This is a genomic window from uncultured Marivita sp., assembly GCF_947488135.1.
GTDB lineage: Bacteria > Pseudomonadota > Alphaproteobacteria > Rhodobacterales > Rhodobacteraceae > Marivita.
Map to the genome: position 1 here is coordinate 1069677 of NZ_CANKYW010000001.1, position 55905 is coordinate 1125581.

Sequence of the window (55905 nt, forward strand, 5' to 3'; positions counted from 1 at the left end):
GCCCCTTGCAGGATATAGCTTGCCGCGACGTGGTCGATCACCTCTGCGCGACGTTTCCGTGTCGTATCCGCCTCGAGCAGTGCTCTTTCCGCCGCAACGGTGGACAGGCGTTCGTCCCAGAATCCGATCGGTCTGTCCCACAACGCACTGAAATTGCGGGCAAATGCGCGGGTTGACTGGCATCGCGGCCCCTCCGACCCGTCCATGTTGCGCGGCAGGCCGAGGATCAATCCGGCGATGTCGCGCTTGACGAGAATCGCCAGCACCGCCTCCGCATCCAGCCCGAACTTCTTTCGCTTCACCGTCTCGAGCGGCGTCGCCACGCTGCGCAACCCGTCCGACACCGCGACACCGATGGTCTTGGTGCCAAGATCCAGCCCGGCAATCGCACGCATCGGGGGCAGGGCGGCGGCGAAGTCAGAGATGTCGTCGTGGATCAAAACGTCACAACACCAGACCGGCAGCCCGCGCGCCTTCGCGCACGATCTCGAGCGCTTCGGGATTGTCGCCGAACACCTCCTGCGCGTTGTTCCAGACGGCGATGGCCTGCGCCTCGTCGCCCAGCACGCCGAGGGACGAGATCAACCGCGCCCATTCCTCGGGTGTGCCGCCTTCATTCGCCAGCCGGTCCGACAGCCGCGCGACCATGCCCCGGATCATCTCCTGACGGTCTTCCGGGCTCATCTCTTCGGCCGCGTTCAGATCATCCGCACTGGGACCGGGAATGCCCGCGATGCGCGGCGGCTGGTAATCGGACACGCCGGCGCGAAAGGCCATTTCCTCGATCTGCGCGAGGATCGGCGGCAACCAGGCGGCATCCGGCGGGCTCTGCCGCAGCAACCGGTCCCAAAGCCGGAAAGCCACATCCGGCCGTCCGGTCTGCGCCATCATCAACCCCATGTAATACTGCGCGACACCGTTCTGCGGATCGCGGGCCAGCGCCGCTTCGAGCACGCGCTCGGCCTCGGGCGACACGTATCCGCCCGCCGCCAGCACCATCATGTCCGCGAGATCTGCGTAATCCTTGCCCGTGGCGTTGTCGCCCTTGATCGACAGGACCTGCTGCTGCGCGCCGTAGGCTTCGACGTAATTGCCCATCGCCGCCTCGGACCGCGCCAGAAGCACGTGGCCCTGCAAATCCCCGGGACGTTCGGCCACGGCGCCGCGCAGGCGCTCTACCAGTTCGGCATACTCCGCCTGCACCTCGGTGTTTTCCGTCGCGGGCATCTGCGCCTCGGCTTCTTCTTGCGAGGGCCGGGTCTCGCGGGCAAGCTCCGCCATCTCCATCCGCTGGGCAAGCCCCAGGTCGCCATAGCCCGGCGCACCGAGCTGCGCGTAGATCCAATAGCTCCCCCCCACAAGCATCGCCGCCACAACCGCCGCCGTCGCATAGCCAAGCGCGGGCGGCTGGCCCCCCGCAACACCGGTGGCCTGCGCCTTGGCGTCGGCGGTCAGAATTCGCCGCGAGATCTCGGTGCGCAGCCGCTCGGCATCCTCGTCCGAGATCACGCCGCGTTGCAGATCACGATCCACTTCGCTCAGCTGATCGCGATACACCTGCACGTCGAACGCCTCGGCAGGCCCGGTGCTCCGCTGCCCGCGCAGCAGGGCCAGAACCAGAAGGCCCGACATGGCGATGGCCAGAGCAATGGTCGCGATCCAGAAAAACGTCATCTTGCGCAAAATCCGTCAGTTGTTTTGTATGGATGTATAGTCGCACGCGGCTTGAAAAAAGGGCAAAACCCCGTGACAAAGCGCCATGTCGCAAAATCACGGTAAAAGGGCGCTGTGAGTATCCGCCCACATGCCCATCCGGTCCACATATCCGTCAGATCACCCCAGCCCCGAGTCGCCCATGAAACGCTATTCCGCCTTTGCTGTCGCCCGTGAAGCTCTGCGCTACCAGACCGGCTGGGAACGCGCGTGGCGCAAGCCCGAGCCGAAGAAGAAATACGACGTGGTGATCGTGGGCGCTGGCGGGCATGGCTTGGCCACAGCCTACTATCTCGGCAAGAACTTCGGCATCACCAACGTGGCGGTGATCGAAAAGGGCTGGCTCGGCGGCGGCAACACCGGGCGCAACACCACGATCATCCGCTCGAACTACCTGCAAGACCCGTCGGCGGCGATCTACGAAAAGGCGCGCTCGCTCTACGAGACGCTGAGCCAGGACCTCAACTACAACATCATGTTCAGCCCGCGCGGCGTCATGATGCTGGCCCAGACCGAACACGAGATTCGCGGCTACCAGCGCACCGCGCACGCCAACAACCTGCAAGGGGTCGAGACGAAATTCATCGGCCCCGCCGAGGTCAAGCGCCTCTGCCCGATCATCGAGCTCAAAGGCCCGCGCTACCCGGTCCTCGGTGCGCTCTGGCAACCACGCGGCGGTACCGCGCGCCACGATGCCGTGGCCTGGGGCTATGCCCGCGCGTGCTCGGACATGGGCATGGACATCATCCAGCAATGCGAAGTCACCGCTGTGCGCCAGTCCGGTGGCAAGGTGCAGGGCGTCACCACCACCAAGGGCGAGATCGACTGCGACAAGCTCGGCATCGTCGTGGCCGGTCACTCCGGCGTTCTCGCCGAAATGGCGGGCTTCCGTCTGCCCATCGAATCCGTGGCCCTTCAGGCGCTGGTGTCCGAGCCGATCAAGCCTTGCATGGATGTGGTCGTCATGGCCAACACCGTGCACGGCTACATGAGCCAGTCCGACAAGGGCGAAATGGTCATCGGCGGGGGGGCTGACGGCTACAACAACTACACCCAGCGCGGGTCCTTCCACCATGTCGAGGAAACCGTGCGCGCCCTGATCGAGACCTTCCCGATGATCTCGCGCCTCAAGATGCTGCGCTGGTGGGGCGGGATCGTGGACATGACCGGCGACCGCTCACCCATCCTGTCAAAGACGCCGCTGGAGAACTGCTTCATCAACTGCGGCTGGGGCACCGGCGGCTTCAAGGCGATCCCCGGCTCCGGCTGGGGCATGGCCGAGCTGATCGCCAAGGGCTACTCGCCGCTCACCGCCGAGTTCGGTTTGAACCGCTTCCGCGAGGGCCGGTTCATCGATGAGAGCGTGGCAGCGGGAGTGGCGCATTGAAAAAGCTACCGAACCCTTACCTGTTTCCAGTGTTTTTGGTCTCGTTCGCAGTAATTTGGTTTGCGCCGAGTGCCTATTTTTTCGTCTCGTCTAATTCGGGGATGTTCGCTCGGTTTGGGTCACTATTGGTCGTTTTGGCGGTAGCTTGGGCAGTATTCACGAACTCCTTCTTTCCCAAAGCGAACGCGGTATTGCCAACTTGGCAAAAGTTTGAGCAGAAATTGGAGGCCTTCAGTGTGGAGGAATTGCACGAGATCGTCTCGCATAGAGAAAATTTTCTCGCGGGGCTTTCGGAAAATGCGAAGGCGAGGCGAGAGCGTCTTTTCGACCAAATCGAATTGCATCTTGAGATATCGGAGCATGGCGGGGTTGAAAAAATGCTCACGTCCTTTGAGTTGGTGATGCGTCGCGTTGAGATTGCGGCGGTCATACTTGGAACACTCCAATGGGGTTTTGGCGACATCTTAGTTAATAAGCTGACCGGATGCGGAGAGTGGCTATGCTCCTAATAACCTGTCCCTATTGCGGCGTCGCCGCCGAGGAAACCGAACTGCACGCAGGCGGCGAAGCGCATCCAAAACCCTTCGTCCCCGAAGGATGCGCTGCAGGGTTTCCGTCTACCCCAAACCACCTCCCGCGGCTTTCCGCCCATCGCGCGGGCGACACCCCGCCGACGCCCCGCAGCGCTCAGTTGCCAACACGCGCCGCACATCCCACCTTCAAGACATCGCAACAAAAGGAGCGAGGTCGATGGGAAGAACTGTCTGGATCATTGTCGGAGCCGTCGTCGTGGTTATCGGAATATGGATGTACTCGTCCGGTGGGGATGGGTCGGCCACTGCACCGGTCGAGGACGTCAATACCACAACGCTCGAAGGCGACGCCCCCGACGACCCTGTGGATGTCCCGGCGGACGGCGCCGAAACCGACAACTAAACTTCGTTCCGGACGCGGATCGGCGGTCCAGGAAATCACGGGAGGCGCGCCATGCTTCTCCTGACCTGTCCCTATTGCGGCGTCGCCGCCGAGGAAACCGAACTGCACGCAGGCGGCGAGGCGCATCTGACGCGCTTCGGCCCCGACAGCTCGGACGCCGATTTCACCTCCTACCTCTTCCACCGCGAAAACCCCAAAGGCGTGCATTTCGAACGCTGGCGGCACGTCAATGGCTGCGGCAAGTGGTTCCACGCCGCGCGCGACACCAACACGCTCGAAGTCTTCGGAACCTACAGCGCGCAAACCACCGAGCCGCCGAAAGACCTGCTCGGCAAAATCCGCGAAAAACGCCCCGGCTTCCGCTGGAGGGACATCGCATGACCCTTCATCTTGCCAAGAAAACTCCCGCCGGAGGCTCCGACGCTTCCGCCAGCGCCAAGGTCTGACTTATGAGCACCCGCGTTCAAACCCAGGGCCGCCTGATCGACCGTGATCGCCCCATCTCGTTCAAATTCAACGGCACGCTGCTGAAAGGCTACCAGGGCGACACGCTCGCCTCGGCGCTGCTGGCCAATGACCAGATGCTGATCGGGCGCAGCTTCAAATATCACCGCCCGCGCGGCGTCGTGGCCAGCGGGTCGGAAGAGCCGAACGCGCTGGTGGGGCTTGGCGAGGGCGACCGCTTCGAGCCGAACCAGCGCGCCACCACGACCGAGATCTTCCACGGCCTGACCGCCACCAGCCAGAACCACTGGCCGTCGCTCAACTACGACGTCGGCATCGTCAACAACGTGCTCTCGCGCTTCCTGAGCGCGGGGTTCTATTACAAGATGTTCATTCACCCGCGTCCGTTCTGGAAACACTTCTACGAGCCGTTCATCCGCCACTCCGCCGGTCTGGGCAAAGCCCCGAATCCCGAGGTGCGAGATGCCGATCGCTATGAGCATTTCTATGCATTCACCGATGTGCTGGTGATCGGCGGCGGGGTGGCTGGCCTGCAATCGGCGCTGACGGCGGCCCGCGCCGGGGCCAAGGTGCTGCTTTTGGAGCAGACCGCGCATCTGGGCGGGCGCGCGCCGGTGGATGGCGGCACGATCGACGGGATGGAGCCCGAAGCGTGGGTCGAAAAAGCCCGCGCCGAACTGGACGCGTTGCCCAACACGCAGGTCCGCACTCGCACGATGGGGGCAGGGGTCTATGATCACGGTTACGTGCTGGGCTACGAACGCCTGACCGACCACGCGCCCGATACACCCGGCCCCCGCCACCGCCTCTGGCGCATCCGCGCGGCTCAGGTCATCACCGCGACGGGGGCCATCGAACGCCCGCTGTCTTTCGCGGGCAACGATATTCCCGGCGTCATGCTGGCCTCCGCCGTGCGCGACTACCTCGTGAACTACGGCGTCAGCCCCGGCGACCGCACCGTGGTCGTGACCAACAACGACGACGCTTACCGCACCGCCATCGCGCTGGTGCAGGCGGGACTGAAAGTGCCGGTAATCCTCGATGCCCGCCCCACGGGTGGCGGCGCGCTGATGGACGAGGCGAAGGCGCTGGGCATCCGGGTCGAAACGGGTGCTGCGGCGGTCAAGGTCAAGGGCGCGAAACGCGTTCATTCGGTTTGCATCGGCGTGCAGGCCGGTGAAGGCGAAGTGCTGGAAGAGGTGTTCTGTGACGCCATCGCCATGTCCGGCGGCTGGTCGCCGGTGGTGCATCTCTGGTCCCATTGCGGCGGCAAGCTGACATGGGACGCGGGCCAGGCCGCGTTCCGCCCAGACCACGCGCGTGCGCCCACCAGCCATGACGGCAACCCTTTCGTTATCGCCGCAGGCGCTGCGGATGGTGCGTTTCACTTGAAGGACGTTCTGCAAAATGCCGTAAAGGCTGGGGAAACTGCCGCCACGCGAGCAGGTGGCAAAGCAGAAAGCAGCGCTGCGCCCAGAGGCGACGCGCCCGAAGAGGCACCGCTCGCGCCGGTCTGGATGATGCCGCAGGGCGCCAAGAAGCAATTGCGCATGAAGGCGTGGCTCGACTACCAGAACGACGTGAAGGTGTCGGACGTGCAACTGGCCGCGCAGGAAGGCTTTGAATCCGTCGAGCATACCAAGCGGTACACCACGCTGGGCATGGCGACCGATCAGGGAAAGCTCAGCAACATCAACGGTCTCGCGACTCTTGCGAACGCGCTGGATGAAGATATCCCGCGCGTTGGCACAACCACGTTCCGCCCGCCCTATACCCCCATCTCGATGGGTGCGATTGCAGGCGAAGCGCGCGGCGAGATTTTTCAGCCGATCCGCAAGACCCCGATGCACGCCTGGCACGAAGCCAACGGCGCGCATTGGGAACCCGTCGGCCACTGGCGCCGTCCCTACGCCTTCCCGCGCAAGGGCGAAAGCGTGACGGACGCGGTGCACCGGGAAGTGCTGGCGACCCGCAACAGCCTCGGCCTGCTGGACGCCTCGACCCTTGGCAAAATCATCGTCAAAGGCCCAGACGCGGGCCGCTTCCTCGACATGCTCTACACCAACATGATGAGCACGCTGAAACCGGGCAAATGCCGTTATGGCCTGATGTGCAGCGAAAACGGCTTTCTCACTGATGACGGCGTGGTCGCGCGCATCGACGAGGACACGTTCCTCTGCCACACCACCACCGGCGGCGCGGACCGCATCCATGCTCATATGGAGGAATGGCTGCAAACCGAATGGTGGGACTGGCAGGTCTGGACCGTCAACGCGACCGAGCAATTCGCGCAGGTCGCCGTGGTCGGTCCGAACGCCCGCAAGCTGTTGGAAAAGCTGGGCGGTATGGACGTGTCGAAAGACGCCCTTGGCTTCATGGAGTGGAAAGACGGCGACCTCGCCGGTTTCCCGGTTCGGGTCTACCGCATCTCGTTCTCGGGCGAGCTGAGCTATGAAATCGCCGTCCCCGCCAATCTGGGCCGCGCCTTCTGGGACAAGCTGCTGGAGGCCGGGGCGGAGTGGGACATCACACCCTACGGCACCGAGGCGCTGCACATCATGCGGGCCGAAAAGGGCTTCATCATGATCGGGGATGAGACCGACGGGACCGTGATCCCGCAGGATCTGGGCCTCGATTGGGCGATCTCGAAGAAGAAAGACGATTATATCGGCAAGCGCGCGCAGGCCCGCAGCCACATGACCGATCCGAAACGCTGGAAACTGGTCGGGTTGGAAACGCTGGACGGCTCCACCCTGATGGACGGCGCTTATGCCGTGGCCGAGGGCACAAACGAGAACGGCCAGACCAACACGCAGGGCCGGGTGACGTCGACCTATCACAGCCCGACGCTGAACAAGGGCATCGCGATGGGGTTGGTGCTCAATGGTCCCGACCGTATGGGCGAGGTGATCGAGTTCACCAATGGCGGCGACGACCGGGTGAAAGCGCGGATCGTGAACCCGGTCTTCTTTGATCCCGAGGGGGAGAAGCAGAATGTCTGACGTGGCACTGGCGCTGGGCGGCGCATCTTTTGACGGTCTGGTCAGGATCGAGGAACTGTCCGGGCAGGGCATGATCACCCTGCGCGGCGATCTGACGGACAAGAGCATCGTGAAGGCGGTCAAGGACGTGTTCGGCGTGACCCTTCCCGGCACCCGCGAAACCATATTTGACGGCGCGAACGGCGCGCTCTGGATGTCGCCCGACGAGGCGCTGTTGCTCTGTCCCTATACCCAAGCGCAGGCCAAGGCGGATGAGCTGGCGGCCAAGCTGGCGGAGGCCCGTGCGCTTGTGGTGAACGTCTCCGACGCCCGCGCGGTATTCCGGCTCAAGGGCGCCTTGCTGCGCGAGGTGATCGCCAAGCTTGCCCCTGTGGACATGAGCCCCGAAGCCTTCACCCCGGGCATGGTCCGCCGTACCCGCATGGCGCAGGTCGCGGCGGCGTTCTGGATGGACGACACCAGCACCGCCCGCGTGGTCTGTTTCCGGTCGGTCGCGGCGTATATGTTCGGCATCCTGAGCAATGCGGCGGATGGTGCCTCTGCGGTGAACCATTTTGCGCGCTGACGCGTTGGTCCCCTGACAGGCGGGTTTATTCCCGGTTTGACCCACCGCCGGGCTTGACCTTGGAGGTGGGTCGCATCACGTATGCCTGTGTAATTTGACATACAAACGAGGGGACACCACCATGGCTTTCGAACTTCCTGATCTGCCCTACGCTCACGACGCGCTGGCCAGCAAGGGCATGTCCAAAGAGACGCTCGAATATCACCACGACATCCACCACAAGGCCTATGTGGAAAATGGCAACAAGGCCATTTCCGGCACCGAGTGGGAGGGCAAGTCCCTCGAAGAAATCATCAAGGGCACATATGACGCCAATGCGGTTGCGCAGAGCGGCATCTTCAACAACATCAGCCAGTTGTGGAACCACAATCAATTCTGGGAAATGATGGGGCCGGGCGACAACAAGATGCCCGGAGAGCTCGAGAGCCGCATCACCGATGCCTTCGGCACGGTCGACAAGTTCAAGGAAGAGTTTTCGGCCGCAGGCGCTGGCCAGTTCGGATCCGGTTGGGCTTGGCTCGTCGTGGATACCGATGGCAAGCTTAAGATCACGAAGACCGAAAACGGTGTGAACCCGGTCTGCTTCGATCAGACCGCACTTCTGGGCTGCGATGTATGGGAGCACTCCTATTACATCGACTTCCGCAACAAGCGCCCGGCGTATCTCGCCAATTTCCTGGACAACCTCGTGAACTGGGAAAACGTCGCGGAGCGTTTGTCCAAAGCCTAAGGCCGCAACAATTACGTTATCAAAAGCCCTGCCATTTCGGCAGGGCTTTTTTCGTGGGTGCATCGTAGCTTGGTGCGCCAAGGCCAGCGCTGACCACTCTACGTTGCCAGTGGGACGCATTCCTTCGAAGGAATGCGCCAAAGCCTTCGAAGGCTTTGGCACCCAGCCCTTGCCGAGCGCGCCGCGCCGCAGTAGGCCAAGCGCAGAGGAGCCCCGATGACCGACACTCGAAAAGGCGTTCTGGCGCTGGTTGCCGCCTGCACCATCTGGGGCCTGTCTCCGCTGTTCTACAAGGCGCTGAGCGATGTCGCCCCGCTCGAGGTTCTGGCGCACCGGACCCTCTGGTCGCTGGCATTCTTCGCGGGGGTTCTGGCGTTGCAAGGCCGGTTGCGGACGCTCTGGGCGGCGGTGTCCAGCTTCGCCTCGATCCGCGTCATCGGATTTGCGGCGATCATGATCTCGACCAATTGGTTCCTGTTCATCTTTTCGATCCAGGTGGGGCGCGCGACCGAGGCGTCGATGGGGTACTACATCTTCCCGTTGGTCGCGGTTCTGTTGGGGCGTGTCGTTTTGGGTGAACGGCTCAGTCGGTCCCAATGGAGCGCCATCTTGCTGGCCGCGATCGCGGTGCTGTCTCTGACCGTGGGCTTGCAGATCGTGCCGTGGATTTCGCTGATGCTGGCCACGACATTCGGCATGTACGGGCTCGTCAAGAAACGGCTCGACCTTGGACCGGTGGTGTCGGTGACCGCAGAGGTGCTGCTCCTGTCACCGATTGCGGCGGGCTGGCTGATCGTGCTGCATTTCGGGCAGGGCGGCGTCTACGGTGAGGACGCGGTGCAGACCGCGCTCTTGATGACGTCGGGGCCACTGACGGCCTTGCCGCTGATCCTGTTCTCCTACGGCGCGCGCAGGCTGACCTTGTCGACGGTGGGGATCGTCCAATACATCAATCCGACCCTGCAATTCTTCTGCGCCGTGGTGATCTTCGGTGAACCTTTCGGCCCCATACACCTGTTCGCCTTCGCGCTGATCTGGACCGCGCTCGCAATCTATTCCGGCAGCGCCTACCGTCAGGACAAGGCGCGGCGCAAAGCGTTGATCGTGTCGGAGGCCGACGTGGTGGTTTCCACGAACCCGAGCAGAGAGGCGTCAGCGAAGCCCTGATCGACCACGTGCGTCAACAGCGCCGATAGCGGCGCCCAGTACTCTTCGACGCTCAGCAGGATGATCGGCTTGCCGTGTAGGCCCAATTGCCGCCATGTCAGCACCTCGAAGAACTCGTCCAGCGATCCGGCTCCGCCGGGCAGAACGACGATGGCATCGGCGTTCATCACCATGACCTTTTTGCGCTCGTGCATGGTTTCGGTGACGATGAAGCGGGTGAGATCGGTCTTGCCCACTTCGAGGTCCAGAAGATGCGTCGGGATCACGCCGAACGTGTCGCCACCGGCCTCTTGCGCCGCGCGGGCGGTGGTGCCCATCAGCCCGACATCCCCCGCGCCGTAGACCAACCGCCAACCTTCATCCGCGATGGCGCGTCCCAGCGCCTCGGCTTCGTGCGTATAAGCTGCATTCCGGCCCGGACGTGAGCCGCAATAGACACAGATGGATTTGGAGATCATGGGCGGCGTCCTTGACAAGGGGGGTGAAGTTGCCTCGTGATACCCGCGTTGCTAGACACGCTCAACTGCGGGATCGGTGATTGGCCGGTCGGCTGCGAACACTTGGGGAAAGATGAGCAAATCGGCTTTGACAAAGGGCCGCTCCGGGATCGTTCTCGGAGCCGCGGCCGCAGTCGGCGCAATCGCCCTGGCGATCTACGCCAGCGGGTCGCTGTTTCCCGATGCGGATCGACCTGCTCCGGTGGAAACCGCCGCTTTGCCGGTCGAGAGCGTGGAGGTTGCGACTGAACCCTCCGACGTTGCGACTGCCCCGGCCGAGACCAGCGATACAGAGGTTGCGGTGGCTACGCCCGAGGTCGCGCCCCAAGCGGTCACGGAGGACGCGGCGGAACAGCCATCCGAAGCAGCCCCCGAACCGCCCACACCCGGCGCGCCGACATTCGACATCGTCCGGGTCGCGCCGGATGGCCAGACGCTTGTTGCCGGGGCCGCGCCGGATGCGCAGGGCATCACCATTCTCGTCGACGGGGCCGAGGCAGGGCAGGCGGACGTGGATGGCTCGGGCAAGTTCGTCGCCTTTCTCGATCTGCCTGCAAGCGACGCGCCCCGCGTCATCAGCTTGCGCGCGACCGGTGCCGGTGGACACATCGACAGCGTGGATCAGGTGATCCTCGCCCCCGCCCCGCAGGTTGCGGATGTCGCTGATCCTGCGCCAGACACGTCGGTGGACAGGGCCAACGTGCCCGCGCCGGAGGAGGCCACGGGAACCGATAGTCCAACTGTCCTCGCAGAGGCGCCATCGCCGGAACCTGCGCCAGAGGTCGGGGGTACACCCAACGTTGTACCCGCTGCGCCCGGTGCCGAACTGACCGCGCAGGTCGCCCTGCCGGTGCTCGACACCGAGGAGGGGGCCTCCGATGTGCCGGACGTCGCGACCCAGGACAGCGCCACAGAGCCGACGCCCGCCGCTCCGGCGGTGATCCTGTCGACAGCCGAGGGCGTCAATGTTCTGCAAGGCGTTCAAACGCCGACACCCGATGCGCTGGACCAGATCGCGCTCGACGCGATCACCTACGAGGATGCGGGCGCTGTGGCCCTGACCGGGCGCGGTACGGCTCGGGAGTTCGTGCGCATCTACCTCGACAACCGGCCCGTGCAGACAACCGAGATCGGCACCGACGGTACCTGGCGCGCGGAACTGCCGGATATCGACAGCGGCACCTATACGCTGCGGGTCGATGCGGTGGATGCCGAGGGCGATGTCACGTCGCGGGTGGAAAGCCCGTTCCGGCGGGAAGACCCCGGGGCGCTGGCGCAGGCGGTGGAGCGCGGCGAGACCGCGGCGATCCTTCAGGTGGTGACGGTCCAGCCGGGCAACACGCTATGGGCGATCGCGCGCGACCGCTATGGGGAAGGCCCGGCCTACGTCAAGGTGTTCGAAGCCAATCGCGACCGCATCCGCGACCCGGATCTGATCTATCCCGGTCAGGTCTTCGCGATCCCGGACTGATCCATCCGCCACCCCCCTGTGATGTCGGAAAATATCACTGCGACACATACAGCATGTTGCGGGGGTTGCCGGGAGGTTTCCGCGATATATAGTGTCATTCATAGATCGGGGCGGGGCTCCCGTCCTGACGCTGAAACAGGCAGACAGGGCAGGAGACGAGTCCCCCGATGGATGGCAACTTCAGAACAGCTTTTGTACGTGAACCGGGTGCGCTCCGACACCACCCGGCGCTTGTGCTGAACGCGGATTACAGGCCCTTGTCCTACTATCCGCTGTCGCTCTGGCCGTGGCAGGATGCGGTCAAGGCGGCGTTTCTCGATCGCGTGGATATCGTGGCCGAATATGACGAGGTGGTCCGAAGCCCGTCGATGACGCTCCGAATACCGAGTGTCGTGGTGCTCAAAGACTACGTCAAACCACAAAAGCGCGTGGCCTTCACGCGCTTTAATCTTTTCTTGAGGGATGAATTCCGCTGCCAGTATTGCGGTGCGAAGGGCGAATTGACCTTCGATCACGTGGTGCCGCGCGCCTCGGGCGGGATCACGTCCTGGGAAAACGTCGTGGCCGCCTGTGCGCCGTGCAACCTGCGCAAAGGCTCCAAAAGCCTGCGGCAAGCCGGGCTATCGCTGCGCAAACCCCCGCGCCAACCGGGCGCGCAGGAGCTTTTGAACATGGGACGCAAGTTTCCCCCCAACCATCTGCACGACAGTTGGATGGATTTTCTCTATTGGGATGCCGAATTGCAGGCGTAATCCGCGATGTTGGGTGCCAACGCTGTTGGCTGTCTTGAAAAGAGGTGACGTCACCTGAGTTGGGTGGACATCCTCTCCCCCGTGCAGAGCGGTGTGACCCGCTCCGAACCTGTACCCCGGCTTTGAAACGGGGCCTTCGAGATGCATCTCTCATGGTCTGAACGCACATTGAGCGTCCGCAGAGAGAGGGTAGCCTCTTGGAGTGTTCCGCCAAAAGACGGAACGAGTGTCGGATCCGATGCGGGGGTTATCCGTGCAAGGCGTTAAGCAGGTAGAAATGAAGCGCGCGGTGCGAGACTTTTCGAAAAGTCTCGCAAAAGCCTTAGAAGGGTTTTGCCGCGCTCGGCTAGACGGATACGGCAATTCGAAATGCCGTGTCCAAGCGCCTTCAAAGGCGCTTGGCGTGTCTACCGGGAGAGTTGCGACGCTTCGCGGGCCAGCTCTTCGATCGCTTTCCAATCGCCCTTGGCGACAAGGTCTTTCGGGGCGACCCAGCTTCCCCCGGCGCAGAGCACGTTAGACAGACCCAGGTAGTCCGGCGCGTTTTTCAGCGACACACCGCCTGTTGGGCAGAACCGCACCTGCGGGATCGGCGCGCCGATGGCCTTGAGCGCGGGCGCGCCGCCATTGGCCTCGGCCGGGAAGAACTTCTGCACCGTATAGCCGCGTTCCAGAAGCGCCATCGCTTCGGATGCCGTTGCGGCACCGGGCAGAAGTGGCAGATCGGCAGCTTCACAGGCATCGAGCAACCGGTCCGTCGCGCCGGGTGAAACACCGAACTTGGCCCCGGCCTCGACAGCTGCCTGAACGTCAGACGGGGTGAGGAGCGTGCCAGCCCCGACGACACCCCCTTCGACCTGTGCCATTTCGCGGATCACGTCGAGCGCGGCATCGGTGCGCAATGTCACCTCGAGCACCGGCAGGCCGCCCGCCACAAGCGCTTCGGCCAAGGGCCGCGCCACGCTGGCGTCATCGACGACGAGCACGGGGATAATGGGCGCGAGGCGGCAGAGCTTCTCGCTTTCGACGCTGGCTTGAAGGGGGGTTATCATAGAGTTCTCCGCAGGTTGGGGAGGGATTTTCATGCAATGCGTTAAACGACGACGCCTGCGCCGTGTTCGGCCAGACCGACATTGGCCCGGAAGGCCGCGAACAGCTCGCGCCCGACGCCGTGGCCGTTCCCGCTCAGATCGGCGGTGGCGGGCTCGCGCTGGTCGAAGTCTTCGGCAAGGCAGGTGATCTCGCCTTTCACCGCGTCGACGCGAACGATGTCACCGTCGCGCACACGGGCCAGCGGGCCGCCTTTGGCCGCTTCGGGCGAGACGTGGATGGCCGAGGGCACCTTGCCCGATGCGCCGGACATGCGCCCGTCGGTGACAAGCGCGACCTTGAGACCGCGATCCTGCAAGACAGCCAGTGTGGGCGTCAGGCTGTGCAGCTCGGGCATGCCGTTGGAACTGGGACCCTGAAAGCGCACCACAACCACGGTGTCTTCGGTGAATTCGCCGTTCTTGAAGGCGACCTTCACGTCGTCCTGATCGTGAAACACGCGGGCTTTCGCTTCGATCACATGGCGTTCGGGGGCCACAGCAGAGGTTTTCATCATGCCCTTGCCCAGGTTGCCCGCGAGCTGTTTCAGACCGCCGGTCGCCTGGAACGGATCGCTGGCGGGGCGGAGGATCTTGTCGTTCTGGGTCTCGCCCGCGCCGGGGCCGTAGACCACGCGCCCGTCGGTGACTTTAGGTTCCTGCGTGTAAAGGTGAAGCCCGTCACCGGCGACGGTTTTCACGTCCTCGTGCAGCAACCCGTGTTCGAGCAATTCTCCGATCATGAAGCCCAAGCCGCCAGCTGCGTGGAAGTGATTCACGTCCGCAAGGCCGTTCGGATAGACCTTGGCCATCAGAGGCGTCACGGACGAAATCTCCTCGAAATCCTCGAGCCGCAGTTCGACCCCGGCGGCCCGCGCCATCGCGGGCAGGTGCAGGACAAGGTTGGTCGACCCGCCGGTGGCCATCAGTCCGACGATGCCGTTCACGAACGCCTTTTCGTCGAGCACATCGCAGACGGGGCGGTAATCATTGCCCAGCTGCGTGATCTCCAGCGCGCGTTCGGTGCCCGCCACCGTCAGCGCCTCGCGCAGGGGGGTGCCCGGATTTACAAAGGACGCGCCGGGCAGGTGGAGGCCCATGAATTCCATCAGCATCTGGTTGCTGTTGGCGGTGCCGTAGAAGGTGCAGGTGCCGGGGGAATGATACGACGCCATCTCGGCCTTCATCAACTCGTCGCGACCGACTTCGCCAGCGGCGAATTTCTGCCGCACCTTGGCTTTCTCATCGTTGGGCAGACCAGAGGGCATGGGACCCGCGGGGAGGAAAATGCCGGGCAGGTAGCCAAAGGTTCCGGCGGCGATCACCAGACCCGGCACGATCTTGTCGCAGACGCCAAGATAAAGCGCCGAATCGAAGGTGTTGTGGCTGAGCGCCACGCCGGCGGCGAGCGCGATCACGTCGCGGGAAAACAGTGACAGCTCCATCCCGACCTGGCCTTGCGTGACGCCATCGCACATGGCGGGCACGCCGCCTGCGACCTGCGCGGTGCCACCGGCGGCACGCGCCGCGTCGCGGATGATATCGGGATATTTTTCAAAAGGTTGGTGCGCTGAGAGCATGTCGTTATAGGCGGTGACGATGCCGATATTCGGGCTGCGTTCCGTCGCCAGCTTGTCCTGATCCTGGCCCATCGCGGCATAGGCGTGGGCCTGGTTGCCGCAGCTCAGATGCGCGCGGCGCGGGCCTTCGGCGGCGGCCTGTCGCATCCGCTCCATGTAGCGCCCGCGGGATGTCTCCGAGCGTTCCTGAACACGCTCGGTCACCCGTTTGATCGTGTCGTTCAGAGAATGTGCCATGTTGCCTCCGCGCAAGATCAGCCGTTGCTTTGCGCCCGATGTAGTGAAGTTAGCGCTAACAGTAAAGGCCTATCTGGGCCGTGCAGGTGACCAGGGGTCAAGACAGATTGCGTCAAAATGTACGCATTTCGCCGCGATGCGGCCCATTTCCGCCGCCAGAACCGCAGGCGAGGAACAAAGAGCACTTGCCCCGCAAAAGGAGGCTTCGACATGAAACTGTTATTCAAGGCGCTGACCGGACTGGTTCTGGCCCTCACGCTGAGCGCCTGCGCCACCACGCCATCCGCGACCCGGTCCGCCATGCCCGACGACGCTGTTCTGGGCTTTTCGCAACCCGATGTGCGGATCGACAGCTTTACCGTATCGGTTCCGAAATCGCTCAAGGTGAATGAGCGCAACACCTATTATCCGATCGGCGACATCGTCTGGCGCGGTGATCCGATGGGCGACCGCCATGCCCAGGTGAAGGCGATGTTCGAGGCTGGTCTGCGCAACGCGGCACCCCGGATCGAGGGGGCGCGCGCTGTCCGTATGGATGTGCAGGTCACACGGTTCCATGCGCTGTCCGAAAAGGCGCGCTATTCGGTGGGCGGCGTGCACGACATCGACTTCAAATACCGGCTGGTCGATGTCGCGACCGGCCAGCAGATCGGGCCGACACGGGATGTGAGCGCGGACCTTGAAGGCTTGGCCGGTCAAGCCGCGATGGCCGCCGATGGGCGCGGCGAAACCCAGAAGGCGCGGATCATCGCGCATCTGTCGCGGGTCTTTGTCGAGGAACTGACCGTGCCGGGCGGCTACGTGAATGCAAATCTCGGTCTATTGCAGGCGATCAACGATCTCTGACGCGCAAAGACGGGCTTTCCCCTTGGGAGCGAGGGGCGTAAAGGGGGCGGTATGACACCGTCCCCTTTGCCTATTGTGCGCCTTCTTCCCAAAACCAAACCGCAAGCCATTCGGCGCGGCTATCCTTGGGTCTATGCCAACGAGGTGGTCACCGACCGCCGCACCCGTGCCCTCGCTCCGGGCACCATTGCCGTGCTCGAGGATGCCGAGCGCAGCCAGCTCGCCCTGATCGGCGTGAACGCGAATTCCAAGATCATCGGCCGTGTGCTTGATGGTCCCGAGGCCGCGGCCCCCGACCGCGCCTGGTTCGAGACCCGCTTGCGCAAGGCGCTGTCGCTGCGTGAACGGCTGTTTCCGACGCCGTTCTATCGCCTGATCCACGCTGAAGCGGATGGACTGCCGGGGGTCATCATCGACCGGTTCGGCGACATCGCAGTGGTGCAGCCCAACGCCGCCTGGGCCGATGTGCTTTTGCCGGACCTGACAGCAGCACTGGCCGAGGTCACGGGGGTCAAAACCATCCTCAAGAACGCCGGTGGACGCGGGCGGTCGCTGGAAGGGTTGGACGACGCGGATGCGGTGCTTCTGGGCAACGGGCCGACAGCGGCCATTCCGGTCGAGATGAACGGTGCCACCTACATGGCGGACCTGATCGGCGGGCAGAAGACCGGGCTTTTCTTCGACCAGCGCCCGAACCACGCCTTTGCTGCCCGGCTGGCCCAAGGCGCGCGGGTTTTGGACGTGTTCTCGCATGTCGGCGGCTTCGGCCTTGCCGCACTTGCCGGGGGCGCCGTGTCGGCGCATTGCGTTGACGGGTCCGACGCCGCGCTGGCGCTGGCGACCGACGGCGCGCGGCATATGGGTGCCGGGGACAAGCTGACCACGACCAAGGGCGATGCCTTCGACGTGCTGACCCAATTGGGCGAGGATCAGGCGCACTACGATCTGGTGGTCTGCGACCCACCGGCCTTTGCGCCCTCCAACAAGGCGCGCGAAGCAGGATTGCGGGCTTATGAGCGCATCGCGCGGTTGTCGGCACCGTTGGTGGCCGAAGACGGCTATCTGGTGCTCTGTTCCTGTTCGCACGCGGCGGATCTGTCATCCTTCACCGGGGCTTGCCTGCGCGGCATCGGACGCGCGGGGCGTCGGGCACAGTTGATCCATACGGGGCAGGCGGGGCCGGATCATCCGCTGCTGCCGCAACTGGCGGAATCGGGCTACCTCAAAGCGCTGTTCTTCCGGCTGTGAAGGTCTGCCTCGACACCTGCGTGCTCTATCCGACCGTGATGCGCGAGGTGCTGCTGGGGGTGGCGGCGCAGGGGCTGTTCACGCCGATCTGGTCCGAGCGGATCCTCGGCGAGTGGTCGCGCGCCGCCGCCAAGCTGGGGCCGACGGGACAGGCGCAGGCGGAGGCCGAGATCGCGATGGTCTCTGCCCAATGGCCCAAGGCAAGCGTGGTGCCGCCGCCGTCGCTTGTGGACCGGCTCTGGTTGCCGGATGCGAATGATGTGCATGTGTTGGCCGCTGCCATCGCGGGACATGCCGACATCATCCTCACGATGAATGCCAAGGATTTCCCGAGGGGTCTGCTGGCCGAGGAAGGTCTGTCGCGGGCCGATCCCGACACGTTTCTTTTGGGGCTGTTCGAGGCGTCACCCGAGGCGGTGCAACACGCCGTGTCCCATGTGCATGCCGAGGCGAACCGCCTGTCGGGAGAGATCTGGGACTTGCGCAAGCTGATGAAGAAGGCGCGGCTTCCCCGTTTGGGCAAGGCGCTGGAAGCCACCGAGGATTATTCGTCCGAATAATCTCGGACGAGCAGAATTTTCGGACGAAACGCCTGGGTCAGCGCAGATAGTCCATTGGATCGACGCTGTCGAAGCCTTTGCGCACCTCGAAATGCACCCGTGCCGGATCGAAATCGGCGACCTTGGCGATGGATTGACCCCGGCTGACCGCATCCCCCTTGGCGACGGTGATGTTGTCGACATGGGTGTAGACCGTCAGCAAACTGTCCGGGTGGCGGATGACAAGGATGTTGATGCCATCCGTGTTGCGCGTGATCGCCGCGACCTGGCCGCTGGCTGCGGCCTTGACGGTGGTGCCCACCGAGGCGCCGATGTCGATGCCGTCGTTGCGACCCTTCGAATACTCGCGGATGATGCTGCCTTGGACCGGAAACGCCATCGCCGCATTTGATGCGCTGGCCGAGGTCTGGTTGCCGACATTCGCCACAGGGGCCGCCGGAGTTGCCGCAGGCGTCGTTGCCGCGGCGGGGGCGGGTGTCTCGGCCGGGAGCGGTTGGGAGGCCGATGGCGGCTGCGGCGTGGGCGATCCGCGCCCGGGTTCGACGGGCGGCGCGCTTTCGCGCGGTGCGGTGGCCTCGGTGACGACGGGGATCAGGAGGTACTGGCCCTCTCGCAGGGAGAAATTGCTGTCGAGCCCGTTCCATTCGGCCAGCGACCGGACCGAGACATTGTAAAGCCGGGAAATCGTGAAGGCCGTTTCGCCGCGTTTGACCTGGTGCCGGATCGGTTCCGTGCCGACCTGCGGTGCCGCGCGCTGTGCGGCCGGGGTCGGGGCCGAGCGTTCGATCGCGTCGCTGGCGAGTGTGGTGATGTCGATCTGCGACGTCGGCCGGATCGGACCGGTGGTCGCCGCACCTGTGGCGGGCGAGGGTTCGGCCACACGGCGGGGCAGGGCGATGACCTCGCCCGCGCGCAGCGTGTCGCCGGTCTGAATGCCGTTGTAGCGCGCCAGCTCGTCGGCGGGCAGACCGACGCGGGTGGCCAGCGTGGCCAGCGTGTCGCCGCGCTGTGCGACGGCGACCTGGTAATTCGGATAAGAGATCACGCCGCGATTGTCGGGTGCAGGACGCGGCGCCGTGGCAGCGCGGGCGGCATCGGCGGTGTTGAATCCACCGTTCATCACGCCGCGCATGTCCAGGTCGAGCGGTTCGGAACAGGCGGCGAGAAGGGCCAGCACGGAAAGGCTGGTGCCCACACGAAAACCGGAACGAAGGGAAACTCTGCTGTCAGCCATGTCGATATCCTCAGATGCGCCGGTTGTACCCCGGTCGTCACGTGCCACACTATGCCCGTTTTATCCGTCGCGGGCCACCCCTTCGACCAACGGGACGAAGCGGACGGGCCTCAATTCGTCGTAATCCAGCCCTTCGGGTGTCCGGCGGACCCGGATGAGATGCTGGACGGAGTCCGATTGGCCGACCGGCAGGACCATGATTCCCCCGACCTTGAGCTGCGCGAGAAGCGGTCCCGGAGGGTCCTCGGCCGCCGCCGTCACGAGGATGCGGTCGAAGGGGGCCTGATCCGGCAGGCCGAAACTGCCATCGGCGGTGAAGGCGGTGACATTGGTCAGGCCAAGCTGGTCGAACACCTCGCGCGCCTCGCGCACCAGTCGGGCGTGGCGGTCCACAGTATAGACGCGGCGGGCCAACTGGCTCAGGATCGCGGCCTGATAGCCGGAGCCGGTGCCCACTTCGAGCACGGTATCGCGCGGGCTGATCTCGAGCGCCTGGGTCATCAGGCCGACCACCGAGGGCTGGCTGATGGTTTGCCCACAGGCGATGGGCAGCGGCATGTCTTCGTAGGCGCGTTCGGCGAAATAGCCCTTGATGAAGGGCGCGCGGTCGACCTGCTCCATCGCGGTCAGCACGGCGGCGTTGGTGACGCCGCGCGACCGGAGCGCGTAGAGGAACTGCATCTTGAGTTCCGCATCCTCCATCAGCGAAAGGCGTCCCGCATCGCGTCAAGCTGATCATGCGCGGTCAGATCGGCGCGCATCGGCGTGATGCTGATATATCCCGCAAGGTTTTCGGCGGCATCGCTGCCGGGCGCGGTGGGCGCGCGCTGATCGCCGCCCCTGATCCACAGGAACCGGCGTCCAGAGGGCGAGTTGTGCGGCTCGACCGAAAAGCAAGTGCCTTCGCGGATGCCCTGCGGCGTGATCCGGGTGCCTTTGACGGCGGCGGCGGGGACGGGCGGGAAGTTGACGTTGTAGAACAGGCGGTAGCCGTCCTGATCGCCGGGGTCATGACCGAGGATCTTCTGGATCACCTCGATGCCGTGCACCCGCGCGGCCTCGAACGGGTCGTCGGCATGAGCGTTGTCGGGACCGTAGTATTGCGACAGGGCGATGGCCGGAATGCCCTGAAGTGCAGCTTCCATCGCGCCGCCGAGCGTGCCGGAATAGAGCGCGTTCTCGGCCGAGTTGTTGCCCCGGTTCACGCCGGACAGAACCACGTCGGGGCGCGTGTCCAGCAAGACATCGTGCAGGCCCGCCAACACGCAATCCGCCGGGCTACCTTCGGCGGCGAAGCGGCGGTCGCCCATGTCGCTGACCATCATCGGATGGGTGTAGCTGATGCAGTGACCGACGCCGGATTGCTCGAACGCGGGGGCCACGGTCCAGACCTCGCCATCGGGTCCGGCCAGATCATAGGCGATTTCCGTCAGGACCTTGAGGCCCGGTGCGTTAATCCCGTCGTCATTGGTAATGAGTATGCGCATCTGCTCTGCCTTGCTTTTTTCCTGCATAGGCCAAGCCCCGCCCTGCGGCAAGCATCCGCCGGGTCAGGCTGGCGGCGGATTTTGCGGTGACGCAAAATCGCGGATGCGTCGACGCATCCGGCGCGCCGTTCAGCCGCCCAGGATCTCGGGCAACAGCCGTGCCGCTTCCTCGGAGGGAGAGGCCAGAACCGTCCGGTCTTCGCCCGGATAGAACCGCGCGCGCACATGCGTGCCCATCGGGCGCGGCGACAGGATTTTCACCTTGGGTCCGATCGACGCCGTTTCCGCCTGCCAACTGCGCGCCAGGCTGATCTGCGCGGCCTTGGTCGTTCCGTAATGACCAAAGAATTTTTCGCCCGCGTGGTCGTCCTCGAAGAACACCGCAGTGCCGTCGCGGCCCAGAAGTGGCGCGATATAGGGCACGAGGTGGGACATCGCATCGACATTGATCGACAGCGATTTCTTCCAGTCCTTGGCATCCATGTGATCCACCGGCGTGAGCGGCCCGGCATGGATGGCCGTGTGCACCCAGAGTGCGACCTGGCCCCAACGATCATGCACCGAACGGCAGAGCTGCGCCATGGCGTCGGGCTTGGTGATGTCCATCGGTGCCAGCGTGGCGCTGCCGCCTTTTTGCTGGATGCGGTCATCGAGCTCTTCCAGCCCGCCGACCGTGCGCGCCACGGCGATGATGTGATGCGTGTCGGCGAGGGCGTCCGCCAGCGCGAAGCCGAGACCGCGTGAGGCGCCGGTGACCAGCGCGAGGGGGCGAGATGTGTCTGTCATGGGCTGTCACATGCCTTTTTGCCGCCCGGCCCGCAAGAGGGCAGTGCTTGACTTGACGCTGCATTTGCAGAATTAACAGGGGCAAATGACAGCCATACGAGGGATCCTGGCCATGACACTCACGCACGCCGCCTTTGGCAAGACCACATTGTTCCGTCAGGCGCTGCTCGCGTTGGGCGGTGCCGCGTTCATCGCGGCGGCCACGCAGGTGTCGGTGCCGTTCTTTCCGGTTCCGATGACGCTTCAGACACTGGCGATCCTGATCGTCGGCCTGAGCTTCGGCGCGCGTCTGGGGACGGCGACTTTGATCACCTATCTCGGCTACGGCGCGATGGGTCTGCCGGTGTTTGCCAACGGTATGAACGGCTTGGCCTTCGCCGGTCCGACCGCTGGCTTTCTTCTGGGCTTCGTGCTGATGGCGGGCCTCGCCGGTCTGGCCGCCGATCGCGGGATCGCCAAGGGCTTTGTCTCAACGTCGCTGGTGACGCTGGGCCTTGCGGCGCTGCTTTATGTTCCCGGCATCGCGTGGCCGATGGCGGTGGCGTCCGCAACCGGCGTCGAGGCGGGATGGGTCGGTCAGGAGATCGGCTACTACTGGACCTACTTCATCGCGCCCTTCCTGATTGGCGATGCGGTCAAGGCGGTGATTGCCGCGACGGTCGTGACCGGCGCCTGGAAAGCATTGGCGGGTCGCCGCGCCTGAAATTTTACCGTATGGTAAAAAAAGACCCCCGCCCGAGTAATCGGCGGGGGTTTTTTCTTGTGGGGTGGGAATGGGGGCTCTGCCCCCGTCGCGCAAGCGCGACTCCCCCGAGATATTTTTTGCCCAAAGAAGCCGAAGTCAGGGTTAGCCGTTTGGCGCGGGGATTTCGAGCCACTCTGCCGCGCCGTTGCGGGCCAATGCCACGCGGCCATCCTCGATGGCGACCACGGTCTTGCCGTTCACGCTGTCGCCTCTTGTGACGGTCTTGGTCCGACCGCTGCGCAGTTTCAAGAGCGCGTGTGGGTCGGTTTGCGAGCCGAAGGTGCCCAGAAGAATGAGCGCGCCGTTCAGATCATTGGTGGTTTGGGTCGCGGTTTGAGCAACCTGCAGCGGGGTTTGGTCTTGAGCCATGATGCGTGCAATTTCTGTTTCGATTGCCCGCCAGATGGGCGCGATCGGTGGCAATGAAAAGTGGGCATTTTGGCCTGCGCGAAAGGTCGCCGACGGTTATTCGGCGGCCTTCATCTGGAAGCCTTTTTCCAGCATGTCCGACGGCTCCACCGGGTATTCGCCCGAGAAACAGGCGTCGCAATATTGCGGCGATTTCGGATCGCGGCCCGACGCTTCGCCGACGGCGCGGTAGAGGCCGTCGAGCGAGATGAACTTGAGGCTGTCGACGCCCAGATGATCGCGCATTTCGTCCTCGGACATGGTGGCGGCCAGCAGCTTTTCGCGTTGGGGCGTGTCGACACCGTAGAAACAGGGCCAGGCGGTGGGGGGCGAGGCGATGCGGAAATGGACCTCGGCGGCGCCGGCGTCGAGGATCATTTCCTTGATCTTGCGGCTGGTTGTGCCGCGCACGACGCTGTCGTCCACGAGGATCACGCGCTTGCCCTTGATCAGGGCGCGGTTGACGTTGAGCTTGAGGCGCACACCCATATTGCGGATCTGCTCGGTCGGCTCGATGAAGGTGCGGCCCATGTACTGGTTGCGGATGATGCCCATGCCGTAGGGGATGCCCGACTCGTGTGCAAAACCGATGGCGGCGGGGGTGCCGCTGTCGGGGACGGGGCAGACGAGGTCTGCGTCCACGGGTGTTTCGCGGGCCAGTTCCACACCGATCTGGCGGCGGGTTTCATAGACCGAGCGGTCGCCGATGATGCTGTCGGGGCGCGAGAAATAGACGTGTTCGAAGATGCAGAAGCGGGATTTTTGCGGGCGGAAGGGACGGATGGATTCGACGCCCTTGTCGGCGGTGATGACCACCATCTCGCCCGGATCGATCTCGCGCACGTATTCGGCACCGATGATGTCGAGCGCGCAGGTTTCCGAGGACAGCGCCCAGCCATCGCCGATCTTGCCCAGTACCAGCGGGCGCACGCCCAACGGGTCGCGCACGCCGATGAGCTTGGTCCGGGTCATGGCAACGACCGAGAACGCGCCTTCGACGCGGCGCAGCGCATCTTCCATGCGGCTGGGAATGTCGCGTTGCAGGGAGCGTGCCATCAGATGGATGATACATTCGCTGTCCGACGAGGATTGGAAGATCGAGCCCCGGTCGATCAGTTCTTTGCGCAGGGCGTCGGCATTGGTGATGTTGCCGTTATGGGCAATCGCGGCGCCGCCCATGGAAAACTCGCCGAAGAAGGGCTGCACGTCGCGGATCTGGGTCTGGCCTTTGGACCCGGCGGTGGAGTAGCGCACATGGCCGATGGCCAGCTCGCCCGGCAGGGTCTCCATGAGCTTCTGACTGGTGAAGTTGTCGCGCACATAGCCGAAGCGCCGCGCGCTGTTGAAGCCGTGTTCGGGGTGGTGGCTGACGATGCCTCCGGCCTCTTGCCCGCGGTGTTGCAGGGCGTGCAGGCCAAGGGCGACGAAGTTTGCGGCATCGGTCACGCCGACGACGCCGAAGATTCCGCATTCCTCTTTCAGCTTGTCATCGTCGAAGGGATGGGCGGGTGGCATCTGGGTGTCGGACAAATCGGGACTCCGAATCCGTGGCAGCAGAGGATGCCCCCTCATAAGCGCCCGCGCGCCCGGTGTCACGAAACTATACGATCCTCGCGACCATATGCCGGGATTGTGTCAGGTGTCGCTTTCCGGTGGTGCATCGCAGACGCCGACCAGCGCCTCGTATTGGGCGGTGATCCAGCCAAGCGCCTGTTCGGGGTTCTGATCCTCGATCTGGCCGGTCAGGCGGCTGAAGACCACGGCAGAGCGGCTGTCGTCGATCATGGCGACGTCCTGCGCGGTGATGACGACCTCGTAGACGAAGAACGCGACCGCGACGAGCAACACGCCGCGTGCGACCCCGAACAGGAACCCGAGCGCCTGATCGACGCCGCCCAGGGCCGAGCGTTGCACGATCGTCGAGAAGAGCGGGGTGAAGAAAGACATGATGACCAGCGCGATGGTGAAGACGGCGGCGAAACCGCCGATCACGCTGAGTTCGCAGCTGCCGGTCATGAATTCGCCGATCACCGGGATTTCCGTCATGAGCGGGCGCAGTTGCGGGCCGAACATGAAGCCCAGAATGGCCGCCGCGATCCAGCCGAGGATCGCCATCGCCTCGCGGACGATGCCACGCGAATAGGCCAGAAGCGCAGACAGAACGATGACGACGGCCACGACGCCGTCAATTATGGTGAACCCTTCCATCGGTCCCTTGCCCTTCTTTTTCTTCGGATGGCGCTAACCTGCGCCGAACACATCACCAACAAAGCTTGCCAAAGCGTCAATTTCCGTGGCCGCGATCCCGTCGCGGGGCATGGATTTCCCACCCTTTGGCACTATCGCGGCGGTAAAACCAAGTTTTTGTGCTTCTTTCAACCGATTTTCGGTTTGCCCCACCGGGCGGAGCGCGCCGGACAGGCTGATTTCGCCGAAGACCACGGTCTCGGCGGGCAGGGCGACATCCTCGCGCGCCGACAGGAGCGCTGCGGCCACGGCCAGATCCGCCGCAGGTTCGCTGACCTTCATTCCGCCTGCAACGTTGAGGTAAACATCCATCCCAGCGAAGGGGATACCGCAGCGCGCCTCGAGAACCGCCAGGATCATGGCGAGCCGACCGCCATCCCAGCCGACCACGGATCTGCGTGGTTGGCTGTGTGGCGTGGGCGCCACAAGCGCCTGAAATTCCACCAGAACCGGACGCGTGCCTTCGATTCCGGCAAAGACCGCCGATCCGGGCGATGGATCGCCGCGTTCCGACAGGAACAGGGCCGAGGGATTCGCCACCTCGGCAAGGCCGGCGCCCGTCATCTCGAACACGCCGATCTCGTCCGCCGGGCCAAAGCGGTTCTTGACCGCGCGCAGGATGCGGAACTGATGGCCGCGTTCGCCTTCGAAATAAAGCACGGTGTCGACCATGTGTTCGACCACGCGCGGGCCAGCGATCTGGCCATCCTTGGTGACGTGACCGACCATGACGATCGACGTACCGCGCCGCTTGGCGAAGCTGGTCAGCTCGTGCGCCGAGGCGCGCACCTGCGCCACGCTGCCGGGGGCAGAGGTGACGTTGTCGGCCCACATCGTCTGGATCGAGTCGATGATGGCGAGATCGGGTTTTTCGGTTTCCAGCGTCTTCAGGATGTCACGCAGGTTGGTTTCCGTGGCCAGCTTGACCGGTGCATTCTGCAAGCCGAGGCGGGTGGCGCGCATGCGGACCTGCGCGCTGGCCTCCTCGCCGGAAATGTAGATCACCTTGAGACCGGCATTTGCGAAGGCGGCGGCGGCTTGCAACAGCAGGGTGGATTTGCCGATGCCGGGGTCGCCGCCGACCAAAAGCGCCGAGGCGGGCACGAGACCCCCGCCCAGAACGCGGTCGAGTTCGGCCATCCGGGATTCCGTGCGCGGTGGCGGCGCTTCGGTGCCCGACAGGTCGCTGAGCGGCAGGGATCGTCCCTTCGAGGCTCCCAGTGCCTTGGATGATGGACCGGCGGCGAGGGGCACCTCTTCGACAATCGAATTCCACTCGCCGCACGCGTCGCAGCGTCCGGCCCATTTGTTGGTGGTGTTGCCACAGGTCTGGCAGACAAAGGTTGCGGTGGATTTCGCCATGACGCCGCTTGTGGCCCAAGCTGCGGGGGCCTGCAAGCGGCGCTGTCGTGACAGGTCTTATTCGGCAGCGCGCCGCGCGAGCAGGGCGACGATGCGGTTGTCGTCATTGTCGGGGAATTGTGTGGGATCGTCCCAATCCGTGGCCGTTTCTGCGGGCTTGGGGTCCGATTTCGTCAGATCGCGCGCCGGGATGGTCGGTGCGGCATCCGCGGCAAAAAGTTCGGGAAGGATCTCCGAGAGCTCTTCGTTGAGGCGGTTCAGCTGGGCCTGTGCGACGCTTTCCTCAAGCTCGACCTTGTCCATCCAGACCCGCATCTGCGCGGCGGTGGCCTTGGCGTCGTCGAGACGGGTGTTGAAATCCTCGATCTCCTGCTGGCGCTGAATGAGGAAGTCGCGGGCGCGGGCGACGCTGCGATCCGAATAGGTCTGCGCGAGATCCTTGGAGACATGGCTCATCTGGCTGGCCACTTCGAGAACCGACGGCTCCAATTCGGCCAGATCCGGGTGATCGCGCAGGTAGGCCATGCGTTCGCGGACCGAATCAAATTCCGATTTCATCTTGAACACGCCTTCGCGGTCCGAGGCGTGCGACAGCCGATAGGCGCGCGCCACGTCCTCCATCGCGATCTGAAACCGGCGGTGCGAGTTTTCCAGCGCCATGATCCGGGCGTTTGCGGGAAGAAAAAAACACAGGCCAACCATGAGCGCCGTGACAAGCCCTTGTACCACAGGTCCGGCCTGCGGGTAGGCGACACCCCCAAATGTAGCGGTCATCTCGAGCCAAGGCGCGTAGCCGAAGGCGCAGGCGATCGTGTATCCAAGCAAGCCAAGACCCAGCGCAGCGACGGTTGCGAACATCAACCGTTGCATCAGCCAACCCGTTGCAACCACGAAAGAACGCGTCGCAGCAATCATCAGAACCCCCAGGTCACCACCTTAACCAACTTCAACATCGGCAACTTTATGCCGAAAGGCGCCAATGCCATACTGTTTTTTAACGATTTTTCCGACTGGTCGGGAAGGTGTGATCAATCGACACAATTCTTTCGGATTGTTTCGATTTCGTCATCAATTCTACGGGTGGCGCGCCTCGGCCATGCTGATGACCAGCGACGTCAGGATGCAGGCGGTAAACAGGTAGAGGCCCCATGCCGTTTCGATGCGCCCGATGCCGATGCCTTTGACGATGGTGATGTAGAGGGCGATCAGAAAAATATCCGCCATGGCGAGTTTGCCGACAATTGCGATACCGGGCAGGGTGCTGCGGTCAAGCAGACCGAACTGGACCAGCGCGAGGGCCAGTGTTTTCGCGTAGGGTGCAAACAGCGCGAAGACCGTCACGATGACGGCAAGAACGATGTCTTCGCCCCAAAGCGCCCGCAGGCCGGTCAATACACTGATTTCACTCAGGCTGAAAAGCGGCAGAAGCCCGGCCCGCATGAGCGGCGCGGCCCAGGCCACCGGGTAGAGGATGAGCAGTGACAGGTTGATCCACTTGAGCGCGGCCATCGGTCAGAACTTGGTCGCAATCCAGAAGGCCAGAAAGCCAGCAACGCCGACAAGGTGCGCCCAATCGATCCAGCGCCACCGCCGGTCGGGGAACAAGAAGCTGCTAGCAAAGACGCACGAGGTCACGAAAGGCACCGCCGCACCGCCCTGATGCGTGATGATCGGCACCGCCTGGCGGTAAATCGGATGGCCTTGCAAACCAAGCGCGGGAGCAAAAGTCGCCGCCACGACCAGGAGGCAGATCATTAATGTGATCGCCGCGGGCACGCGCGCCCATCCGCGCCCCACGATCAGGCGCAGGATTGCAAGACCGCCCAGCACTTCGAAATAGACGAAGCGTTGTACGAAGATAAAGGCAAACAGGATCGGCGAGGGTTCGAACATGGACCGGCCTCCTCAGCCGTCGATATAGCGCCGTTCGTACCGGGACCCAAGCGAGGTGAGAATCTCGTAGCCGATCGTGCCTGCCGCATCGGCCAGAGTGTCGATGGACTGGTGCCGACCCAGAAGCTCGACCGTGTCGGGCATGTCCTTGACCGGGCCGACATCGACGCCGATCAGGTCCATCGAGATCCGACCGACGATCTTGCAGCGCGTCTCGCCTGCCCAGACAAAGGCTTTCGGCCCCATCGCACGGATGATGCCGTCGGCATAGCCTGCGGAAATCGTGGCGATCCGGCTGGACACGCGCGCGACCCAGCTGTTGCCGTAGCCCACGGATTCGCCTGGGTTCACATCGCGCACCTGAATCACCGGGATCGACAGCGACACCACGGGAAGCGCATCGACGAACGGCAGACCGCCGTAGAGCCCGATTCCGGGGCGGGTCATGTCAAAATGGTAATCGGCCCCAAGGATGGTGCCGCCCGTCGCCGAAAGCGACCGCGGCGCTTCGATGCCATCGGTCATCTGATGGAAGGTCTGAAGCTGAAACGCGTTCATGCCGTGGTTCGGCTCGTCTGCGCAGGCCAGATGGCTCATTACGAGAACCGGTTTCTGGCTCAGCGCAATCTCGCGGAGGGCGGTCCATTCGGCCGGTTCCATGCCAAGGCGGTTCATGCCCGAGTCAAGCTGAATGCCGAAAGGGTGGCCGGGCAGCGCTTCGACGTGGCGCAGCATCTGGTCGATGGAGTTGATCATCGGCACCAGGTTGGCGTCGCGCAGAAGCGGGGCGTCGCCCTGCATATGTCCGCCGAAGACACAGATCGTGGGGCCGGGGCCAAGCGCCTTGCGAATGGTCACGCCTTCTTCGGCGAGCGCGACGAAAAACGTCCGCGCGCCCGCGTCGGCCAGCGCCTTGGCGACTTTTCCAGCGCCCAGCCCGTACGCATTGGCCTTGACCACGGCACCGGTTTCACCCGCGTTCATCGCCGCCAGTGCCCGCCAGTTGGCGCAGATTGCACCCAGATCAATCGTTAAAACAGACTGTGCCATGCGCGGTGTTTGTGCATCTCTGTGCGTTGGGTCAACCCGGAAAAAGTGCCCGAGATGCTTTGCGGTGGAGTTGGGGTAAAGACGGAGCCGATCAGGCCGTGTTCTAGATGTCGTCGGCGCCCTGTTGCCACGGCTTGATGAGGTTGCCGAAGCGGGTGAAGCGGCCTTCGAAGCTAAGCTCTACCGTACCGATGGGACCGTGGCGCTGTTTGCCGATGATGACCTCGGCGCGGCCGTGCAGACGCTCCATTTCCTCTTGCCAGGCGGCCATCTTTTCAAGCTCGTGATCGCCGGGTTTTTCGCGTTCCTTGTAGTATTCCTCGCGGAACACGAACATCACCACGTCGGCGTCCTGTTCGATCGAGCCGGATTCGCGAAGGTCCGACAGCTGCGGGCGCTTGTCCTCGCGGCTTTCGACCTGACGCGAGAGCTGCGACAGGGCGATCACCGGGATGTCGAGTTCCTTGGCAATCGCCTTGAGACCTTGCGTGATTTCAGACACTTCGTTCACGCGGCTGTCTTTCGCGGTCGCGGGGCGGACAAGCTGGAGATAGTCCACGATCAGCACGTCGAGCCCGTGCGTCCGCTTCAACCTGCGCGCGCGGGCGGCCAATTGACTGATCGGCAGGGCGGGCGTGTCGTCGATGTAAAGCGGGCAGGCTTCGAGCGATTTGGCCGCGTCCACGAAGCGGCGGAATTCGGTTTCCGTCATGTCGCCGCGGCGGATCTGTTCCGACGGCACTTCGGCCGCTTCTGACAAGATCCGCGCGGCCAACTGCTCGGCGCTCATTTCAAGAGAGTAGAAGCCAACCACGCCGCCTTCGACTGTGCCTTCGGTGCCATCGGGGCGGGTGCCCTTGCGATAGGCCTTGGCGATGTTGAAGGCGACGTTGGTCGCCAGAGAGGTTTTGCCCATCGACGGGCGGCCGGCGAGGATCAGGAGGTCGGATTTGTGCAACCCGCCCAGCTTTCGATCCATATCCACCAACCCGGTCGAGATCCCGGCAAGCCCGCCTTCGCGCTGATAGGCGGCGTTGGCGACATTGACTGCGTCGGTTACGGCCTTGAGAAAGCTTTGAAATCCGCTTTCGCTGCGGCCCTGTTCGGCGAGCTTGTAAAGCGCCTGTTCGGCCTCGACGATCTGTTCGCGCGGTTCCGACGCGACATCGACCTTTGCGGCCTTGGAGCTGATGTCCCGGCCCAGGGCGATCAGGTCGCGGCGGACGGCCAGATCGTAGATCATCTGCGCATAGTCGCGCACGGCAAAGGAGCTGATCGCGGCACCGGCGAGGCGGGCAAGATAAGCGGGGCCGCCGAGTTCTTTCAGTCCCTCGTCATCCTCCATGAACGCTTTGAGCGTCACCGGAGAGGCGAGGTTGTTCTTGGCGATGCGCGCCGAGGCGATATCGTAGATGCGGGCGTGCACGGGATCGTAAAAATGCTGCGGTCCGATGATCGACGCGACGCGGTCGAACACGTCATTGTTGGTCAGGATGGCGCCCAGAAGCTGCTGCTCTGCCTCGATGGAGTGCGGCATGGTTTCGGGGTTCTGGATCTCGGCTCCGGTCGGATTGAAAGTCGTGATCTCGTTCATTTTGTCCCCCCGGCAATTCCCGGCACCGAGGTAGCGATATGTCCGGCAAAGGGCAAAATGTATATCCTGTGGAAAAGCTGTGTGCGGAGTGGTATCGCCCTATCTTGCGCGATGAAGGGTCGCTTCGTCAATATCTGGTAATTTGAGCGACTCGCTGTGGCGCAGCCGACACGCGGCAAGATGCCGGTTTCACCTGCGACGTTTCGTTTACAGCCGGGGGCGGTGCGTGCGAACGTAAGGTCAACTTTGGAAAGGGGCGCGTGTCATGAAAGCGATTCTGAACGCTCTGGTTGCTTTGGGTCTGGGTGTGGCGCCCGCGCAGGCGCAACAGACCTGCACGCGCGATGCGATGGTGGTTTTCGACGGCTCGGGCTCGATGGCGGAAATGGGGTACAACCTGATGGATGAGCCGCGCATCTTCGACGCCCGGCGCGCGGTCCGCACGGTGATGCCGCAGGTGGCGCCCGCCCGGCGGATCGGATTGGTGACCTATGGCTTCGGGAGCCGGGAAAGCTGTGCCAGCGTCGTCGTGCGATTCGCGCCCCAGCCGGACGCGGCGGGTCGGATCATCTCCGAGATCGACCGATTGCAGCCAGCGGGCGAAACACCCTTGACCGAGGCGATCCTGGCGGCCGCGCAGGTGCTGGAGTACGAGACCAAGCCCGGCGAGATTGTTCTGGTGACGGATGGCAAGGAAACTTGTGGCGGGTCGCCCTGCCAGTTGGCTGCCGATCTGGCCGCCGGGGCGGACCTGACGGTGCATGTGATCGGGTTCCGCGTGCGCGGCGAGCATTTCGCCTGGCCCGACCAGCCGCAGGACGACATGGTAGAGCCGGTGGCGCGCTGCCTCGCGGATCGGACGGGCGGTCTGTATGTGCAGGCCGAAACGCTCGATGATCTGATCGGCGCGTTGCGGCAGACCCTGGGGTGTCAGATCCTGAGCGAGGTTACGTCCGGGCGTCCTGCCACGCGCGGGGTGCTTTGAGGAAGGCCTCGACTTCGGTCAGGGTCGCGTCGTCGAACGCGCCTTGCGCGCGGGCTTCGGCCAGAACGTCCCACCAGGTGCAGAGGTGGTGCAGTTGTACGCCATGATCGCCCAACGTCTTCGTCGTTTCCGGGAAGATGTCGTAGTAGAAGATCACCGCCGTGTGCACGCAGGTTGCCCCGGTTTCGCGGATCGCGTCCACGAAGCTGAGCTTCGATCCGCCATCGGTGGTCAGGTCCTCGACCAGCAGCACGCGCTGGCCTTCGGTCATCGCGCCCTCGATACGGGCGTTGCGACCATAACCTTTGGGCTTCTTGCGAACATAGGTCATCGGCAAGGCCATGCGTTCGGCCACGAGTGCTGCAAAGGGGATGCCGGCGGTTTCGCCGCCCGCGATGTTGTCGAACGCCTCGAACCCCGCGTTGCGCATGACGGTCACGGTCAGGAAATCCATCAGGGTAGACCGGATGCGCGGGAACGAGATCAACTTGCGGCAGTCGATATATGTGGCCGAGGGCAGGCCGGAGGCTAGGATGTACGGATCCTCGGGCCGGAAGTTCACCGCGCCGATTTCCAGCAGCATCCGCGCGGTCAGGCGGGCGATTTCCTCGGATGTGGGATAGGAGGTGGGGATCATGGCGCGGCTCCTTGGCAGGGTTGCGCCGCTCTAGCGGGTTTTGCCGCAGAGGAAAAGACCGGGGAATGTGCGCGGCGCGCCTGTGCGATGTTCTGGGAAACAGCCTTTAGTCTCGGCGCGGTCAAACGATGCGCGGCTGTAGCTCTGCCGGATCGACGTTCGGGACATCCCAGAAGTCTCGCGCGGGTGGCGGCAATTCTGCAAGCACTCGTTCAAAGTCACGTGCATTGACGGCCCGCCGCACGGCGAATGCCGTTGCTTCGATGGCGTTTTCCGGTGTCAGGTTGTGGTGCGGGCGGATCGCCTTGACCTCGGCGATCAGGGTCGCGCGGTTGGCAAAGGGCAGGGGATCGCGGCGCACGTCCCAGTCGTGGACGAAGATCGCGCGCGGAACGCTGGGCAGGATGCTGGCGAAGGCCAGCCCTTCTGCCGCCGTCAGCCGTGCGCGAAACACTTGGAACACCGCGTCGATGGCGGTGTAGGCCATGTTGTCGGACACCAGATCCATCCGGTCTTTCGCATCATCGAGAAACGCGCGCCATTCGCGGCTGGCATGGCGATATGTCCACGGCATCGGCACGGCGCGGGGTGGGCTCAGTCCTCGACCCGCCAGTGCAGCGGCATCAACGGGTCGAACACGGTGACCGGTCCGTCCTCGGTGTCGATCCGGTCGGGATAGGTGACGGGATCGCCCTTGGTCAGGGTGATCTTGCCGTCATTCACCGGCAGGCCGTAGAATTTCGGTCCATTCAAGCTGGTGAAGGCCTCGAGCCTTTGTAATGCGTCCTCTTGCTCGAACACCTCGGCGAGGATCGACAGCGTGTTGGTCGCGGTGAAGCACCCGGCACAGCCGCAGGGCAGCAGCTTGTTCGCGTCGGTGTGGGGCGCGCTGTCGGTGCCAAGAAAGAAGGTCGGATCGCCGCTGGTCGCGGCACGGCGCAGGGCAAGGCGATGTTCCTCGCGCTTGGCCACGGGAAGGCAATAGTAATGCGGCTTGATCCCCCCGGCGAGGATGTGGTTGCGATTGATGACAAGGTGATGCGTGGTGATCGTCGCGCCAAGGTCGGGCCCACCTTCAGAGGCGTATTCGACGCCCTGCATTGTGGTGATATGTTCCATCACCACGCGCAGTCCGGGCGTGGCCCGGCGGATCGGATCGAGCACGCGTTCGATGAACACCGCCTCGCGGTCGAAAATGTCGATCTCGCTGTCCGTGACCTCACCGTGGACGCATAGGGGGCAGCCGATCTCGGCCATGCGCTCGAGCACCGGGCGCACCTTGTCGAAATCACGCACGCCGCTGGCCGAGTTGGTCGTGGCCCCGGCAGGATAAAGCTTGACCGCCGTGATCAGCCCGTCCTCATGCGCCCGTGCCAGATCGTCTGGATCGGTGTCTTCGGTCAGATAAAGCGTCATCAGCGGGGTGAAACCCGACCCTTCGGGCAGGGCGGCCAGGATACGGTCGCGATAGGCGGCGGCATCGGCGCCCGTGACCACCGGAGGCACGAGGTTTGGCATGATGATCGCACGGGCGAAATGGCGCGCGGTTTCGGGGGCCACGGCACGCAGCATTGCGCCATCGCGCAGGTGCAGGTGCCAGTCGTCAGGAGTGCTGAGCGTGATCGTATCGGTCATGCCCGGCGCGTAGCACGCGCGCCGAGTCGGCGCTAGTCTTCGTCCTCGTCCCCGCTGTCATCGCGGGACGACCGAATTGCCTTGAGCTTGCGCCGGTAGCGGGGGCCGCCGAAGTTTTCGACGATATGGGCGCAGACCGCTTCGGCCAAGAACTCGCGCTCCTGTTTTTCCACGACACCAAAGAGTTTCTTGCAGTAGGCCGCGTGATCGCGACGTTTGCGATAAAGCTGTGCGAAGGTTGCCGCGTCCAGCGTGCCTTGCGCCGCATGATGGACCAGCGGTTCGAGCACCTCCATCGCCGCCAGATGCGACTGCATCCCGCCACCCAGATGCCGCGCCCGAAAGCGCGTGTTTCCGGAGCGTTCGAACAACGCGGCGTGCATTGCGTCAAGGGTCTCGTTCGGGTCGTAGACGATGTAGGCGGCCTTCGCCGCTTCGAGCATGTCCGGCGCAAAGCCGTAGCGATCGGTGAAATCGGTTTTGCGCATGTGAAGAAAGCGGTCGTCCCACTCTGTCACGCGCGGATCGAGCGTCGCCTGCGGTTCGAGCGCGACAACCGTGGCCCCCGGCGCGGCGACGGAAAATGCGCAGGCGGCATATCCGCAAGGGCCGGCGCCATAAAAGATCACCTGATCGAAATCTTCGAAGAACCCGTCATCGGTCATCTGATCGAAAAAGCCATAGACCTCTCCGGCGCGGAACCAGGTATCGCGATTGCTGATGACGGTAAGACAGGACCAATCATGCGCGCGGGCGATGTCGAACCCGGCGGGGCGCGCGTGATCCGAAAGCGCCTGGATCGCCGGGAGCGATTCAAAGCTGACCAGCAGCGTGTCGCCCTTTTCGATGAAGGCGGCGTTGTGGTGTTTGTCCAACGGCTCGAAGAACCCGAACGTCTCGCCGAGTTCTTTGATTTCCTGAATCCACTGCGCCGGACGAAGGTCGGTCAGGGTTACTGTATATGGCTCGAGGCCGTCCTGCATGATCCACATGTCCTCATTACATCGCGCCCGTGCCGGGTCTTTGTTTGACGTAAGGGTTAATCGGGGATTTGGGCAGAATTGAGCCGAAATGCAGGGGAGTCTATGAAGTTCCGGCGTCCCGGTCGGACACCCGTTGCGCCATTTTCGTGAGCAGTTCCGCACCCTTGGCCGGAATCGGTTGTGAGGGCGGCGTCATCAGAAGGCGACCGTACAGATCGCGAAACCGATCTTCCTGCAACAATGTATCAAACCGGTCCTTGCGCCAGGTCACGGCCTGCGCGTGCAGCTCCGCCAATACCGGGTCGGAGCCCAAAGCGTCGCGGATCGGCTGCGCCCGATCCCAAAGCGGGACGACTGTCTTGTCCTCATCAATGTTCAGGTTGCGCTCGACCCAGTAGTCGAGACCCAGAGCATCCTCACTGTGCACGGCGCGGCCCCGGTCGGATTTGAGCACGTAGCTTTCGACCGATCCCAATGGATAATGGTTAAGCTGCACCAGCCCGTGCTGCGGCACGCGGTAGTCCGAAAAAATCCGGCCATCGGCCGTCTCCGGGGGCAGCGCGCGCCCCGATCCGTCATACCAGCGCGCCTCTGACAGACGCTCTTCGACCGGGTTGCGGGGGCGGTGAACTCCGAGGTTCCGGTAGGTTTTATCGTTCCGGTAGAGTGTCTTGAACATCGACGCCCGCCACGGCCAGGGCATCGGATGTGGCGACGCGGCGGTGAACTGCACCGGTATGGGCCGATCCTCGTATGCGACCACGCCCGCATTGCCGAAATTGCGCCAGGTCAGTGTGACCGCGGTGGCCTCGGAAAGCGCTTCGATCAACGCGGGAAGGGTCCGGTCGCCGACATGCACGTTGACGAATTCATCGATGTCCAACGTGATCAGCCAGTCGGCCCGTTTGACTGCCCCCGTCCGGTTGGCGCGCTTCAACCCGCTGAACTGGATCCCGCCCTTGCCGTAGGGCGGCGCGTTGCGCAGGTGGGTCAGCCAGCCCATCGCCTCGAGCCGGTCGAGCAGGGTGTCGGTGCCATCCTCGCATTCATTCGACATGACCACGAAATCGGTCACACCCACGCTGCGATGCCAAGCCAGCCAATCCAGCAGGAACGCCGCCTCGTTGCGGACACACAGAACGGCGGTGATGGACACGGGAACGGGCGCCTCGGCTGAGGAAAATCAACGCGGTAACTGTGTCAGGTCGCGCCTTTCGCGTCAATTCAGGCCGGACTTGCGACCTTGGCGCTATTGACCTTGGGGGCACCCACAGGGCAGCAAGGCCTGTGACAGAGGAGCACCCCATGCAGACACCCGACAGTATCGACGCCGTCCAATCCATGCTTGCCGACACCGGCTACGTTTGCGGACGGGCGCTCGCCACCGTGGTGTTCCTGTCTCTGAAGCTTGGCCGCCCGCTTTTTCTTGAAGGCGAAGCGGGGGTCGGCAAGACCGAGATCGCCAAGGCGCTTGCGGCCTCACTGGGCCGCAAGCTGATCCGCCTGCAATGCTACGAGGGTCTTGATGCCTCGAGCGCCGTCTACGAATGGAACTTCCCGGCGCAGATGATCGCCATTCGCACCGCCGAGGCGTCGGGCAATGCCGACCGCGAGATGCTGCAACGCGAGTTGTTCAGCCCGGATTTCCTTGTCGAACGTCCCTTGCTTGAAGCGATGCGTCCCGACGAGAACGGCCCGCCGGTTCTGCTCATCGACGAACTGGACCGCACGGATGAGCCCTTCGAGGCGTTCCTGCTTGAAGCCCTGTCGGATTTTCAGGTGACGATCCCGGAACTCGGCACCATCAAAGCGCCCGAGCCGCCCATCGTGATCCTCACCTCGAACCGCACGCGCGAGGTGCATGACGCGCTCAAGCGCCGGTGCCTCTATCACTGGGTCGATTACCCGGACTTCGAGCGCGAGCTGGAAATACTGCACGCCCGCGCCCCAGAGGCTGCCGAAACCCTCAGCCGCGAGATCGTGGCCTTCGTCCAGCGCCTGCGCACCGAGGACATCTTCAAGAAACCGGGTGTGGCCGAAACCATCGATTGGGCCAAATGCCTGTTGGCGCTCGATGTCATTGACCTGTCGCCCGAGGTCATCAGCGACACGCTGGGCGCGATCCTGAAATACCAGGACGACATTCAGAAGCTGCAAGGCTCCGAGGCCAAGCGCCTTCTGGACGAAGCCAAGGCGTCGCTTGAACCGGCATGATCTTCCTCTTGTTACAAACGCTCGAGGAGGTCTGGAGGCAGAGCCTCCAGTCGGCCCTTTAATGGCTGAATACGTCCCTCTCGAACTGCCCGACGATCCGCGCCTCGCGCAAAACATCATCCATTTCGCCCGCGCCCTGCGGCGGGCCGGCCTGCCCATCGGGCCGGGCCGAGTGATCGACGCCATCCGCGCGGTCGAGGCGGCCGGGTTCACCGAACGGATGGATTTCTTCTGGACGCTGCACGCGTGCTTCGTGAACCGGCCCGAACACCGGGTGATCTTCGCCCAGGTGTTCCGGCTTTACTGGCGCGACCCGCGATACCTTGAGCACATGATGTCCTTCATGCTGCCCGCGATCCGCGGCGTGCAGGAGGAAAAATCAGCCGCCTCGGGTGAAAAGCGTGCCGCGCAGGCGTTGCTGGACGACCTGATGCCCGAGGTGCCCGAAAACGAACAGTCCGAGGAAGGCACCGAGATCGAGGTCAAATCGACCCTCACCATGTCCGCCGAAGAAAAGCTGCGCACGCTGGACTTCGAACAGATGAGCACTGCCGAGGTGGCCGAGGCGAAGAGGATGCTCGCCAGATTGACGCTGCCGGTGAAACCGATCCCGTCACGGCGCGGCAAGGCGTCGGTGCTGGGTAGGCAGGCCGATTTCCGGCGCACGCTGATGAAATCCATGCGGCAGGGGGGCGAGATCCGCACCATCGCCCGCAAGACGCCGCGTCCGCGCTGGCCGAACCTCGTGGTGCTCTGCGACATCTCAGGCTCAATGAGCCAGTACAGCCGCATGGTGCTGCACTTCCTGCACGCCGTCGCCAACGAAAAGGGCGCGGGCTGGGCCAAGGTGCACGCCTTTACCTTCGGCACGCGCCTGACGAATATCACCCGCCATCTCGCGACCCGCGATGTGGATGCCGCGCTGAAATCCGCCGGGGCCGAGGCACAGGATTGGGAAGGCGGCACGCGGATCGGGCAATGCCTGCACGCCTTCAACCGCGACTGGTCGCGGCGTGTCATGGGGCAGGGGGCCGTGGTGCTTCTCATCACCGATGGTCTGGACCGCGACGAGGCGGGTGCCTTGGAGAAAGAGATGGAGCGGCTGCACCTGTCTTCGCGTCGCCTGATCTGGCTCAACCCGCTTCTGCGCTGGGACGGGTTCGCGCCCAAGGCCACGGGCATTCGGGCGATGCTGCCCCATGTGGACAGCTTCCGCGCCGGTCATTCGATCCAGTCACTGGAAGAGCTGGCACTTGCGATATCCCGTCCCGATGATCCCGGCGAAAAAGCGCGGTTGATGGGAATGCTCTGAACCGCGCCGTGCGGTCTCTGTCAGAACATCGAGGTCTCATCAGACGCGAAATCTTTGGACAGCGCGACCAATCTGGATTTCGCCCCCTCGCTGTCAAGGCCGCGACCAAGTCGGGCTTACCGGATATCCTTTGGAACAGGGATCGGGGCAGGCGCGTTCGACCACCAAAGCAATTCGCATTGGAGCCGTCACATGAAACCGATAGCCACCGTCCTTGCCATGTGCATTCTGGCCGCCCCTGTCACCGCGCAGGATGGGGCCGGGACCATCACCGGCACACTGGACCTGAAACCGGCGCGATGGATCGTTGCAGGTGCGGGGGATGAGCCGACCAGCGGCTGGGCAGAAACAGATACCGGAACCGAAATCCGGCTCGTGGGCACGCCCGACGCGCAAGGTGACGGCGGACCGGGAACACTGACACTCAAGATGGATGTCGAAACCGGAGCTGTCGCGGCGCGCGTGTCCGAGGTCGAGGTGACGCTTCAGCGCTCCGATGAAACCTGGGTCTCGAACAGTGAAACCATCGATCTGACCCTGGAAGCCTTTCAGCCATCCGGCAATGATGTGGTGGTCGCAGGCAGTTTCGTCACCACTGTCTTTGCCGATTCCGTTGAGGGACTCGCGGCGGACAGCGGCAAAGGCCTCACCATTGATGGGAACTTTCAGGCAACCGTGCCAAAAGCGTCCGCACCATGAAGCCGCATCGCGATTGGAGTTTGATCGAACGACGCCTCGGCGCGGGTGCATCTGCCAACGCCGGAAAAGAAAAAGGCCGCCCGAAAGGCGGCCTGTGTTGCGCGATGGCGGCTTTCGATCAGCCGTTTGACGCTGCCGGAGCTGGGGCCGCTGCCGCAACCGGCTTGGCCTTGCCGCCGTTGAGCGGATCGTCCTGGCGCTGAACCGAGCCTTCGAAATGGGCACCGGATTCGATCGCGATGGTCTTGTGGATGATGTCACCCTCAACCCGTGCTGTCGCCGTCAGCCGCACCTTGAGACCGCGTACGCGACCCACGACACGGCCATTGACTACGACATCGTCAGCCACCACTTCGCCCTTGATCGTGGCACTCTCGCCGACGGTCAGCAGGTGCGCACGGATGTCGCCTTCGACGGTGCCTTCGACATTGATGTCGCCGGTTGTCTTGAGGTTGCCGGTGATATGCAGATCGCTCGACAGGATCGACGCGGCGGGTTTCGCCTTGGGCGCCGAGGCCTTGAATTCCGACGTCGAAGAGGAACGAGACGTGTCGGGTGCAGCCGGTTTCGGCGCGCTGGCCTCTTCGGTCTTCGGACCGGGCTCGTTGATTTTGCTTTTAGAAAACATCGTTTGCAGCCTTGATGTAGATCATGGGGTTGACAGGTTTGCCGCCGACACGGACTTCGTAGTGGAGATGGGTGCCGGTGGAGCGTCCGGTGTTCCCCATAGCAGAGATACGATCCCCGCGCGAGACCCTTTGGCCCTTTGTCACGTAGAGTTTTGAGTTATGCGCGTAGCGGGTTTCGATGCCGAACTCATGCTGTATCTTGACGAGCCTACCATATCCTGACTGCCAACCCGCGTAGGTCACAACACCGTCCGCTGTCGCGTAGATCGGGGTGCCATGCGCGCCTGCGAAATCGGTGCCGGCATGTAGCCGACCCCAGCGATATCCGAATCCGCTGGTGAACCGGAACGAATCCTTGATCGGCATGGCGAAGGGCGCTTTTTCCGCCGCGATGCGGTAGAGGTTCAGGCGGTCCATCTGGTTGAGGATGCGGTTCGCGCGGAGCACGTCCTCGGACGGGTCTTCGCCCCGGGTCGAGAAGCTGAGTGGCATCAGCGGGCCACCCTGGCCGGAATAGCCGCGCCGCACTTCGTTCAGAATACGGTCTGGATTCATGCCTGCGGCTTCGAACATCTTGTCGAGCGGCTCGACAGACACGGTCATCGCTTCCTCGAGCTGTCGGAAGATCGTATCGTTCTTTTCTTCCATCAGCTTGATTTCGGTCGCCATCTCGTCGGCGCGGATCAAGGCGTCCTGCGCGTCGGCGACGACCTGATCGCGCTCTTCGGCGGTGCGGGCGAGGGCTGCGGACAGGAAATCCAGCGTTGCGGTATCGATGGCGCCAGATGAGGCGATTCCGGTGCCGCCGTCTTCGATGTCGGCCAGCAATGAGGCCAATTCGGTACGCACATCCTCGCGCGACCGGATCGCGTCGCGCAGTTTCAACTGCACCGCCTCCAGCCCGGATTCCAGCTCGACCCGTCGCGTTTCGGCATCCAGCAGTTTGGATTGCATCACCGAGACCTGCTCGAGCGCGGTGTTGAAGCGTTCCTGAGCCGCAATCGCCTCTGCGGCGCGGGCGTTGCGTTCCTCCGACAGGACGTTGAGGCGCATCTGGTACGTCTCAAGATCCCGTCGTGCCTGTTCGCGGAAATTGCCGGACCCGATCGAGTCCATGAGCAACACGGCGGTGGCGATGATGCTCCAGGCCAAAACAAGCGAGGCGCCCCCGAAGGCGAGCGCCTGTGTGCTGGATTTCAGTCGGATGAACCGGGTGTCGGTGTCGGAGCGCAGAAACAATCGGCGTTCCGGAAAAAAGCGTTCAAGTATGCCATGCAGTTTAATCGCAAGACGTGTGCGCACCTGTATGTTCCTCTTTCCCGTCCCTTGGGCCGCGCCTCTAAAGCCCCAACTCCGGGCGCGTATCCGTTACGGCTCTACCGAGACATTCAGAAATTGGCAACGTTTTTGGACCAGTGAGTCGGCACCCCGCGCGATCCCCCGCCGAATTGGCAAGATTTCGCCGATTTTTGCGCGACTTAGAGAAGGTTGTCGAAAAGCCACAGAGCGGCGCCTTCTAGGTGCCGACCTCGGTCAGTGGCCAGTAAAAGTCCGGCGGAAGCCCCGCTTCGGCGCGTTTTTCCTCGTTGAACGGCGGTTTCAGAGCGCCTTTGAAGTATGTTCTGACGAGGCCGTGAAAGGTGTCTTTGGGGTCCTGGTCGTGGCGGCCGCAGAGAAAGTGAAACCATTTCGATCCATAAGCGACGTGGCCGACCTCTTCGCTGTAGATGGTTTCAAGCGCCGCCACCGCGCCCGCGTCGCCCGCCTTGCGGAAGATCTCGATCATGCCCGGCGTCACGTCCAACCCGCGCGCTTCGAGCACCATGGGCACCACGGCCAAGCGGCCCATGAAGTCGTCCGCCGTGTCCTCGGCCGCGCGCCACATGCCCGCATGGGCCGGCAAGGCACCGTAGAAGCTGCCCTGCGCTTCGAGGCAATCGCACATCAGGTTGAAGTGTTTGGACTCCTCGTCTGCCGCCTTGACCCAATCGTCGTAGAACCCGGCGGGCATGGGAATACCGGCGAAACGCGGGATGATGTCCCAATGCAAATCCACCGCGTTAAGCTCGATATGCGCCACCGCGTGCAGCAGGGCGATACGTCCCTGAGGGCTTCCCGGTTTGCGTTTCGGCACGTCGCGCGGATCGAGCAACTCCGGCGCATCGGGCCGGGAGGGGCGCAGGGGAGGCGTTGCGCGCCCCAACGCGATCGGTGTGCCCGCGGCGCGTGCCGCAAACCATTGCGCCGCGTAGTCGCGCGATTTCGCGGTCTTGGCCCGTCCGTCGGCAGTGGTCAGAACATCCACTGCCATATCGCAAAGAGTTTTCATGGTCCCTCATCGCATGCTTGGCCGCGACCCGCAAAGCTCACGCCTGGTTTCTTTGGGCCTCGAATACCTCGGGAGGGTGAAGGTGGAACCCTCACGCGAGCCGCAGGCGCGCTCCGGTCGGCCCGGTCGCTCTGGGTAGCGCCCGATCCGAAACCTGGACTAAAGCGCCTTCGCCGCCTCCAGCACCTCTTCGGCGTGACCCGGAACCTTGACCTTGCGCCATTGCCTGGCGATCCGGCCCTCTTCGTCGATCAGGAAGGTCGACCGTTCGATCCCCATGAATTTTTTGCCGTACATGGATTTCTCTTTCCAGACGCCGAAATCCTCGGACGCCGTGCCGTGCTCGTCCGAGATCAGCGGGATGCGCAGCTTTTTCTTGACCATGAACTTCTCATGGCTGTCGAGGCTGTCCTTGGAGATGCCGAAAACCTTGACGCCGATCTGGGCGAATTCGTCGTCGAGCGCGGTGAAGGCCTCGTTTTCCTTGGTGCAGCCGGAGGTATCGTCACGCGGGTAGAAAAAGAGCACGACCGGCGTGCCGCGCAGCTCGGACAGCGTCACTTCGCTGTGATCGCCGCCTTGAACGGGAAGGGTGAAATCCGGTGCCAATTCCAGTGTATCGCTCATGGCGCTATCCTTTGATTGAAGTACGTCGGTAGGGTGATATCCCTGCGAGGCAGAGAATAACGCAAAAGGACGCCGCTTCCAGTGACGGAGCCGGAGCAGAGCCACGATATCAGCGACACGCCGCGCCGCAGGCGGCGGGGTCGGTGGGCGTTGGGCGTAACCACAGTGCTCGTGCTGAGCGTTCTGGTGGCGGGATGGGCGCTTGTCGGACGCAGCCTTTCGGCCCCGATCTGGGTCCGCGACACGGTCGAAGAAAGGCTGGCCGATGCCTTGCCCGGCTTTCGGGTGCTGTTCGGCGATGTGCAGGTGCGGCTGGAACAGGACGGGCGGACGCGGATCATCCTGCTGGATGTCGATGTGCAGACGGCGACCGGTGCCCCTGTCGCGGTTCTGTCGGACGTCCAGATCGGGTTGACGGCCTACGATCTGATCCGCCGTCAGATCGTCCTGCGCGACCTGAGCGTCAGCGGCGCGTTCGTCACCCTGACCCGCAACCGGGCCGGACAGTTGGGCCTCGCGCTGGGGGATGCCTTTGCGATGGACGGTGCCTCTCCCGATCTGCCGACGCTCGTGGCGCAGGTTGACGCTCTGTTGGTGGACGACCGACTGTCACGACTGCAAAGCGTCGAGGCCAATGCCCTGACGCTGCGGTTCGAGGATGCCCGCGCGCGGCGCGGCTGGACGGTGGATGGCGGGCGGCTTTTGCTGGAGCGTGAGAACGAGCAGTTGCGCCTCTCGGGGGACTTCGCGCTTCTGGGGGGCGGGGCGACGGCGACCCGGCTGCAACTCGACGCGTCCTCGGTGATCGGCGAGACGGAGGTGGCCTTCGGTGTCTCGCTCGATGACATGCCGTCACAAGACATTGCCACCCAAGGCCCGGCTCTGGCGTGGCTCGGGGCGTTGCGGGCGCCGATTTCGGGATCGCTGCGCGCTACCATGCAGCCCGATGGCGGGCTCGGTGTTCTAAACGCGACCTTGCAGATCGACGAGGGCGTCTTGCAGCCCACGCCCGAGACCCCGCCGGTGCCGTTCAACTCGGCACGCAGCTATTTCACCTTCGATCCGGACCGGTCCCAGATCACCTTTACCGAGCTTTCGGTGGACAGCGACCTGGTGCGCGCCGTCGCCGATGGGCGCGCGACCCTGGACGGGCTTCGCGATGGCATCCCGTCCGAGATGCTGGGACAGGTGCGGTTCAGCCTGCTCGAAGCCGCGCCGGACGCGCTTTTCGAGGCACCGTTGTCGCTGGACCGCGCAGAGCTGGACTTCCGGCTGCGGCTCAACCCGTTCGAACTCGATCTGGGTCGGGTCTGGATCGACGATCCGCAGGTCCCGCTGCGTATGACCGGGCGGCTTTTGGCGACCGAGGATGCGTGGGATTACGCGCTGGATGGCACTGTGGGCGTGCTGACGCCCGACGCTTTGTTGCGGCTCTGGCCGGTCACAATGGCCCCGCGCACCCGCGACTGGGTTGTGAACAATATCGAGGGTGGCGTCATAACGGAGGGGCAGTTCGCCCTGCGGTCGCAGGACCAGGCGCGCCCCGTGGTGTTCCTGAACGCGGCCTTCGATGAGGCGCAGGTTCGCTACACGCGTACCTTGCCGGTGGTCGAGCGCGGAAAGGGCACGCTGACGCTCAACGCGAACCGTCTGGCGGTGCGGGTGACCGAGGGCGAGATCACACCGCAACAGGGAGGCGTGCTCGACATCACGGGCAGCACGTTCGTCATTCCCGACACAAGGCAACGACCGCCGGAGGGGCAGGTTACGCTTGCCGGGGGCGGGCAGATCGAGGCGCTTCTGTCCTATCTCGACTCGCCGGGGCTCGAGATCATGCAAAAGGCGCGCCGCCCTGTGGACATCGTATCAGGCCGCGCGCGTTTCGATGGCTCGCTTATTCTGCCCCTGCGGCGTGGCCTGCGTCTGCCGGACATACAACTTGATGTCCGCGGGCGGGCGACCGGGGTCGTCAGTGACCAGATCATCCCGAACCGCGAGCTTACCGCGCGGATGCTGGACGTGTCGGTCACGAATGAGGCGTTGCGCATCTCGGGGCAGGCCGAGCTGTCGGGCGTCCCGTTCAACGGGTCCTGGACGCTGCCGATCCCAGCGCCGGGAGAGCCCGCGACCGACAGCATGGTCGAGGGCACCGTCACCCTGTCAGAGGCTGCGGCGCGGTCCTTCGGCGTGGCGCTGCCAGATGGCACAATCAGCGGGATCGGTCCGGCGGAGTTGCGCGTCGACCTGCGGCGCGGCGCGCCACCGGAGTTCGAACTCACCTCGCGGCTGTCCGGGATCGGCTTGTCCCTGCCAGCGATCGGCTGGACGCTGGCGCGCGGCACGACCGGCAGTCTGCGCGTCGCCGGTGTGCTCGACCGCCCGGCGCGGATCGACACACTTGCGCTGGACGCTCCGGGTCTGGAGGCGCAAGGGTCGGTTCGGCTTAATGCGGATGGGTCACTCGCCACAATCGATCTGGACCGGGTGCGCGCGGGCGGGTGGCTGGACGCGCCAGTGACGTTGACCGGTCGCGGCGCCGGTGCAGCGACTGCCGTGCGGATCAGCGGCGGCACAATTGATCTGCGCAATGCGCCCTTCGGGCGGGGAAGCGGCGGTGGAGCAGGCGGGCGCGTGCCATTGTCGCTGGCGCTGGATCAGTTGCAGGTGTCCAACAGCATCCGCCTGACCGATTTCCGCGGCGATCTGCAATCCGGCGCAGGGTTGACCGGCAACTTCACCGCAAGCGTGAATGGCAAGGCTCCCATCGTGGGTGAGGCGCTGGCGCAAGCCGGATCGACCGCGTTTCGCATCCGGTCGAATGACGCGGGCAAGGTGATCCGCGAGGCGGGGATTCTCAAGACCGTCGCAGGCGGTGACATGACGCTGGCGCTGGTGCCCGTGCCGGGACAACCGGGCAGCTATGACGGGTCGCTCGATGTGGTGAACACGCGGTTGCGTAACGCGCCCGGGATTGCCTCGCTGCTGGATGCGATCAGTATCGTCGGGTTGCTGGACCAGCTCGAAGGGCCGGGAATCCTGTTCACCGAGGTCGAGGCGCGCTTCCGCTTGACGCCGGATCAGCTTTACCTGACCCGCTCAAGCGCGACCGGCCCGTCGATGGGCATTTCGCTGGATGGCACCTACAACCTCGCGACCAGCACGTTGGACTTGCAGGGCGTCCTGTCGCCGATCTTTTTCCTTAACGGCATCGGCAGCATCTTCACCCGCAAGGGTGAGGGGCTGATCGGGTTCAACTTCAACCTGACCGGCCCGGCAAGCCAGCCGAATGTCAGCGTGAACCCCTTGTCTGCCCTGACGCCGGGCATGTTCCGCGAGATTTTCCGAAGACCGGCGCCTGTGCCGGGCGAGTGAGGCCCCTTTGCAGTGTCCCGGAGGTGCTGACCGCTTTCGTTGGGCGTCGGATTTCGGTAAAGGCGATGGCGACACGGCAGAAGCGGACCCGACCCGATGAAACTCAGCGATTTCGATTTCGATCTTCCCGATGAGCTGATCGCCACGCGACCGGCCTCTCCCCGATCGTCCGCACGCCTGTTGCACGCCGAGGCCGGGGGGATCGCGGATCGGATCGTGAAAGACTTGCCTGAAATCCTGCGCCCGACCGACCGGCTGGTGCTCAACGACACCAAGGTGATCCCAGCGCGGCTTTTCGGGGTGCGGCGGCGCACGGGGGCGGCAGGGCCGTCCGAAGCGAAGATCGAGGTCACGCTTTTGGAACCGCAGGCGAGCGGCACATGGTCCGCGCTGGTCAAGCCGCTCAAGAAGCTGCGCGAGGATGAAACGGTGGTGTTCTCGTCCGATCTGACGGCCGTTCTCGAAGGCCGGACCGAAGGGCAGGCGCTGTTGCGGTTCAACCTGACCGGGGCTGATTTCGACGCGGCGCTGGCCAAGGCGGGCGCGATGCCGCTGCCGCCCTATATCGCGGCCAAACGCGCCGCGGACGACAGGGACAAGGAAGACTACCAGACGATCTGGGCGCGCAACGCGGGCGCTGTTGCTGCGCCGACCGCATCACTGCATTTCGACGAGGCGCTGGTGGCTGCCCTTAAAGCGCGCGGCGTGGGCATGAGCTTCGTCACCCTGCATGTCGGCGCGGGCACGTTTCTGCCGGTCAAGGTCGAAGACGTGACCACCCACAAGATGCATGCCGAGTGGGGCCGTGTTTCGGAAACCGCCGCCGCCGAGATCGCCGCGACCAAGGCCGCGGGCGGACGGGTGATCCCCGTGGGTACCACCGCGCTGCGCCTGATCGAGAGCGCGGCACGCGGCGGGTCGATCCAGCCTTGGGAGGGCGACACGGACATCTTTATCTATCCGGGGTTCAACTTTCGGGTGACGGACGGGTTGATGACCAATTTTCACCTGCCGAAATCCACCCTGATGATGCTGGTCTCGGCGTTGATGGGGCCGGAGCGGATCAGGGAGATCTACGCCCACGCGATTGAAAACCGGTACCGGTTCTTTTCCTACGGCGACAGTTCGCTGCTGATCCCCGCCTGACGCAGCGCCGCAAGCCCGCGGACCGACAAAAAAAGTCGCCCATGTGATTGCGATTGCGATCCGGCTGCACTAGCCCCCGGGGGACCCGCGCAATCCGCGCCCAACACCTGCCGCACGAAGGACGTGATATGTTAAGTGTGATCCGGACATCCTGGCCGCTCCTGCTCGGTATGCTGCTACTGATGCTCGGCAACGGTTTGCAGGGCTCTTTGCTGGGTGTGCGCGGCTCGACCATCGGGTTTTCTTCGGTCGAGATGTCGCTCGTCATGTCGGCCTATTTCGCCGGCTTCCTTGTGGCCTCGCGTGTGACCCCCGATATGATCCGCCGGGTCGGACACGTGCGGGTCTTTGCCGCGCTGGGCTCGTTCATCTCGGCGGCGCTGCTGGTGTTTCCCACCGTTCAGGAACCCATCGTGTGGATCCTGTGCCGGGTGGTCATCGGCTTCTGTTTCTGCGGCGTCTACGTCACCGCCGAAAGCTGGCTGAACAACGCCACTTCCAACGAGACGCGGGGGCAGACCCTTTCAGCCTACATGATCGTTCAGATGATCGGCATCATCATCGCGCAGGGCCTTCTGGTCGTGCCGGACCCGTCGGGATACCTGCTTTTCGTGATCCCGTCGGTGCTGGTTTCCATCGCCTTCGCGCCGATCCTGCTGTCGATCTCGCCGACCCCGGCCTTCGAGAGCACCAAGCGGATGACGCTGAAGGAGCTTTACCACACCTCGCCCCTGGGCTGCGTTGGCATGTTCCTGTTGGGCAGCGTCTTTGCCGCGCAGTTCGGTATGGCGGCGGTCTATGCGACCGAGGCCGGTCTTTCGATCACGCAAATCCCGGTGTTTACCGCCTCTTTCTACGTGGGCGCATTGTTGTTCCAATATCCGTTGGGCTGGATTTCCGACCGTATGGATCGCCGGGTCCTGATCGCCGTGACGGCGGCGGTGGCGGGTCTGGCCTCGTTGACCGGGATGATCCTGGGTGGAAATTTCTACATCCTGATCGCGTCTGCGTTCCTGATCGGCGGATTGTCGAACCCGCTTTATTCCCTGCTCATCGCCTATACCAACGACTTCTTGCAGCACGAGGACATGGCGGCGGCCTCCGCGGGTCTGCTGTTCGTCAACGGCGTCGGCGCGATCGCGGGCCCGTTGATCATCGGCTATGCCATGCAGATTTTCGGACCTCCGGGCTATTTCATTCTGCTGTCGGTCGTACTGCTGCTTCTCACCGGCTACGCGGCCTACCGGATGACGCAACGCCCGGCACCGACATCGGACGAAACCATCGCGTATCAGGGCATGATGCCGACCGCGTCGCTGGTGACGGTCGAGCTGGCTTCGGAATGGGCGGTCGAAGCCGCCGAGGCGCAGGCCGAACAGGACGAACGCGACGAAAAGCAAAGCGATACAGCGGCCTGACCGACGGTTTCCGCGTGGGTTCACAGCCTCATGGAGACCTGCACGATATGTCGGCAGTGACATGAAAAGTGACTGTTTCCCGAATCGTTTCTTGGCTAATCATTTCAAGACACTGGAAGACCACGCGGAGGATCGGAGAGAGCCATGGTCACGCCTGATGACGTATTGAGTTTCTGGCTGGACGAGGTCGGGCCAAGTGGGTGGTACAAATCCGACAAGGGGTTGGATCAGGACATCCGCGACCGTTTCGAGGCCAGCTGGGACGGAGCGATGGAGGGACGGCACGCGCTCTGGCTGACCTATCCGAGCGGCACGCTGGCCTATATTGTGTTGATGGACCAGTTTCCCCGCAACATGTTCCGCGATACGGCCAAGGCGTTTTCATCCGACAGGTTTGCCCTGGCCGCGGCCAAGCAGGCAATCGGCAAGGCGTGGGACATGAAAATTGACGAACCGGCGCGGCAGTTTTTCTACCTTCCGCTGATGCATTCCGAAAACCTCTGCGATCAGGACCGATGCGTGCGCCTTATGCTCGAGCGGATGCCGAAACATGGCGCGAGCAACCTTCTCCACGCCCGCGCGCATCGCGAAGTGATCCGCAAATTCGGCCGTTTTCCCTATCGCAACGCCGCATTGGGCCGTCGGTCGACCGAGACCGAGCTGTCATACGTGAACGGCGGCGGCTATGGGTCCACCGTGGAAGAGCTCAAGAAAGCGGGTTGAGCGGACGCACCCTTATCGGCGCGTCCAGCGGGTTCAGGATGTCGTCGATGCTTTGAAAATCTTGTCGATATTGCTGCCAAGAGCCGCGTTGAACGCGTCATCGGATTGCTGCTTTGACAGACCTTCCGCCAGCGCCCGTGAGAAGCTCGCGATCATCTTGGGGTTCCGGGCCAGCCGTTCGCAGGCTTCATCCGTGCTGTAGCCGCCGGACAAGGCCACCACGCGCAGCACGTTCGGATGCTCGGCGAGATCGGTGTAAAGACCGTCCTCGGTCGGGATGGTCAGTTTGAGCATAACTTTCGTATCGCTGTCCAACGCGTTGAGATGAGACAGGATTTCCTCGTGCAGGATATCCTCGGCCTCGCGCTTGGTCGGGCTGTGGATGTCCACTTCCGGCTCGAGGATCGGCACGAGACCCGCCGCGCAGACGGTTTTGCCAACCTCGAATTGCTGGGCCACCACGGCCTTGATCCCCTGCGCATCGGCTTCGTGGATGACGGACCGTTCCTTGGTGCCGAACACACCCATGGACTTGGCTTCTGCCAGCAGGGCTCCGAGTCCCGGCATCGGCTTCATGATCTGGGCGCCGTTGGCCTTGTCCTCCAATCCTTTGTCGATCTTGAGGAATGGCACGACGCCGCGCTTTTCCCAAAGATAGGTCGGAACGGGAATGCCCTCGACCGTGTCGCGCATGGTACGTTCGAACAGGATCGCGCCAAGAACCTTGTCAGACGTGAAATCCGGAGCGGTCATGATGCGGCAGCGCATCTCGTGGATGAGCGCGAACATCTCTTCGTCGGTGCTGTAGGCGTCTTCTTCGATGCTGTAGAGACGCAGCGCCTTCGGGGTCGACCCGCCGCTCTGGTCCAGCGCGGCGATGAAGCCTTTGCCCGTCTTGATGCGGTCTGCCATTGCGGTATCGGTCATGTGAAGTCCCCAGGCTGAATTGGTGTTGTTGTCGATGTCCTAGAACAGAGCGCGCGAAAAAGATAGAGGCATGCCAAGAGGTTAGCGCTAACCGTCGGTTGATATGTCGCTGTCTGTGTCTGCGGGGTGTCGCGGCTGGGCGCGCAGCCATATGCCGTCACGTGCGCGCACGGTCAGATGGGCAACCGGATCGGGCCGCTTGCCCGCGATCTCCGTCAGTTGAATGTCGCGCAGAAACAGAGACAGGAGCAGCGGCCCCTCGGCCATCGCAAAGCCCGCGCCGGGGCAAACACGCGGCCCCGCACTGAACGGCAAATACGCATCGCGTGCCGATTGTCGGGCCTCGTCGGTCTGCCAGCGGCTGGGATCGAAAAGATCCGGATTGCTCCAAAGCCGTGTGTGCCGGTGCAGATGCCACGGGCTGAGCACCAGTTGCGCGGCTTTAGGGATTGCCCGTTTGCGGAAGGTCTCGGACTTGGTGGATTGGCGCACCATCATCGGCACCGGCGGATAGAGCCGCAGCGTTTCCCGGAACACATCGCGGCTGCTGGTCAGACGCTTGACGTCATTCGGGGCGGACAGCCCCTGTGCCTCGTCAGCCACGCGGTCCTGCCAGTCAGGCGCGGCCGCGCAAAGATGAAGCGCCCAGGCCAATGCGCTGGCGCTGGTCTCGTGTCCCGCGAGAAAGAAGATCGCGACCTGATCGACCATTTCGGCGGTGGTGAAACGGTCTCCGGTCAGCGGATCGGGTGTTGTCATGATCCGCGTGGCCAGATCATCCGGCGCGGTGCCCGTTTGGATGGCGCGCATGCGCTCGGAGACCAGCCGTGTGATCAGCGTGCGAATCCGCGCGGCGGCACGCTTGGTGTCCCGGCTATGAAAGCGCGGCATCCAGCGGGGCAGGGGAACGAAGGCGGCAAGGTTCAGGATCGGCTGGCTGCGCTGGTAGGCGCGGAATTCGTGGAATACCTCGCGCGCGATCTCGTCCTCGATGGGGATGGAGAATAGCGTGCGGAAGATCGCGTCGGCGGCGGCGTGACTCGCGATTTCTTCGATCTCGATCTCTAACCCGTCGCCGATCCGGTCGCGCACACGCGCCACCATCGCCTGACCGGCCGCCCACATGGCAGGCAGCGACTGCCCCAAGCGCCCCCGTTCGAACGCCGGGTCGATGATGCGCCGCTGCCGTTCCCAGGTCGCGCCGTTGGTCAGGAAAACCGATTGCCCCAGAAGCGGGCGCAGACCTTCACCGATGCGTGTGGACTTGGGAAAATCCTCCGGACGCTCGCGTAGGATCGTTCGGACTAGCGCGGGATCGTTGGCGAGGTAGGATTGGAAGAACGGCGTCCGGAACTCGGCCATCCAGGCGGAATACAGACGCTCCGGCTGTGCCGACAGGATATCGCGGCGGAACAGGCGCATGTACCGCCACAGCGACACGCGGTCGGGGCGCGATTTCGGTTTGGGTGGGATCACGGTTTCACGGAAGTGTATTTAGAAACCCCAACGTCGATCCGGCTTTTGGACGGCGGGCGGTTCGCATAGCGCTGGCCCAGCGTCAGAGGCCCTGCGGTGATCTGGAAGTAATCATAGTCGAGCGGCCGGTCGAAGGCGCAGAGATACTGGAAATGCAGCCGGAAAAACTTGCGCCGCAGCTTTTCCCAGTTTTCCTCGGAAAGCGTACGCGAAAACTGTGCCGAAAAGACCAAGGGCCATTGCTTGTCACGGGTGGCGACACCGGACACGCCGACGGGATCACACAAGGCATAGGAACATCCGTCACCCGGAGCGGTGACATCGATCCAGACGAGGTCGTCCTGTTCGGACAGGAATTGCAAATCCGCGCGCAGCTGCCATGCGTCGGGCAGGAACGACACCATCGGGATCACGTGGCCAAGGCTGAGAAACGACAGTGCCGGGCGCGCGGGCCGATCGGGGGTGTCGCGCATGATGTCGGCAAGGATCGACACAACGAGATGCGCGCCCGAAGAATGGCCGACCACCAGAACCTCGTCGTAATCCTGCAACAGAGCCGTCGCGATGGTGCCGCGGAATGCGTCCATTCGCTCTTGCAAGGCCGGCGGGGTGGCGCCGTTGTGACTGGCTGAAAAGGCGTAGTCGTGCATCAGGTAGTAGGCATAGATGCGGCGGTCCTGCGATTTGAACCAGCGCAGGACCAGAACGATGATGACGAAGAACGGCGTCCAATAGAGCAAGGATGTGCCCCACCGGGTTATGGCGCCCTCACCGACAAGCCACAGGACCGCCGCGTGAAACACTGTGCTGAGCGCCCATCCGACGAGGTGCGCAACAAGGAGGGCCGCAAGCAGTTGCAGGATCAGCATACCGATCGGATAGAGTGCGGCGATCAACGGCCCCTTCGGCAACACCGCCAGCCGCCGCAACGTGCCCGAGGCGATATAGGTCCAGCTGGTGCGGATCAGTTGCAGGTATGTGGCGGGAATGCTGTTCGACATGCTGTCGCGTACGATATCCGACCAGAGCAGCACCTCGAGATCGGCGGTCACACGGGTGTCGTCCATCAGTCCTGACGCGCGCCAACCATAGGGGCCGTCGCTGTCGGCGGCCTCCACATGCAGCCCGTAGCCGGAAATCTCGGCCTGCTTCGCGCCTTCCGAGCGGTACAGCTCGCGATACCGGCGGGCCGGGAAAGGGTCGTATCCCGGAATGTAGAACACCTTGCGGCGGCGGACGTGGGTGGGCGCGGCTGACATGACGGGCTGCTCTGGCTTTTTCCGAACTGTAACAGTGTTCCGGAAATGCGCCAATTTTTTGATGATTGCCGGGAACCGGGGCCTAAGTGGTCGGTTAAGCCCCAGACCAAGAGGACCACCATGATCGATATTCTGAACATTACCGCCGCTTTGCTGACCATCGCCCTTGGCGCGTTCGGGATGCTGGCGCCCCGCTACACGGCAGGGGTTCTCGACCTGCGCACTGGCGATACGACGATGGGCCTCTCGGAATTGCGGGCGTCAGCGGGTGGTATGTTCGTCATCGTTGGCGGCGCGTGCCTCTGGCTCGGGGAACCCTGGGCCTACGCGATGATGGGGTTTGTTTATCTTGGTGCCGGGCTTGGCCGCGCGCTTTCGTTGATTATCGACAAACCGCCCTTTCCCAAGACGCATTTGTACTTCCTGTTCGAAGCTGTGTTCGCTGCGTGGTTGCTGATCGTCAACCTGCCGGGCGCTCAGGGGCTGTCCCAGTAGCGCCGCCGATCCTGCCAGATTTTCTCACCGATCCGGCAATCCGTCGGGTCGCGGTTCACGGCCTGCACCGGAACCACGGTCGCCTCGGTCGGACGTGACACCATTTCCAGCACAAGCTTGCGCTGCACCGCCTCGGCGAAATCGTCCCAGTCGAACACGGGAATGACGAAGGACCCGGGTCCGCCGATGACGCAGTTTTCGTAATAGACATCCAGGTTTTCCAGATGCCACGCGCTGTCCATACCTTCGCGTGTTAGGAGGGGAAGCCCGTTGATGACGATCCCCTTCGACAGAACCGTATCCCGGGCGCGCTCCACATGCCGTCCTTGGTTGTTCGGCCCGTCGCCCGAGATGTCGATGACCCGACGCAGCCCGGCATAAATGTTGGTGTCGATCAACTCGGCCCCGAAGATCAGCGCTTCCGAAATCGACGTGCGCCGCAATGCGGGATCAAAGCGCGAGGTCAGGATGTCTGCAAAGGCATCCAGATCGGCGCGGGTTTGGAGGACACGCCAGTCGATCACCACTTCCTGTGTTCCGGCCCATTCGACATATGTCACCGCCACGCTCTGTAACAAACCCGATTGCAGTGCCGCGAACACCGCGTCCGAGCGCAACGCTTCCGCATAACCCCGCCGCTGGATCTCGAGCTCCCGTTCGGTCATGGACCGGGACACGTCGACCATCAGCACAAGTTCCAGATCGACCTCGATCTCCTGCGCATCGGCAGGTTTCCCGAGTGTCAGGCAAAAGAGTGCCAAAAGGGCAAAGAGCGCTTTCATGGCGTGAGAATGCCCAAGCCTGCATCACAAATCCATTCACAAGTTTGACGGTCTGCAAGTTCGCGCAGACCCGAGAGAATGCAGTCGATCTAAAGGGTTGAAATCCGGCCCGCGAAGCACGATACTCAAGATGTTCTCGCAAGAGGACTATGGACATAAACGCGCGTGTAATAAGCGGATCGGACCCGGGGGCGGTACCCGGCGGCTCCACCAAAATCCCGTCGTTTGGGGGAACATGGGGCCGAAACAGGATCGACGAACGTCTAAAAGCGTTAGCTTTGTCCCGGTGAGATACCACCGTTATCGGTTCACATAGTATAGTTGCAAACGACAACCATGCTCCGGTGGCAATGGCCGCGTAAGCGGTCGGAGTTACCGAAACTCTAAGCCCTGAGGCCTAGCAGCGTCAGGCGGGGTTCGCAGGCACCTGGCAACAGAAGCCTGCATTTTCCCTCTCACATCATCGGGTCTGTGTCTTGGTAATGCCATGCCCGTGTCATCGCGCGCCGCGCTTTCGGACGTGCGGCCCCTGCGACACGATCCGTTTCACTTGACCTGCGCGCGGCAAGCCCCATCAATAGATTCAATGCTGTGGCGCGCCTTGATCATATGTCTGTGTCTGACCGGCCCCGCGCAGGCGTGCAGGACGGCCCTGATCCTCGCGATGGACGTGTCCCAATCGGTCGATCCCGGAGAGTATCGTTTGCAGATCGACGGTTTGGCCGCTGCCTTGCGCGATCCCGAGATCGCGGAGATTCTCGTTCGCGATCAGGTGGCGCTCAGCGTGATCCAATGGTCGGGCATCGACTCGCAGATCGTGAGCCTCGACTGGACGCAGATGCTGAGCACCAGCCATGTGCAACTGTTCGCCTCGGCGGTACAACGCTTGCCAAGGGCGTTCGTCATGTCGAACACCGCCCCGGCCGAGGCCATGGCCAAGGCACTCGGACATTTCGAGGCCGGCCCCGATTGCGCGCGCCGGGTGATCGACATGTCGGGGGACGGCACCCCCAATGCGGGCGGGCATGTTGGCCAGATGCGCCGCCAGGCCGAACGCGCGGGTGTCACGGTGAATGGTCTTGCCATCGAAGGGCTGGGCCGCGCCATCACCAACTTCTACCAGCGCAACATCATCACCAAGGACGGCTTCGTCGAAACCGCCCGTGGTCACAGGGAATATGCCCGTGCGATCCGGCGCAAAATCCTT

General features: G+C 63.5%; 55 protein-coding genes, 1 other RNA gene and 1 pseudogene (2 of these 57 running past the window's edge). 26 read left to right on the forward strand and 31 right to left on the reverse strand.

The window, feature by feature from the left end:
- Positions 1-440, reverse strand: partial view of a Holliday junction resolvase RuvX gene (ruvX, locus tag Q1B16_RS05325; protein WP_299785234.1) — the 5' portion only. The gene continues 37 nt to the left of window position 1, outside the view; only the first 440 of its 477 coding nucleotides appear in the window; its start codon is at positions 438-440; its stop codon lies off the left edge, out of view.
- Between the two features lie 4 nt (positions 441-444).
- On the reverse strand, positions 445-1674 hold the full coding sequence (gene ccmI / locus Q1B16_RS05330) for a c-type cytochrome biogenesis protein CcmI (RefSeq protein ID WP_299785237.1): 1230 nt from the start codon (positions 1672-1674) through the stop codon (positions 445-447).
- Between the two features lie 181 nt (positions 1675-1855).
- On the opposite strand from ccmI, the gene Q1B16_RS05335 reads away from it, so the two are divergent.
- From Q1B16_RS05335 to rarD, 9 genes and pseudogenes are all read left to right on the forward strand, one after another.
- Positions 1856-3100 (forward strand): sarcosine oxidase subunit beta family protein, encoded by a 1245-nt coding sequence (locus Q1B16_RS05335; RefSeq protein ID WP_299785239.1) that lies wholly within the window; start codon positions 1856-1858, stop codon positions 3098-3100.
- Positions 3097-3609: a hypothetical protein gene (locus Q1B16_RS05340; protein ID WP_299785241.1), complete on the forward strand. Its 513-nt coding sequence runs from the start codon at positions 3097-3099 to the stop codon at positions 3607-3609. Before Q1B16_RS05335 ends, Q1B16_RS05340 begins: the two co-directional genes overlap by 4 nt.
- Positions 3600-3692 (forward strand): annotated as a pseudogene (locus Q1B16_RS05345) (sarcosine oxidase subunit delta); the annotation flags it as partial. The gene Q1B16_RS05340 and the pseudogene Q1B16_RS05345, both read left to right, overlap by 10 nt.
- A 158-nt stretch (positions 3693-3850) precedes the next feature.
- A complete protein-coding gene (locus Q1B16_RS05350) occupies positions 3851-4036 on the forward strand; it encodes a hypothetical protein (protein ID WP_299786040.1) in 186 nt (61 codons plus the stop codon).
- A 51-nt stretch (positions 4037-4087) separates the two neighbouring features.
- Positions 4088-4417 carry a sarcosine oxidase subunit delta gene (locus tag Q1B16_RS05355; protein ID WP_299785243.1) on the forward strand — a complete coding sequence of 110 codons (330 nt, stop codon included), beginning with the start codon at positions 4088-4090 and terminating at the stop codon, positions 4415-4417.
- A gap of 68 nt (positions 4418-4485) precedes the next feature.
- Complete coding sequence (locus tag Q1B16_RS05360; RefSeq protein ID WP_299785245.1) at positions 4486-7503, forward strand: sarcosine oxidase subunit alpha family protein; 3018 nt, start codon at positions 4486-4488, stop codon at positions 7501-7503.
- Positions 7496-8068 (forward strand): sarcosine oxidase subunit gamma family protein, encoded by a 573-nt coding sequence (locus Q1B16_RS05365; protein WP_299785247.1) that lies wholly within the window; start codon positions 7496-7498, stop codon positions 8066-8068. The genes Q1B16_RS05360 and Q1B16_RS05365 overlap by 8 nt, the downstream gene beginning before the upstream one ends.
- Positions 8069-8189: 121 nt before the next feature.
- Positions 8190-8798, forward strand: coding sequence for a superoxide dismutase (locus Q1B16_RS05370; protein ID WP_299785249.1), 609 nt, complete (start codon positions 8190-8192; stop codon positions 8796-8798).
- A 216-nt stretch (positions 8799-9014) separates the two neighbouring features.
- A complete protein-coding gene (rarD, locus tag Q1B16_RS05375) occupies positions 9015-9965 on the forward strand; it encodes an EamA family transporter RarD (protein WP_299785251.1) in 951 nt (316 codons plus the stop codon).
- Here rarD and Q1B16_RS05380 read toward each other — a convergent pair.
- Positions 9872-10423, reverse strand: coding sequence for a TIGR00730 family Rossman fold protein (locus Q1B16_RS05380; RefSeq protein ID WP_299785253.1), 552 nt, complete (start codon positions 10421-10423; stop codon positions 9872-9874). The genes rarD and Q1B16_RS05380 overlap by 94 nt on opposite strands.
- A gap of 112 nt (positions 10424-10535) precedes the next feature.
- Between Q1B16_RS05380 and Q1B16_RS05385 the strand changes: the two genes are divergently transcribed.
- Together Q1B16_RS05385 and Q1B16_RS05390 are read left to right on the forward strand one after the other, a co-directional pair.
- Complete coding sequence (locus Q1B16_RS05385; protein WP_299785256.1) at positions 10536-11933, forward strand: LysM peptidoglycan-binding domain-containing protein; 1398 nt, start codon at positions 10536-10538, stop codon at positions 11931-11933.
- A 167-nt stretch (positions 11934-12100) separates the two neighbouring features.
- Positions 12101-12685: an HNH endonuclease gene (locus Q1B16_RS05390; protein WP_299785258.1), complete on the forward strand. Its 585-nt coding sequence runs from the start codon at positions 12101-12103 to the stop codon at positions 12683-12685.
- A gap of 407 nt (positions 12686-13092) precedes the next feature.
- Here the strand turns inward: Q1B16_RS05390 and eda are convergent, their stop codons facing one another.
- Together eda and edd are read right to left on the reverse strand one after the other, a co-directional pair.
- Entirely contained in the window at positions 13093-13737 is a 645-nt protein-coding gene (gene eda, locus Q1B16_RS05395) for a bifunctional 4-hydroxy-2-oxoglutarate aldolase/2-dehydro-3-deoxy-phosphogluconate aldolase (protein ID WP_299785260.1), read from the reverse strand.
- A 41-nt stretch (positions 13738-13778) separates the two neighbouring features.
- The gene (gene edd / locus Q1B16_RS05400) at positions 13779-15590 is read right to left on the reverse strand and encodes a phosphogluconate dehydratase (protein WP_299785263.1); all 1812 of its coding nucleotides are present in this window, start codon (positions 15588-15590) and stop codon (positions 13779-13781) included.
- Positions 15591-15800: 210 nt separating this feature from the next.
- Here edd and Q1B16_RS05405 point away from each other — a divergent pair, with 210 nt between their 5' ends.
- From Q1B16_RS05405 to Q1B16_RS05415, 3 genes are read left to right on the forward strand one after another with little or no spacing between them, the layout of a single operon-like run.
- Positions 15801-16436 (forward strand): DUF6778 family protein, encoded by a 636-nt coding sequence (locus tag Q1B16_RS05405; RefSeq protein WP_299785265.1) that lies wholly within the window; start codon positions 15801-15803, stop codon positions 16434-16436.
- A 51-nt stretch (positions 16437-16487) separates the two neighbouring features.
- Complete coding sequence (locus tag Q1B16_RS05410; protein WP_299785267.1) at positions 16488-17684, forward strand: RSP_2647 family RNA methyltransferase; 1197 nt, start codon at positions 16488-16490, stop codon at positions 17682-17684.
- On the forward strand, positions 17681-18244 hold the full coding sequence (locus tag Q1B16_RS05415; RefSeq protein ID WP_299785269.1) for an RSP_2648 family PIN domain-containing protein: 564 nt from the start codon (positions 17681-17683) through the stop codon (positions 18242-18244). Before Q1B16_RS05410 ends, Q1B16_RS05415 begins: the two co-directional genes overlap by 4 nt.
- A gap of 37 nt (positions 18245-18281) precedes the next feature.
- Here the strand turns inward: Q1B16_RS05415 and Q1B16_RS05420 are convergent, their stop codons facing one another.
- From Q1B16_RS05420 to Q1B16_RS05435, 4 genes are all read right to left on the reverse strand, one after another.
- The gene (locus Q1B16_RS05420) at positions 18282-19478 is read right to left on the reverse strand and encodes a LysM peptidoglycan-binding domain-containing protein (RefSeq protein WP_299785271.1); all 1197 of its coding nucleotides are present in this window, start codon (positions 19476-19478) and stop codon (positions 18282-18284) included.
- Positions 19479-19538: 60 nt separating this feature from the next.
- Positions 19539-20180, reverse strand: coding sequence for a protein-L-isoaspartate(D-aspartate) O-methyltransferase (locus Q1B16_RS05425; protein ID WP_299785273.1), 642 nt, complete (start codon positions 20178-20180; stop codon positions 19539-19541).
- On the reverse strand, positions 20180-20965 hold the full coding sequence (gene surE, locus Q1B16_RS05430; protein WP_299785275.1) for a 5'/3'-nucleotidase SurE: 786 nt from the start codon (positions 20963-20965) through the stop codon (positions 20180-20182). Before surE ends, Q1B16_RS05425 begins: the two co-directional genes overlap by 1 nt.
- 129 nt (positions 20966-21094) lie before the next feature.
- Positions 21095-21751 carry an SDR family oxidoreductase gene (locus tag Q1B16_RS05435; protein WP_299785277.1) on the reverse strand — a complete coding sequence of 219 codons (657 nt, stop codon included), beginning with the start codon at positions 21749-21751 and terminating at the stop codon, positions 21095-21097.
- A gap of 112 nt (positions 21752-21863) precedes the next feature.
- Between Q1B16_RS05435 and Q1B16_RS05440 the strand changes: the two genes are divergently transcribed.
- Positions 21864-22454, forward strand: a complete 591-nt coding sequence (locus Q1B16_RS05440) for a biotin transporter BioY (protein WP_299785279.1) — start codon at positions 21864-21866, stop codon at positions 22452-22454.
- A 144-nt stretch (positions 22455-22598) separates the two neighbouring features.
- Here Q1B16_RS05440 and Q1B16_RS05445 read toward each other — a convergent pair whose 3' ends face one another.
- From Q1B16_RS05445 to Q1B16_RS05485, 9 genes are all read right to left on the reverse strand, one after another.
- Positions 22599-22865 (reverse strand): amidophosphoribosyltransferase, encoded by a 267-nt coding sequence (locus Q1B16_RS05445; RefSeq protein ID WP_299785281.1) that lies wholly within the window; start codon positions 22863-22865, stop codon positions 22599-22601.
- 96 nt (positions 22866-22961) lie between these two features.
- The gene (gene purF, locus Q1B16_RS05450; RefSeq protein ID WP_299786005.1) at positions 22962-24419 is read right to left on the reverse strand and encodes an amidophosphoribosyltransferase; all 1458 of its coding nucleotides are present in this window, start codon (positions 24417-24419) and stop codon (positions 22962-22964) included.
- A gap of 120 nt (positions 24420-24539) precedes the next feature.
- Complete coding sequence (locus Q1B16_RS05455) at positions 24540-25112, reverse strand: CvpA family protein (RefSeq protein ID WP_299785283.1); 573 nt, start codon at positions 25110-25112, stop codon at positions 24540-24542.
- A gap of 33 nt (positions 25113-25145) precedes the next feature.
- Positions 25146-26513, reverse strand: coding sequence for a DNA repair protein RadA (gene radA / locus Q1B16_RS05460; RefSeq protein ID WP_299785285.1), 1368 nt, complete (start codon positions 26511-26513; stop codon positions 25146-25148).
- Between the two features lie 57 nt (positions 26514-26570).
- Positions 26571-27428, reverse strand: a complete 858-nt coding sequence (locus Q1B16_RS05465) for a DNA repair protein (RefSeq protein WP_299785287.1) — start codon at positions 27426-27428, stop codon at positions 26571-26573.
- A 159-nt stretch (positions 27429-27587) separates the two neighbouring features.
- Entirely contained in the window at positions 27588-28022 is a 435-nt protein-coding gene (locus Q1B16_RS05470; RefSeq protein ID WP_299785289.1) for a paraquat-inducible protein A, read from the reverse strand.
- Positions 28023-28025: 3 nt separating this feature from the next.
- A complete protein-coding gene (locus Q1B16_RS05475; protein ID WP_299785291.1) occupies positions 28026-28406 on the reverse strand; it encodes a hypothetical protein in 381 nt (126 codons plus the stop codon).
- Between the two features lie 12 nt (positions 28407-28418).
- Positions 28419-29456, reverse strand: a complete 1038-nt coding sequence (alr, locus tag Q1B16_RS05480; protein WP_299785293.1) for an alanine racemase — start codon at positions 29454-29456, stop codon at positions 28419-28421.
- A gap of 103 nt (positions 29457-29559) precedes the next feature.
- Positions 29560-31050 (reverse strand): replicative DNA helicase, encoded by a 1491-nt coding sequence (locus Q1B16_RS05485; protein ID WP_299785295.1) that lies wholly within the window; start codon positions 31048-31050, stop codon positions 29560-29562.
- A 265-nt stretch (positions 31051-31315) separates the two neighbouring features.
- Here Q1B16_RS05485 and Q1B16_RS05490 point away from each other — a divergent pair, with 265 nt between their 5' ends.
- The gene (locus tag Q1B16_RS05490) at positions 31316-32035 is read left to right on the forward strand and encodes a vWA domain-containing protein (protein WP_299785297.1); all 720 of its coding nucleotides are present in this window, start codon (positions 31316-31318) and stop codon (positions 32033-32035) included.
- Here the strand turns inward: Q1B16_RS05490 and Q1B16_RS05495 are convergent.
- From Q1B16_RS05495 to Q1B16_RS05515, 5 genes are all read right to left on the reverse strand, one after another.
- Entirely contained in the window at positions 31998-32672 is a 675-nt protein-coding gene (locus Q1B16_RS05495; RefSeq protein ID WP_299785299.1) for an orotate phosphoribosyltransferase, read from the reverse strand. The two genes, Q1B16_RS05490 and Q1B16_RS05495, sit on opposite strands and share 38 nt — an antisense overlap.
- A 121-nt stretch (positions 32673-32793) precedes the next feature.
- A complete protein-coding gene (locus Q1B16_RS05500; protein ID WP_366140137.1) occupies positions 32794-33246 on the reverse strand; it encodes a DUF2267 domain-containing protein in 453 nt (150 codons plus the stop codon).
- Between the two features lie 20 nt (positions 33247-33266).
- A complete protein-coding gene (gene pyrC / locus Q1B16_RS05505) occupies positions 33267-34307 on the reverse strand; it encodes a dihydroorotase (protein ID WP_299785303.1) in 1041 nt (346 codons plus the stop codon).
- 32 nt (positions 34308-34339) lie between these two features.
- Positions 34340-35290 (reverse strand): phosphoadenosine phosphosulfate reductase, encoded by a 951-nt coding sequence (locus Q1B16_RS05510; RefSeq protein WP_299785305.1) that lies wholly within the window; start codon positions 35288-35290, stop codon positions 34340-34342.
- 100 nt (positions 35291-35390) lie between these two features.
- Complete coding sequence (locus tag Q1B16_RS05515; RefSeq protein WP_299785307.1) at positions 35391-36446, reverse strand: glycosyltransferase family 2 protein; 1056 nt, start codon at positions 36444-36446, stop codon at positions 35391-35393.
- A 149-nt stretch (positions 36447-36595) separates the two neighbouring features.
- Between Q1B16_RS05515 and Q1B16_RS05520 the strand changes: the two genes are divergently transcribed.
- The 3 genes from Q1B16_RS05520 (at position 36596) to Q1B16_RS05530 (ending at position 39515) form a co-directional block, all read left to right on the forward strand.
- Positions 36596-37504, forward strand: coding sequence for a MoxR family ATPase (locus tag Q1B16_RS05520; RefSeq protein WP_299785309.1), 909 nt, complete (start codon positions 36596-36598; stop codon positions 37502-37504).
- A 61-nt stretch (positions 37505-37565) separates the two neighbouring features.
- Positions 37566-38816, forward strand: a complete 1251-nt coding sequence (locus tag Q1B16_RS05525; protein WP_299785311.1) for a VWA domain-containing protein — start codon at positions 37566-37568, stop codon at positions 38814-38816.
- Positions 38817-39008: 192 nt separating this feature from the next.
- Positions 39009-39515: a hypothetical protein gene (locus Q1B16_RS05530; protein ID WP_299785313.1), complete on the forward strand. Its 507-nt coding sequence runs from the start codon at positions 39009-39011 to the stop codon at positions 39513-39515.
- A gap of 118 nt (positions 39516-39633) precedes the next feature.
- On the opposite strand, the gene Q1B16_RS05535 is transcribed toward Q1B16_RS05530, so the two are convergent.
- The 4 genes from Q1B16_RS05535 to Q1B16_RS05550 all read right to left on the reverse strand — a co-directional run bounded on the left by Q1B16_RS05535 (position 39634) and on the right by Q1B16_RS05550 (position 43100).
- Positions 39634-40143, reverse strand: coding sequence for a polymer-forming cytoskeletal protein (locus tag Q1B16_RS05535; protein ID WP_299785315.1), 510 nt, complete (start codon positions 40141-40143; stop codon positions 39634-39636).
- A complete protein-coding gene (locus tag Q1B16_RS05540) occupies positions 40133-41446 on the reverse strand; it encodes a M23 family metallopeptidase (protein ID WP_299785317.1) in 1314 nt (437 codons plus the stop codon). Before Q1B16_RS05540 ends, Q1B16_RS05535 begins: the two co-directional genes overlap by 11 nt.
- Before the next feature lie 214 nt (positions 41447-41660).
- The gene (locus Q1B16_RS05545) at positions 41661-42473 is read right to left on the reverse strand and encodes a ferritin-like domain-containing protein (protein WP_299785319.1); all 813 of its coding nucleotides are present in this window, start codon (positions 42471-42473) and stop codon (positions 41661-41663) included.
- Positions 42474-42632: 159 nt separating this feature from the next.
- Positions 42633-43100, reverse strand: a complete 468-nt coding sequence (locus Q1B16_RS05550) for a peroxiredoxin (protein WP_299785321.1) — start codon at positions 43098-43100, stop codon at positions 42633-42635.
- Between the two features lie 81 nt (positions 43101-43181).
- Between Q1B16_RS05550 and Q1B16_RS05555 the strand changes: the two genes are divergently transcribed.
- The 4 genes from Q1B16_RS05555 (at position 43182) to Q1B16_RS05570 (ending at position 49759) form a co-directional block, all read left to right on the forward strand.
- Positions 43182-46472: an AsmA-like C-terminal region-containing protein gene (locus Q1B16_RS05555; protein WP_299785323.1), complete on the forward strand. Its 3291-nt coding sequence runs from the start codon at positions 43182-43184 to the stop codon at positions 46470-46472.
- A 96-nt stretch (positions 46473-46568) separates the two neighbouring features.
- Positions 46569-47618, forward strand: a complete 1050-nt coding sequence (gene queA / locus Q1B16_RS05560; protein WP_299785325.1) for a tRNA preQ1(34) S-adenosylmethionine ribosyltransferase-isomerase QueA — start codon at positions 46569-46571, stop codon at positions 47616-47618.
- A 128-nt stretch (positions 47619-47746) separates the two neighbouring features.
- Positions 47747-49036: an MFS transporter gene (locus Q1B16_RS05565; RefSeq protein ID WP_299785327.1), complete on the forward strand. Its 1290-nt coding sequence runs from the start codon at positions 47747-47749 to the stop codon at positions 49034-49036.
- Between the two features lie 144 nt (positions 49037-49180).
- On the forward strand, positions 49181-49759 hold the full coding sequence (locus Q1B16_RS05570) for a DUF924 family protein (protein WP_299785329.1): 579 nt from the start codon (positions 49181-49183) through the stop codon (positions 49757-49759).
- A 33-nt stretch (positions 49760-49792) separates the two neighbouring features.
- On the opposite strand, the gene Q1B16_RS05575 is transcribed toward Q1B16_RS05570, so the two are convergent.
- From Q1B16_RS05575 to Q1B16_RS05585, 3 genes are all read right to left on the reverse strand, one after another.
- Positions 49793-50686, reverse strand: coding sequence for a fructose bisphosphate aldolase (locus Q1B16_RS05575; protein ID WP_299785331.1), 894 nt, complete (start codon positions 50684-50686; stop codon positions 49793-49795).
- Positions 50687-50773: 87 nt separating this feature from the next.
- The gene (locus Q1B16_RS05580) at positions 50774-52162 is read right to left on the reverse strand and encodes a cytochrome P450 (RefSeq protein ID WP_299785333.1); all 1389 of its coding nucleotides are present in this window, start codon (positions 52160-52162) and stop codon (positions 50774-50776) included.
- Positions 52159-53421, reverse strand: coding sequence for a hypothetical protein (locus Q1B16_RS05585; protein ID WP_299785335.1), 1263 nt, complete (start codon positions 53419-53421; stop codon positions 52159-52161). Before Q1B16_RS05585 ends, Q1B16_RS05580 begins: the two co-directional genes overlap by 4 nt.
- Before the next feature lie 120 nt (positions 53422-53541).
- Here Q1B16_RS05585 and Q1B16_RS05590 point away from each other — a divergent pair, with 120 nt between their 5' ends.
- Positions 53542-53916 (forward strand): DUF4345 family protein, encoded by a 375-nt coding sequence (locus Q1B16_RS05590; protein ID WP_299785337.1) that lies wholly within the window; start codon positions 53542-53544, stop codon positions 53914-53916.
- Here Q1B16_RS05590 and Q1B16_RS05595 read toward each other — a convergent pair.
- On the reverse strand, positions 53898-54698 hold the full coding sequence (locus Q1B16_RS05595) for a DUF1194 domain-containing protein (RefSeq protein WP_299785339.1): 801 nt from the start codon (positions 54696-54698) through the stop codon (positions 53898-53900). The genes Q1B16_RS05590 and Q1B16_RS05595 overlap by 19 nt on opposite strands.
- 93 nt (positions 54699-54791) lie before the next feature.
- Between Q1B16_RS05595 and ssrA the strand changes: the two genes are divergently transcribed.
- Both ssrA and Q1B16_RS05605 read left to right on the forward strand, forming a co-directional pair.
- Positions 54792-55146, forward strand: a transfer-messenger RNA (tmRNA) gene (gene ssrA / locus Q1B16_RS05600).
- Between the two features lie 138 nt (positions 55147-55284).
- Positions 55285-55905, forward strand: the 5' portion of a protein-coding gene (locus Q1B16_RS05605; protein ID WP_299785341.1) for a DUF1194 domain-containing protein. It continues 27 nt past the right edge of the window; the window shows 621 of its 648 coding nt (coding positions 1-621); its start codon is at positions 55285-55287; its stop codon lies beyond the right edge, outside the window.

What these genes read in the sequence shown, in the direction of transcription:
- ccmI (WP_299785237.1), bottom strand. Translation starts at nt 1,674, where the DNA reads ATGACGTTTTTCTGGATCGCGACCATTGCTCTGGCCATCGCCATGTCG.
- Q1B16_RS05335 (WP_299785239.1), top strand. Translation starts at nt 1,856, where the DNA reads ATGAAACGCTATTCCGCCTTTGCTGTCGCCCGTGAAGCTCTGCGCTAC.
- Q1B16_RS05350 (WP_299786040.1), top strand. Translation starts at nt 3,851, where the DNA reads ATGGGAAGAACTGTCTGGATCATTGTCGGAGCCGTCGTCGTGGTTATC.
- Q1B16_RS05355 (WP_299785243.1), top strand. Translation starts at nt 4,088, where the DNA reads ATGCTTCTCCTGACCTGTCCCTATTGCGGCGTCGCCGCCGAGGAAACC.
- Q1B16_RS05360 (WP_299785245.1), top strand. Translation starts at nt 4,486, where the DNA reads ATGAGCACCCGCGTTCAAACCCAGGGCCGCCTGATCGACCGTGATCGC.
- Q1B16_RS05365 (WP_299785247.1), top strand. Translation starts at nt 7,496, where the DNA reads ATGTCTGACGTGGCACTGGCGCTGGGCGGCGCATCTTTTGACGGTCTG.
- Q1B16_RS05370 (WP_299785249.1), top strand. Translation starts at nt 8,190, where the DNA reads ATGGCTTTCGAACTTCCTGATCTGCCCTACGCTCACGACGCGCTGGCC.
- rarD (WP_299785251.1), top strand. Translation starts at nt 9,015, where the DNA reads ATGACCGACACTCGAAAAGGCGTTCTGGCGCTGGTTGCCGCCTGCACC.
- Q1B16_RS05380 (WP_299785253.1), bottom strand. Translation starts at nt 10,423, where the DNA reads ATGATCTCCAAATCCATCTGTGTCTATTGCGGCTCACGTCCGGGCCGG.
- Q1B16_RS05385 (WP_299785256.1), top strand. Translation starts at nt 10,536, where the DNA reads ATGAGCAAATCGGCTTTGACAAAGGGCCGCTCCGGGATCGTTCTCGGA.
- Q1B16_RS05390 (WP_299785258.1), top strand. Translation starts at nt 12,101, where the DNA reads ATGGATGGCAACTTCAGAACAGCTTTTGTACGTGAACCGGGTGCGCTC.
- eda (WP_299785260.1), bottom strand. Translation starts at nt 13,737, where the DNA reads ATGATAACCCCCCTTCAAGCCAGCGTCGAAAGCGAGAAGCTCTGCCGC.
- edd (WP_299785263.1), bottom strand. Translation starts at nt 15,590, where the DNA reads ATGGCACATTCTCTGAACGACACGATCAAACGGGTGACCGAGCGTGTT.
- Q1B16_RS05405 (WP_299785265.1), top strand. Translation starts at nt 15,801, where the DNA reads ATGAAACTGTTATTCAAGGCGCTGACCGGACTGGTTCTGGCCCTCACG.
- Q1B16_RS05410 (WP_299785267.1), top strand. Translation starts at nt 16,488, where the DNA reads ATGACACCGTCCCCTTTGCCTATTGTGCGCCTTCTTCCCAAAACCAAA.
- Q1B16_RS05420 (WP_299785271.1), bottom strand. Translation starts at nt 19,478, where the DNA reads ATGGCTGACAGCAGAGTTTCCCTTCGTTCCGGTTTTCGTGTGGGCACC.
- Q1B16_RS05425 (WP_299785273.1), bottom strand. Translation starts at nt 20,180, where the DNA reads ATGGAGGATGCGGAACTCAAGATGCAGTTCCTCTACGCGCTCCGGTCG.
- surE (WP_299785275.1), bottom strand. Translation starts at nt 20,965, where the DNA reads ATGCGCATACTCATTACCAATGACGACGGGATTAACGCACCGGGCCTC.
- Q1B16_RS05435 (WP_299785277.1), bottom strand. Translation starts at nt 21,751, where the DNA reads ATGACAGACACATCTCGCCCCCTCGCGCTGGTCACCGGCGCCTCACGC.
- Q1B16_RS05440 (WP_299785279.1), top strand. Translation starts at nt 21,864, where the DNA reads ATGACACTCACGCACGCCGCCTTTGGCAAGACCACATTGTTCCGTCAG.
- Q1B16_RS05445 (WP_299785281.1), bottom strand. Translation starts at nt 22,865, where the DNA reads ATGGCTCAAGACCAAACCCCGCTGCAGGTTGCTCAAACCGCGACCCAA.
- purF (WP_299786005.1), bottom strand. Translation starts at nt 24,419, where the DNA reads ATGCCACCCGCCCATCCCTTCGACGATGACAAGCTGAAAGAGGAATGC.
- Q1B16_RS05455 (WP_299785283.1), bottom strand. Translation starts at nt 25,112, where the DNA reads ATGGAAGGGTTCACCATAATTGACGGCGTCGTGGCCGTCGTCATCGTT.
- radA (WP_299785285.1), bottom strand. Translation starts at nt 26,513, where the DNA reads ATGGCGAAATCCACCGCAACCTTTGTCTGCCAGACCTGTGGCAACACC.
- Q1B16_RS05465 (WP_299785287.1), bottom strand. Translation starts at nt 27,428, where the DNA reads ATGATTGCTGCGACGCGTTCTTTCGTGGTTGCAACGGGTTGGCTGATG.
- Q1B16_RS05470 (WP_299785289.1), bottom strand. Translation starts at nt 28,022, where the DNA reads ATGGCCGCGCTCAAGTGGATCAACCTGTCACTGCTCATCCTCTACCCG.
- Q1B16_RS05475 (WP_299785291.1), bottom strand. Translation starts at nt 28,406, where the DNA reads ATGTTCGAACCCTCGCCGATCCTGTTTGCCTTTATCTTCGTACAACGC.
- alr (WP_299785293.1), bottom strand. Translation starts at nt 29,456, where the DNA reads ATGGCACAGTCTGTTTTAACGATTGATCTGGGTGCAATCTGCGCCAAC.
- Q1B16_RS05485 (WP_299785295.1), bottom strand. Translation starts at nt 31,050, where the DNA reads ATGAACGAGATCACGACTTTCAATCCGACCGGAGCCGAGATCCAGAAC.
- Q1B16_RS05490 (WP_299785297.1), top strand. Translation starts at nt 31,316, where the DNA reads ATGAAAGCGATTCTGAACGCTCTGGTTGCTTTGGGTCTGGGTGTGGCG.
- Q1B16_RS05495 (WP_299785299.1), bottom strand. Translation starts at nt 32,672, where the DNA reads ATGATCCCCACCTCCTATCCCACATCCGAGGAAATCGCCCGCCTGACC.
- Q1B16_RS05500 (WP_366140137.1), bottom strand. Translation starts at nt 33,246, where the DNA reads ATGCCGTGGACATATCGCCATGCCAGCCGCGAATGGCGCGCGTTTCTC.
- pyrC (WP_299785303.1), bottom strand. Translation starts at nt 34,307, where the DNA reads ATGACCGATACGATCACGCTCAGCACTCCTGACGACTGGCACCTGCAC.
- Q1B16_RS05510 (WP_299785305.1), bottom strand. Translation starts at nt 35,290, where the DNA reads ATGCAGGACGGCCTCGAGCCATATACAGTAACCCTGACCGACCTTCGT.
- Q1B16_RS05520 (WP_299785309.1), top strand. Translation starts at nt 36,596, where the DNA reads ATGCAGACACCCGACAGTATCGACGCCGTCCAATCCATGCTTGCCGAC.
- Q1B16_RS05525 (WP_299785311.1), top strand. Translation starts at nt 37,566, where the DNA reads ATGGCTGAATACGTCCCTCTCGAACTGCCCGACGATCCGCGCCTCGCG.
- Q1B16_RS05530 (WP_299785313.1), top strand. Translation starts at nt 39,009, where the DNA reads ATGAAACCGATAGCCACCGTCCTTGCCATGTGCATTCTGGCCGCCCCT.
- Q1B16_RS05535 (WP_299785315.1), bottom strand. Translation starts at nt 40,143, where the DNA reads ATGTTTTCTAAAAGCAAAATCAACGAGCCCGGTCCGAAGACCGAAGAG.
- Q1B16_RS05545 (WP_299785319.1), bottom strand. Translation starts at nt 42,473, where the DNA reads ATGAAAACTCTTTGCGATATGGCAGTGGATGTTCTGACCACTGCCGAC.
- Q1B16_RS05550 (WP_299785321.1), bottom strand. Translation starts at nt 43,100, where the DNA reads ATGAGCGATACACTGGAATTGGCACCGGATTTCACCCTTCCCGTTCAA.
- queA (WP_299785325.1), top strand. Translation starts at nt 46,569, where the DNA reads ATGAAACTCAGCGATTTCGATTTCGATCTTCCCGATGAGCTGATCGCC.
- Q1B16_RS05565 (WP_299785327.1), top strand. Translation starts at nt 47,747, where the DNA reads ATGTTAAGTGTGATCCGGACATCCTGGCCGCTCCTGCTCGGTATGCTG.
- Q1B16_RS05570 (WP_299785329.1), top strand. Translation starts at nt 49,181, where the DNA reads ATGGTCACGCCTGATGACGTATTGAGTTTCTGGCTGGACGAGGTCGGG.
- Q1B16_RS05575 (WP_299785331.1), bottom strand. Translation starts at nt 50,686, where the DNA reads ATGACCGATACCGCAATGGCAGACCGCATCAAGACGGGCAAAGGCTTC.
- Q1B16_RS05585 (WP_299785335.1), bottom strand. Translation starts at nt 53,421, where the DNA reads ATGTCAGCCGCGCCCACCCACGTCCGCCGCCGCAAGGTGTTCTACATT.
- Q1B16_RS05590 (WP_299785337.1), top strand. Translation starts at nt 53,542, where the DNA reads ATGATCGATATTCTGAACATTACCGCCGCTTTGCTGACCATCGCCCTT.
- Q1B16_RS05595 (WP_299785339.1), bottom strand. Translation starts at nt 54,698, where the DNA reads ATGAAAGCGCTCTTTGCCCTTTTGGCACTCTTTTGCCTGACACTCGGG.